Here is a 55,072-nt window from a genome sequence, read left to right as displayed (position 1 = left end):
CTCCTAGCAAAGTGAAGGTGAAGGCCAGCAGGGAGAGCGGAATGTTGACTGCGAACAGGGCCCGCCAGCCGAACGAGCCGGCCAGCACTCCACCAAGGGGCAAGCCGACGACGGCGGTCACTTGGGCCGCGATCGAAAAGTTGCCGAGGACGCGGCCCGGCACGCCGATACCGGATTCATCGGCCCGCCGGCGGACCAGCGCCATCGCCGTCGGGTAGCACGCTGAAGTCCCGACACCGATGAGTGCCCGCGAAACGAGCAGAACGCCGAGGTTTGGAGCCAGCACTCCTACAACCCCTGCCAGCAAAAGGACGGCGACGCCGCAGAGGAATACGCGCCTGGGCCCGAAGAGCACGGAGAGTTTCCCCATGGTCGGTTGGGCGACTGCGCTGCATAGATAAAGGACGGATATGAGCCCTGCGGTGGCGCCCGGACTCGAGCGAAAGTCAGCCCCGATGCCCACCAGCGCGGTGGCGATCATCGAGCTGTTGATCGGGTTCAGCGTGGAGCCAAGGAGGAGCGGTGCCGTGAACCTCCAGCCCAGCGGGTTCGAGGACCGATTCCCTTGGCCTGAAGTCTCGGCCCCAGTCGCGGACCGTGGGGGAGTCTGTGGCCGGTCGCCTGTGTCAGCCGACGGGCTCGATGGTAGGGCAGCGTCCCGCGCGGTCACGACCGGGTGGCTTTGAGCACGTCCAGTATTTCTTGCGTCGTCCCGGTCTCGCCCAGTCGGGGAAAAATCGTGGTGACGGAGTTCTCGTGGGCGTTCATCGTCAGGTCGGTCATCGCATCGAGGGCCAAAGTGACATTGAGGCCGGCTTCGTGGGCGCTCCGTGCAGTGGATTCAACGCCAATGCTGGTAGCGACACCGGTCAGAACCACCTGGGTTACACCGAGGTCCTCCAGGAGTGCCCCAAGGCCGGTGTTGGTGAATGCTCCCCAGGTCTTCTTGGTGACAAGGTGGTCGCTTGGTTGCTGGTTCAGTTCAGGCAGGAGCTCGGCGAAATCGGCGGGGAACTCCCTTCGCGCGCTGCTGCCTTGATCTGTCCGGCCGGGAGCGCCGCCGGCGACGTTGACCAACACCACGGGCAGTCCGTGGCTACGGAAGGCATCCGCAAGCGCAGCGGAATTCTGCACGATTGGCTCGAGGGGATGAGCTTTCGGGGAAGCAACTATTCCCCGCTGAAGGTCAACAATTATGAGGGCGGTCTGTGGGTCCAAGGTGGTGATGGTCATGGGTATCACGGCTCCAGAAAGCGTTTGAGTAGGTGGATGGCGCCGGGCAGCCGTTCCCGCTCGTCCGGAGTGAGTTTGGACTGGATGGTGCGGTACAGCCAATCAGCCTTGGCCGCACGGCTGGCGCTGATACTCTCCCGGGCTTCGGTTGTGAGGGACAGGATCCGCTGGCGGCCATCGGCTGGATCAGGGCCGCTCTCAACGAGTCCTGCGCTGGAAAGGGCGGAAATGATGGCGCCCATGGACTGGGGACGCATTCCCTCTGCGCGGGCCAGCGCGGACAAGGTGGCCTGGCCGTCACGATCCAAATGGATCAGCACGGCCTTTTGCGCATTTGTCAGGTTGTCCACTTGGGTCAGGTTGTCCACTTGGGACTGCTCACGCAGCCGCCGGGTCAACTGGCCAATAAGGACACGAAGCTCCGCGGCAGCTTCGAGCATGCCCGCCGCATCTGCGTCCGGGGGAGGGTTCATAACAACGACGCTAGCAGATAGTAAGGCAAACTGAAAAGGTTGCCTTACTATCTTTATTCTGTGGGGCCCGGATTGGTTATGAGGGCTCGGCAATCTCTACGGCTTCGCCACTCACGACAATCCCACCCTGCGGCGGGATGTCGACCGTGAGGACACTCGGGCGGCCGATGTGGCTGCCTTGGTGCACAATCACCCGGGTGGGCGTCTCCACGAGGGAAAGCAGCCGAAGGTACGCGCCGAAAGCCGCGGCGGCTGAACCTGTCGCTGGATCTTCAGCGATGGTTCCTACGGGGAATAGATTGCGTGAATCAAACTCGCCGCCACCGATCTCGCAGAGCGTCGTGACGGTGCCGGCCCAGCCCTGGACATCCATCAGCGCGCGCATGGCATCCGGGTCGAAAACGAAGGAGTCAAAGGTGCTCCGTTCGGCGAAGACCAGAATGGGGTGCCAGTTTCCAGCAAAAGCAACCATCGGCGGGTAGCCCGGGTGCAGTTCGCTTTGGCCCACGCCGAGCAATCCGAGCAGGGAACCCAGAACACCGTCGGAGAACTCGGCAATTTGGGGCTCCACGCTCGTGAAGCTTGCCGTGACCGTGTCGCCGCGGCCCGCCGTCTCAATCACCACTGGCCCTACCTCAGTGTCGAATACGAAGGTTCCCGCACCGTCGCGCCCTGACAGCGCGACAGCCAAAGCGATAGTCGCATGGCCGCAAAACGGTACTTCGGCGATGGGGGAGAAGTACCGCACACGGTTTCGACGGGCGTCCCCGTCAACGGCCATCTCGGTAACAAAGACCGTTTCCGCGTAACCGATGTCAGCCGCGATTCCCTGCATGCCGGCGTCGTCAACGCCGCTTGCGTCCAGGACGACTCCCGCCGGATTTCCTCCGTCGGGAGTGGCGGTAAAGGCGGCATAACGCAGTACATCCGGGGTCTGTTCCATCCGGATATCGTCGCATGGAAGGCGCGGCCATGGTCGAACCGCTCGTGGCACTCTTTAGCGTTCGACGGCGATACTACGCCGCGGGCGTGAGGCTTGGGAGAATGTGGGCAAGTAGCGTGGATCCAGAAGGGGTCCGCGGCCGTTGTTCGACGGGGTGAAACGACATGAGGTTGAAGACCACGACCAACGTCTCAGTGGACGGCGTGATGCAGGGCTTGGGCGGAGCCGACGAAGATCGCAGAGGCGGCTTTGACCGCGGGGGATGGGCCATACCGCTTCTCGACACCGAAGCGGGGGACTATCTCAGCGAGGTCTACGGCGGTGCGTCCGCGTTCCTCTTCGGCCGGCGGACGTACGAGATTTTCGCCCCTTACTGGGGAGCGATGATCGATCCGAGCACCAACCCGATCGCGGCCGCGTTGAACAGCCGCCCCAAATACGTCGCATCAACGAGCCTCACCGACCCGCAATGGGCGGGCACGACTGTCCTGGCCGGCGACCTCGCCATGGCAATCGCTGAGCTGAAGGCACATCACGACGGCGACCTGCTGGTCCCGGGCAGCGGCGTCCTGGTCCGATGGCTGCTCGCGAACAATTTGGTGGACCAGCTCGATTTGATCACCTATCCCGTGGTGGTCGGCCAGGGCACACGGTTGTTCCCCGAATCCGGCCCGGACCTGGCGCTCAAGCTGCTCAACTCACGGACGACGTCCCGGGGCATCACCATCCAGTCTTATCGGCCCGCCGGGCGTCCGGAGTACGCAACATCCACGGTGGATCCGGAGGAGGTGTTTTAGGGCAGCATTCTTTGTCGCGGTTCGCACGCGTTTCTGAAGGACAGTCACCGTCCATTCTGGTTGATGTTGGCTGGATTATGCCCTGTTCATCGTGCGAAAGGCCCATTCCATGTTCATACGACCGTTTGTTCCCACAGATGAGCAGCCAATTTTAGATCTGACTTTGTCGGTCTTCGAACCCTTCTACGAAGAATCGTTCCGCCCGCTGATGGGAGAATTGATTTTCTCCGTCCAGCACGGGAGCTGGCGCGAAGATTATGTGTCGATGATCCCCGAACTGCATAAACCTGCTGACCACCAATATGTCGATGTTGCTGAGGCTGAAGGTTGCCTTGCCGGTTATGTTGGCTGGAGCGTCGAACCGCTGCGAGACCATGGGATGATTCGCATCCTCGCGGTGACCCCCGCGTTTTGCGGCGGCCATGTTGGCCGCGATCTTTGCGAGCACGCCATGCGTGGAATGAAGGCTCTCGGGGCGAGGATCGTCGAAATCGGAACAGGTGGCGATTCATTTCATGCGCCTGCCAGAGCACTTTACGAGAGTCTTGGCTGCAGGCAGATTCCCGTGACGGTCTACTTCAGGGAACTCTAGGCCAGCCGGCGAAGGAAGCTTGCCGATGAACGGGGGAGAGAGGGGCATTCCGCTCTCAATTAAGTTGACCCAAATCGTCGAAATCCTGCGTTTGATGTCGTGTCAGCCATTGTTCAACCGAATTGTAAATAGTGGTTCCGCCAGCGCAAGGTCCCGTGAGGGGAACTTTGAGCGTCCGTCGAGCGGCCATCCTTCGTAAGGCAGAGGTGGTGTCGGGAGCCACTTACGCTCGGGTTTTGGGCCATTTACGCTGATGAGATGGTGGACTGGGAAGCAGCCGGTCAAAAGAGCAACCTAAAGTTGTTGCGCTCGATGTTCTGGATTCAAGTCACGCTGTGCGTGCTGAGTGTTGGGGCCGTGCTTCTCGTTTTCTATAGAGCCGACGCCAAGACAAGCGTGTGGGACTTTGCTCCGGGAGTCGGCACATTGGTCTTGTTCACATTCATGCTGCCGTACACGTACAAACGTTGGCAGCAGGCGCGTTTGCTTCCGGTAGATAAGTATCCTGTCCGCGCCAGCCTCGAAGTCCAGCGGAGATTCCGCCGGCTCACTTACTACATGATGTTCTTCACGCCAATCGCGCTGGCCTTGAACTTGCTGCCGTTCACCTCCGAGCCGTGGATCTGGATCAAAGTTGCCATCCTCGGGGCTGGAGCCATCGTTTTGGGCGTCTGGGCCACCCGGTTTTCACTGTGGCAAAGGGACGAATTCTGGCGAGAACAAGGCAAGGACCCCAAACTCCCTGAACGCCCTGCCAGGCCGGACGCCCCATAATCCAAAACACACTACTGTCGGTCATCGCCGTCGCGGCGATGACCTGCCTTCTTCGTCAACCCATCGAATCCCGTAGGCCTGAGAGAGCCATTTCCCTTGACGCGGGTGTCATTACGTGCGCTATCGCTTCGGATTGTCCCCAGAAGTATCGGGTGGCCATCGGCTTAGCCTGCGGTTGGGAGGTCGAGACTGCGGGTGATCCGCAAAGGCCTGGTTATGATTCGATCATGGCGGGTTTCCGAGAAGGAATTTTTCTGAACGGAACGGTAGGGTCTGGCAAGACCACCGTGGCCGATTGTATTGGTGAGGCTTTAGAAGTACTCGGAATCGCCCATGCCATCATCGATCTGGACGCGATACGCAGGGCTTGGCCAACGCCAAAGGAAGACCGGTTCAACCACGAACTTGAACTCGTCAATCTCGCAGCGCTGGTCAATAACTATACTGGCGCCGGCATCGAAGCTTTCGTCATCGCCGGTGTCATTGAGGACGCCTCCGAAGTCAAGCGTTATTCTCGCGCCCTCGGAGGCAGACCACTCCGGGTGTATCGAATCACCGCCAGCGAGGGCGTCATAAGAACCCGCCTGATGAAGCGGCATCAGGGGGATCCGAAGCGACTTGGCTGGCATTTGGCCAGATCGGTCGAGTTGGAGAACATTCTGATCAATGAATCCTTGGACGACGTGGTCTTGGACTCAACGGACAGGACACCAGAATCCGTAGCGCGGGAAATCTTGGAGTTGGCAGGCGTCCGGCCGATGCAGCGTGACCAAGGCGTCGCTGGCGTTCTCGGCGTGCAGGAACGCCCGCGGGAGTCCCGGGAGGCATAAAACCGTGCAATTCCGGGATCGACGCATCTCGACGAAGCCCAGGGGATCGGGGCGAATTGATTCATGTGATGAGATACGCAGAATATTACTTTACATAATGTAGATTATCGGCTAAAAGTCAGGCTAGTTGATGGCCTGATATCAGGCTATAATTCCAGCATGAGAACGGTACCGCTCAGCGAAGCCAAGGACAAGCTGTCCGCCCTCGTGGAGGAAGCCGACAGGACGCACGAGATCATCCAGATCACCCGTCACGGGCACCCGTCAGCGGTGCTGATGTCCGCCGATGACCTGGAATCCCTGCAGGAGACCATCCACTGGTTGTCACAGCCGGGCATCCGCGAAGACCTGGATCAGGCCCGGCGCGACATCGTCGAGGGCAACACGACCAGCGGCGCAGACCTCCGCCGCGAGTTCGGGCTGCCGCCGCGGTGACCGACGCAGAATCCACTGGTTCCGCCCCATGGAACGTCGAAGTCACCAGCCCGGCACTGAAGGGTTTCCGGCGGCTACCGGAGAAAGCAGCAACCGCGATCGTCGAATTCGTCACCGGCGCACTTGCCGACAATCCCCACCGACTGAGCAAACCCCTTACGAACGAACTGCTCGGACTCCGCACCGCACGGCGCGGCGACTACAGGGTGCTGTTCACACTCGACATCGAAGAACGCATCCTGTATGTTCTCCGCATCGAACACCGGTCCGACGTCTACAAGCCGCGTTAGCCGAACTCCTTGAGGAAAGATGCGCCATTGGTGAGCAACGGCGAACTTCCTTAACGAAAGCCCGGACGCTCCCTGGGCGTGACCGAACCCGCGTTGGCCCTGTCCGCCCGTTTCAACTGTCAAGTTCTTGACAGTTGAAGGCGCTGAAAGCGTCTCTTACAAGCCCTGACAGTTTGAAAGCCAAGCCCTTCTCTCGGACTGCGATTTGTCCGGCTCTCTACAAACAGGACCACCCAAAGCGTGGTCATCGCGTCTATGGGCGCGTTTGAAGAGAAGGGAACATAAGTGAGTCAAGGAAGATTCGAACCAGACGCCGGAAACCCGCCGGGACAGACAAGGGGCCGGCGGGCGTTCGCCAAGTCCGGTGCCCTGGCAGCTGCCGGCGCCCTTGTCCTCTCCGCTATCGGGACCGGAGGCATCTTGGCCGCGCCTGCGGCGCAGGCCGCAACTGACCTGCCGGGCATGCACCAATCGGGCATCATCGTCCAGGCTCCGCCGCCCCGGGCGTTTGGAGATTGGTCGATGTGGCTGGGTTCCCTGAACCTGAACGGCGCCGCCGGGGGTCCCACGGCCTTCTGCTTCGACGTCGGGATCCCGGCCGGGCCAGCCGGGTCCGGGGCGGTGGGTTCCCTCGGAAACCCGCAGCTTAACTACGCGATCCAGAAGTACCAGGGCGACCCTGCAAACCACCCCGCCTTGGCGTACCTGGCGCACGAACTCGCGGATCCGAGGTTCAACGTGCCGTGGAACGGCATCGGGGCTCCCTACCCCAACCTCCGGGACTCGGCTGATCCGCAACTGCCCGGTGTCCGTGCCCAGGCCGCGGCGATACTCGCCGACGCCCGGGCCAATTCCGGTCCGTACTCCACGCAACCTAAACTCTCGATGGACGCGAACGGTCGCGGCGGTATAGTCACCTCGACGGAACTGATTTCCGCAGCCGGGAACAAGTTGAACGGTTTCTCGGCCCGCGCCATCCTGAACGGCCCCGCCGTGTGGGCAGGAACGAACTCACAGGCAGTCAACGCCCGTACCGGAGATCGGCTCGGCTTCACGGCTACTGGAAACGGAACAGTGTCGGTGACGCTGACGATCGACGCACCCGGGTCGTCGGCTACCACATACTCTGTGCCGGGCTTCCAGAACCTTCTCGTCGCCGGCGGGGCTCAACCTGTCGCGGGAACATCGGCCGATGCCAAAGTGATCTTCGATTTTCAGCCCGTAGCAACCTCCACAGCTGGCCGGTTTGTCGAGGGCGGCCAGGCGCTGGTGGACGTTCTGCACGTGAACACGTCCACGGGAAACGCCAATGACTGGGCGTTCGTGAACGGCGGCCGCGTCCCGGCCCGCTTCGACATCGACTGGTACTACAGCCCCGTCAAACTCGCCCCTGCCGCCCAAGTCCCTGCAACCGCTGTGAAGGTCGCCTCTGGGACGGGCACCGCAACGGGACCGGGTGACGTGAAGGTGACCGCTGACAAAAACGCGGACAAGGCCGGCTATTACTACCCGGTGGCCCGCTTCTCCAAGGCAGCCCAGCCCGCGGAACTGCAGCAGTACTTTCGTGCTGATTGGACGGCTGGTTTCAACGACCCGAACGAGGAAACGATCCAGAAATACCAGCCCGAGGTCGTGACCAAGGCATCGGCCATTGAAAACGGCAAGGTCCACGACATCATCACCGTGACCGGCAACGAGCCCGGTAAGACACTCTCGGCGATAACGGATCTGATCCTGACCTCCGCCTCCCCGATTGCCGGCGGCTCCGACACTGCACCGGCCGATGCCGAGGTCATCGGTACCGTCACCACGAAGGTCACGGGCAACGGCGAATTCAGGACCGCGGCCGTCGAGGTTCCATGGGAGAAGATCGTCGCCGAGAAGTGGGCCAGGGGCCTGAAAGCCAACCTGTACTTCTCCGAGAAGATCGACGGTACCGAGTCCACCAAGGCATGGGACGGCAAGGAACTGCTGCCCAACGAAACCGTCCCAGTCGAGAAACCTTCGATTGTCACCAAAGCCTCCGAGAATGGCACCGTACCGCTTGTGGCTCACGACATCGGAATCATCTCGGGCACCATCCCTTCCGGCACCGGCATCAAAGTCACCACCAAAGTGAACCAGTACAAGTTTGACGACTCGACCGACGGATCCGCCCAGGCCGTCTGCGCCAATCCGTCCTGGTCCTCCCCCGACCAGGACGTCACCGGTGCCGGTGAAATCACCTACCCGAGCCACACCATCGCCCACAAAGGCACCTACGGATACGTAGAGGAACTTAAGCTGACGATCGACAAGGGCGAGGGCAAGAAACCATTCACCGCGCAGTTGCATAAGGGCAACTGCGGCGAGAAGAACGAAACTGTCATTGCCTTCCCCGAAGCCGTCACCGTTAGCCCGGCCAAGCCGGCCCTGATGGTCAACACCGGATTCGCGCCCACCACCGGCACGGCGCAGGAAACAGGGCCGAACATGCCGCTGCTAATCACAGGCGTCACCGCCTTCGCACTGGCACTCCTCGGAGGAGCAGGGCTGTTGTACCGCAAACGCTTCGACAACCGCGGAGTTGAAACGGACAACGTCCCAGCGGACGAACATGCTGACTAGAAGCACCCAGCTCTCAGATTGACGCGGGGCACCCGGATCCAGCCACCCATGCTGATCACCGGGTGCCCCGCCCCACACCCAAGGACAATCCAATGATCAAAACCTGCAGCTATCCCCGCGCCCGATGGAACAACGTTGCACTGACCACTGTCGTCAGCTGTAGCGTGGCCGGAGCCACCGCAGGCATCTTGGCCTTCACAGCGCCATCCGCTCCCCCGCCGACTCCGCGGGCACCTGTGCTGGCGCCGCCTACTTCCGCCGGACCGGACACCTACACCGGCCAGGCCGCGATCCCCAGCCTTCGGCCTAACACGCTCTCGATCCCGGGCGTGGACCTCAAAGTGGGGCTCGTGGACCAAGGCCGTGACGGTTCCGGCTACCTGGTAGTCCCGGATGCCTCCGAAGCTGCCCGCTACACAGGCTCGGCGGCTGTGTGTGCCGCGAAGGGATCGACCCTGCTGGCCGGGCACGTGAACTTCCCGGATGGGTCCCTCGCGCCAATGGCTTCCCTCGTCCGGGTGACCCCGGGCATGCCCGTCTACGTATCCGACAACGCCGGCGTTTCCTGCAGATACAAAATCATCGGTTTGGAATCATTGGCCAAAACGTCCCTGCCCGCAAATACCTTTGCCACCGACGGCCCACACCTACTGCGGATCGTCACCTGTGACCTTGCCAGCCCCATCGTGCCAATTGCGGGGCAAGCCCAGTTCGCCAACAACACCGTGGCCACCGCAATCCCCTGGCCATGACGAACCACTTCCAGTCCAGACCGGGTTGGCTCCGTCATGCAGGGATGTCCTCCCGCGAATGCATTCCACGTGACGCGTAGCTCCCGGTTCTGGCGTTCTTAGGTCTCGCCTTGTTCCAGACCAGCGAAGCCAACGCCTCCTGGACCCCGGGCAGGGCAAGGGCATTGGCAGGGGAAATTCCCTGGAGACGGCCCCAGAGATATCCGCGTTCGCTGCAGACGAAGTCCACGAGCGCCCTCTTATGGCCTCTGGGTACGCAGCTCAAGGCCCTGTTCGTTTCTAAGCGGGAGAGCGCGGCCCCCGGCTCTGATCCGAAGGAGATCTCCTCCATGTGCCGGGATGCCCTTTGCTCGATCACCTGCAGACCCTGCTCTGCGACGTCGCGATCCCAGCCAGCCCTGATCAACAACGCCTTTAGTTCCTCCCAGAGAGGCGATGAACCGGCGGGCATTGGCGAAATGGCCAACGGAATCTGGGGCCATTCGCACTCATGTCCGTACACCGACACCAGCGGCGCCCCCTCCCCCAGGGCGTGGTTCTTCTTCACGTCTGCCCACACACCGTTCCGCACATCTCGCTCTGAGAGCCAGTGGCGTTGGGTGACTGTCCAGGTCCGGAGTCCGTTGCGGACAACCGTCAGCAGCCACGCGCAAGCCGGGACGTCCACAGGTATCCCCCGGTCGCAAAGAACTTCCGTGGCGTAGAACAGTGCATCGTCCGGGGCAATCGAGGGGAACTCGTGCTGGAAACGGGACAATAGCGCCGGAAGAAACGAACCGAACAGCAGCCCGGCCGAAGGGCCGTCCCGGCCTTCCCGCTGCCATCTGGCTACGAGGTCCCGCAGGAGGGCATCGCGTTCGGCCGGCGTCGAAAACCGGCCATGGGTTCCGGGACTCATGCGGCGACACCCCACTGCTTCGCAACATCGCTCATCAGTTCCGCGGCCGCGTTGAACTGGGCAGCCAGCCGGCGTCGTCGTGCGGGATGCGCCTCGGGCAGTCGCTGGACGACTAGCTCAGACGATCCCATATTCCGGATAGAGTCCATCAACTCCCGCAGCTGGAGTTCGGCCAGCACAGCCGCGTCGGAAGGACCGTGATCTACGTCCAAGGCGCCGACATCGGCCAAAAACCCCTCCACATCGAAGATTCCCTCGTTGGAGTCCGAGTTCGAATCCGAATGAACCAGTTCGCCTGCTATTGGTACTGCGGGTGCAGTGCGGCGCATTCTGCCGTCCAGCGACAATCTCAGGGACGGCAGCGTTCCACCCGCTGCAACGCCCTTTGCGAGGAGGGTCTTCACGGTCTCGTGGGATACGCCCAGGACCGGTGCGATCGCACGAAGCGACAAATTTCCAGCCGCCAACTCCATGGCGATACTCACCCGGGCGCTGCCTCCCAGGCTCGGAAGGACCAGCCGCTCAGCCTCCACCAACTCAGCCCACGTACTCAGGCCAAAGGCCGTCCATGCCCTCGCCTGATACAGCTCCAAAGCAAGCTTCACGACCTGGCCGAGCAATCGGTCAACCACGCCCACTTGTCGATCAAGCTCAGCCAAACGCAGGCGCAACCGCTTCACCTTGACACGCGCACCCCCGACATCCAGATCCCCCTGCATACCTGCGCACCTCCCCAAATGCACTAAGGACCGCCCTGTTGCCGTCCAGCCGCTCGGCGAACTCGGCAAACGGACAAATGGGCTGCTATTAGAACTAGTGGCCCGTCGCTTCACTTTGTGTCGCAGAAGCTTTGGAGGCCCTGAATGCGGTTGAGTCCGCCGGTTCCCGAAAAACAGGCGGGACCCCTAAAACGTCCACATTTCCACGCCCTGCCATTGTCAACGGCATCTTCGTCGCCAACAATGAAGCATGCCGGTCTACGTGAGGTCTCTGGAAACTGCCGTACCGCCCACAGTGCTTGTGCAACCACAGGCGCGCGACGTTTTTGCATCCCAACCCGGCCTGACACGGCTCGGGTCCAGACTGGTGCGAACCTGTTTTGATTCAGCAGCCATCGACACCCGATTCACCGCAGTGGCCGAATTGTCCTTGGACAACCACTCCGAGAATCCGTCATTCTTTGACCCCGCGACAGGCCGTGTACTTAGCCCCAGCACCAAAGTCCGAAACGAGATATTTGCCGTCGAAGCCACCAAATTGTTCATTGAGGCCGCCAAGGCCGCCGTCGGGAAATGTCCCGATATTGATTTACTTGACATAACCCATGTCATCACCGTTTCCTGTACGGGTTTTTTCAATCCCGGCCCCGATTACAAAGTGGTCAGGGCCCTCGGACTGAGTCCGGCCGTGCAGCGCTATCACCTTGGCTTCATGGGTTGCTACGCAGCGTTCCCCGCGCTCCGCGCAGCCCGGCAGTTCTGCCAGGCCGATCCCTCTGCCGTCGTCCTCGTTATCTGTGCGGAACTTTGCTCGCTCCACGTCCGGACCTCAAATGATCCGGACACCATCATGGGGTCGGCCATCTTTGCGGACGGCGCGGCGGCCGCCGTCGTGACTTCCCGTGAGCCTGAGCGGCCGGACCCGGTGATCAGGCTGGATCACTTCGAGACTGTCCTGACGCCGGTCGGCGAAGAAGCCATGGCCTGGAACATTGGCGACGAAGGCTTCGAAATGGTTCTCGGCACGTACGTGCCGCACATCATCGAGGAGCACATCACCGGCGCGCTCGAACCGCTGCTTGCCCGGGACCCCTCCCTGGCCGGACTCCCCTACAGGGACATTACGCATTGGGCCATCCATCCCGGCGGCCGCAGCATCCTCGACAAAGTCGAGTCGAAGCTTGAACTCACCGAAGAACAGATGATTCCCGCCCGTGACGTCCTCCGCGACTATGGCAACATGAGCAGCGCCACCGTGCTCTTCGTCTTGAAACACATCCTGGGACAAACCCCGGCTGAGCGGGAGGAACGCATCTGTTCCATGGCATTCGGGCCCGGCCTCACGGTGGAGACGGGGCTCTTCACCCGGGTTTCACCGGCTCTGTGATGCCGGCTCTGTGATGCCGGCCCTCCCCCGCCTGGGCGGCTTTCTCGGCGCACGGGATGTGACCGCCGTTGAAGACATGGACCGCCCCGATTGCGAGCTTGACCGGCTCAACCGAAGTTACGCGCGGTTTCCGATCGTCAACGCTGTGGTGTCCGGCTGGCGGGATACCTACAGCTCAAGGATCAAGCCTTTGCTCACGACGGCGGCGCCCACCACGGTCCTTGACATCGGCTGTGGCGGTGGAGACGTTGCCCGTAGCCTGGCGCGCCGGGCCGCAGCAGACGGTTACCGTCTGGAAGTCACCGGAATCGACCCGGACGAGCGCGCCTTCCAGTTCGCGAACTCCGCACCGTCAGTGGAGGGCGTAAGCTACCGGAAGGCCTTGAGTTCCGAGCTCGTGTCGGAAGGGCGCACGTTCGACGTCGTTATTTCCAACCACGTCCTGCACCACCTGACCACCCCGGAACTCGCCTCGTTCCTTCACGACTCCGAACGCTTGTGCCGCCGGATTGCCTTGCACAACGACCTCACGCGCAGCCGTGTGGCATACGCACTTTTCTGGGCAGGATCCTGGCCCCTCGGCATCGGTTCCTACATCCACGGTGACGGCCTCACGTCCATCAGGCGCAGCTACACGGCAGTGGAACTCCGGGCCGCCACTCCGTCGACCTGGACGGTAGAACCGAGCGGCTTGTGGCACAACCTCTTGGTATACCGGCCCGGGGAGGTCCACGATGTTTGACGTCGTGGTGGTCGGAGCCGGACCTGTCGGGCTATATATGGCAGCCCTGCTGCTACAAAACGGACACCGCGTTGCAGTTCTCGAAAGACGCGCGACGTCGAGCCGCCAGACCCGTGCCATAGGAATCCATCCGCCCGCCCTGGCAGCTCTGGACGCAATAGGTGCCGCCCATCCCTTGGTCTCTTCAGGGGTCCGGATCACCCATGGTGCCGCGTACAGCGGCGGCCGGAAAGTTGCCGACATGGACTTCGCCCGTCCCTCGGCCGAGTACCCCTTCATCCTTTCCGTTCCGCAATACCTCACCACCCACGCCCTGGAGTCCAGGGTGACCGACCTCGATCCGGGAGCCCTCCACCGCGGGGTGCAGGTCGAGGAAGTCGTCGACGACGGCGGGCGCCTGCGTTTGCGCGGGCAGCAAGACGGAGCTCCGGCCGAGTTTCTGGGCCGATTCGTAGTGGCCGCCGACGGCGTCCATTCCGCCGTCCGTGAGGGACTGGGTTTGGAGCCACGCTTGCGCACCTATCCCGACTACTACGTCATGGGCGATTTCCGGGATGAATCGACCTACGGCAACAACGCCGTCCTTTTCCTTGAGCCCGGAGGAATCGTGGAGTCCTTTCCCCTGCCCGGCGGCATCCGCCGGTGGGTGGTCCGGCTTGGCACCCCGTGTCAGGAACCCACTCCCCACGCGCTCGCCGACCTCATCAAAAAACGGACCGGCAGCGTGGTGGACTCCGCGAGCAATACGATGATCAGCGCGTTCGGCGTCACCTCTCGCATGGTCTCCCGCATGGTCCACGGACGGGTCGCCCTGCTTGGCGATGCCGCACACGAGATCAGCCCGATCGGCGGCCAAGGGATGAACCTGGGCTGGTTGGACGCCGTTGCCCTGGCGCCGATCATCAGCGAAGCATTGCGCACATCCGCGAAAGTCCCTGCCGGCAAGGAACTCGCAGGCTTCGAGCGGGACCGGCAGCGCGCGGCGAAGAAAGCCATCTGGCAAGCCAGCCTGAACATGGCGCTGGGGCGTCCCTTGCCCCCGAAAGTCCTCAGCGCACGGAACGCCTTGATCGGCCGCGCCATCACCTTGCCGATGTTCTCGGAGCTTGTTGCCCGCAGATTCACGATGCATTGACACTAAGCTCAATCCATGGACTTTGAGACCCGCCCCCTGGCTGCCGGCCCGGACACGACGTTTACTGCCTCGGAAATCCGCAGCGCAGTCCAGGCCCTGCTCGGTCTCGAGGGGCTCCCTCCCATCGTGCAGGTCGGCCATCCCGTGCTGCGCCAGCGGGCCGCGCCCTATGATGGCCAGCTCGACGACACCGAACTGGCGCAGCTGATCGAGCGCATGCGGGATGCCATGCATGCCGCTCCCGGAGTGGGCCTCGCCGCGCCGCAGCTCGGCATCCCCTTGCAGCTGGCTGTGCTTGAAGACCATTTCGATGTTGATCCTGTTGCCTCGGAGATCCGGCAAAGGACGCCGCTGGGCTTCTTCGCGATACTGAATCCCGGCTACGAGCCCGAGGGGACTTCCACGGCGTCGTTCTATGAAGGCTGTTTGTCGATGCGCGGATTCCAGGCCGTGGTCACACGCCACCGCGATGTTCGTTTGCACTACCAGCGTCCGGACGGAAGTGCAGCCTCGGCCGGATTCTCCGGATGGCAGGCCCGGATAGTCCAGCACGAAACCGATCACCTGCACGGCGGACTATATTTGGACCGCGCCGAACTGCGGTCGCTCGCAAACGATGGGGAGTACTCCGCCCATTGGGCGTACCCCGGAATCGACGAGGCACGCCGCGGACTGGGATTCCTCAATCCGTAGCTGAACCGGATTCGCGCGGCGGGTTTGCTGCCGAAGGCAGGTGCCTTGCCCACCACGCGAGGATCTGCTCGAATCGCTGCCGCCTGTGGTGGGGCGTGCCCGATCGCGATAGTTCGTGGTCTTCACCCGGGAAGAGGAGCAACGCCGTCCCCACGCCCTGCGCCTTGAGGGCGGCGAAGTAGCGCTGGCCTTGTTCAACCGGGCATCGAAGATCGTTTTCGCTGTGGATTACCAGCGTGGGTGTCCGGACTGCGGTCACCACGGCCATCGGGCTTTGGGCCGCCATCTGCTCCGGCGAGCCACCCGTGTATTGGCCACCGAAGAACCATCCGATATCCGAGGAACCGGCAAAGCTGACCGGGTCGAGGAATCCGCGCTCCACAATGGCTGCCTTGAAGCGGTGTTCGTGGCCGATGACCCAGGCCGTCAGATATCCGCCGTAGGACCCGCCCATGATTCCGATCGATTCCCTGTCCATCGCAGGAAAGGCTTCGAGTGCACCATCCAGGAAGGCGAGCACATCCGCCATGTCCGCGGTGCCCATCTTTTCCTTGATAGCCCCTCCGTGTGCTTGGCCGTACCCGGCAGAACCGCGCGGGTTGCACATCAGCACGGCGTATCCCGCTTCGGCGTACACCTGGGCTTCGTCAAAGAACGCCCCCGTGTACTGGGCGAAAGGGCCGCCGTGGATGGTGAGCAGCACTGGATGGGGGCCTGGCCCCTCTGGCAGGACCACCCAGCCATGGACCGGGTAGCCGTCAGTTCCGGTGGTGGTGAACTCATGCGGTTCAAGGATTGTCGCTTGGTCCCGAAGCGCCTTGGCGAAGTCCGTGAGCACTCGCAGTTCACCCTTCTCCAGAACGCCGAGCTCGCCATTGCTGAAAGCGTCGCTGTATGCGACAGCCACGATGTCTCCCACTGCGGAAGCGCCGATCGCTACGCGGGGACCCTTGACGAGGACCTCGGCCTCGCCGGCGGGTGTCCATTGGATCAGCTGGACGCTGCCACGGCTGGTGTTGAGCGCGAGCACCCCATCCGCTCCAAAGGCTTCGAGGTGGCCGCCAATGTCCTGGTTTTCGACGTCGCTGAGCATCGTTGCTTTGCCACCCCGGACCGGCATTGCGTACAGCGCCGTGTTTCTCGCGACGAAGTCCAGGCCGTCGTCGCCGAGGTCCTGCGCCGCAAAGAACAGCCATTCACCGTCCGCGGACTCGCAGATTTCCTGGACGGATTGTCGTGCGGCGTCCGGACGAAGTGCTTTGGGCTCGCCGCCCGCGACGGAGACACGATAGATACCGGAGGCGAGGTCGGCGTCGTGCCCTTCGTGGAGCGAGGCGACGAAGTAGACGCTCTCGCCGTCGCGGCTGAAGGACGGCGAGGTGTGGTCGGCTTCGCCGAACGTCAACTGCACCGCCGGCGGCACCAGGCCTGCCGCATCGGCTCCGTTGGCTTTGGCCGCCCTCCCCACAGGAACCACGGGAGGTTCCGCTCCGGGCTCGGGGACCTCGACGACGAACAGTTGCGCGGGCTTGTCCGCGGTGTAACCCAGCCCATTGAGCCTGTATTGGTTGTCGGTGATCAACCGTGGGTCTTCGCTGCCCGCCCCGACGCCGTCAACCGTCCCGTAACGGCCTTCCTCAGGAACGCGCGAGGAGAACACAATCATCCGCGAATCAGGCGCCCAGGAAAACTCGGAGACTCCCAATTTCTGTTCCGTGATCGCTTGCGGTTCCCCGCCGTCGGACTCAACCACGTGCAGTTGCGGCTTGCCGTCCGGCGTCGCCCGAAGGAACGCCAACACCCTGCCGTCGGGTGAGAATGCGGGTGCGGTGTCCCGGAAGCCACGGGTGATCCGCCGGGGCCGGATCTCATGGTCAAAAGGAACACTCCAGAGCTGGCCGACGTAGGCGTCGGCGTCGAAATCGGGCCGCGTGACGGACACGACGGCGCGGGTCCCATCGGGATGGGTCGCGGGAGCAGAGACGGAATTCAGCAGCGGGAGTTGTTCGGCTTTCACGCTGGTGAGCCTAACGGCCGTCAAGGCATGAGGATATGTGCCACTCCGGCAGCCGTAGGATTGTCCATATGCTTTCCGACGCCGTCCCTTCCCTGCGCTGCCCGGTCTGCGGGGGTCCTTTCGGACTGAGCGCGGCTGCGCCGTTTTCGCTCGGTTGCGTCGCCGGCCACAGTTTCGATGCCGCCAAACAGGGCTACTTCAACCTGCTCACGGGCAAGGGCACGGTCTTCGAGGCCGACACGGCAGAGATGGTCGCGGCCCGCAACGATTTCCTGGGCGCGGGCCATTACGCTCCCCTCGCCGAGGCCATCGCGGAGCTGGCGGCACCGGTCCTATCGGCGCCGGGATCCCTGGTCCTGGATTCGGGGACCGGCACCGGCCACTACCTACGGACAGTGCTGGACCGCACGCCGGTTGCAGCGATTGGCATCGACATTTCCAAGTTCGCCCTCCGCCGGGCCGCACGGTTGAATCCCGGCGCCGTCAATCTCGTATGGGATGTCTGGCGTCCACTGCCGATCGCAGACCATGCCGTGGATGCGGTCATCGTGGTCTTTGCGCCGCGGAATCCACCGGAATTTGCCCGCGTGCTCCGTCCAGGCGGCCGCGTGATCGTCGTGACTCCGCGCAACGGGCACCTTGGGGAGATTGCGGAACGGACTGGGATGTTGGGTATTGAACCGGGCAAAGACGAGCGCCTTGCCGAGTCCATGCAGGAGTTCTTCACTCCCGCGGACACCATTCACCTCGACGTGGATCTCAAGCTCGACGGGCGCGACATTGCCGATGTCGCCTTCATGGGACCCGCAGGCCACCACCTCGAACGCTCCGCCCTCCTGGCGTCGACGGCCGTGGAAACGTCCGTCAAGGCCACCGCGAAGTTCACCCTCAGCGTTTTCACAGCACGGGAGCAAGGCTCCTAACGGGAACCTTCGCACCGGGCTAGGATGGAAAAACAGCGACTGTGATCTTGCCGACGCTGCAGTCCGGATCAGGCCGGCTGCCGCGGCAAGTCCGGAAACAGGGGGAACGATGTTTGAGTGGCTTGGCAGCAACTGGTGGGCTCTCTGGCTCACGGTGTTTCTCGCATTTGCCGTGGTGGAGATGCTGACGCTCAGTTTCTTCTTCATCATGCTCGGGGCCGGCGCGCTGGCTGCCCTCGTCGCTGACTTCGCCGGAGCTGATCTCTGGTTGCAGATCGTTGTCTTTTGCATCGTGTCCCTGCTGATGATTGCGTTCGTCCGTCCTATCGCACTGAAGCATTTGCACAAGGGTCCTGCCGAGCAACGCACCAACGTGGACCGCTTGATCGGCCAATCGGCGCTCGTCATGGAGCCCGTCAGCGCGACGGCGGGACTGGTCAAGATCGGTGGCGACGTATGGAGCGCCCGCAGCGCGGCGGAGACCATCGGCGCCGGCCAGACCGTGCAGGTCACCAGGATTGACGGCGCGACGGCGGTAGTCGCCTCGACAGCGGAAAACAGCCCGCACTGAGCGGCGTCCCGTCATGGCTCAAGCCGCTGCGTTCGACGATGAGCGTTCGACGACGAGCGATCGGCATATTGCCGCACATAACCGCATCAAATACGTAACTGGGGAATGAAGGAGATGTATGGACAGCTTGGGAGGAACTGCAGCCGCGATCGTGCTGCTAGTTCTCGTCATATTCGTGATTATCGTTTTGGTCCGCTCGATCAGGATCATTCCGCAAGCGCGCGCCGGCGTCGTAGAACGCCTCGGTAAGTACCAGCGCACGCTCAACCCCGGGCTCACCATCCTGATCCCGTTTGTCGACCGTCTGCTGCCGCTGTTGGATCTTCGCGAACAAGTGGTTTCCTTCCCGCCGCAGCCGGTGATTACCGAGGACAACCTGGTTGTCTCGATCGACACCGTGGTCTACTTCCAGGTCACGGATCCCCGGGCCGCGACCTACGAGATCGCCAACTACATCCAGGCTGTTGAACAGCTGACCACTACCACGCTCCGCAACGTCGTGGGCGGCTTGAATCTTGAAGAAGCGCTCACCTCACGCGACCAGATCAACGGCCAGCTCCGCGGGGTCTTGGACGAAGCCACCGGGCGCTGGGGAATCCGCGTTTCGCGCGTGGAACTCAAGGCAATCGACCCGCCGCACTCTATCCAGGACTCAATGGAGAAGCAGATGCGGGCCGAGCGCGACCGGCGTGCTGCGATTCTGACCGCCGAAGGCACCAAGCAATCGCAGATCCTGACGGCCGAAGGCCAGCGGCAAGCAGCAATCCTCGCCGCAGAGGGTGACGCCAAGGCAGCCATCCTCCGCGCCGATGGCGAAGCGCAGGCCATTCAGAAGGTCTTCGACGCCATCCACAAAGGCAACCCGGACCAAAAACTGCTGGCCTACCAGTACCTTCAGACCCTGCCGAAGATCGCGGAGGGCTCATCCAACAAGCTGTGGATCATCCCCAGCGAGGTCGGAGAGGCCCTCAAGGGCATCGGCGGCGCACTGGGTGGCACCAATGGTGGATCAGGCGTTGCGGACCTGTTCAGCGATTCCGCGAAGCCGACAGCCGAAGTTCCTGCACCGGCGGGCACAGCGGCTGTGAGTTCCGGACACGCGCAATCAACGCCAGCTACGCAAGAACCGTCTGCGTAACGAACAGTTTCCAAGGGGGATCGGCCAAATTCTCTGGCCGGTCCCCCTTCGCTTTGTCCTGTCCGCTTCGATCCGCGTATAATGGTGTATTTGTCCGGCCGGTTCAGTCCGAACGGAACATTAACGCTTGGTCAGGCGTTTCATCTAGTGATGCAACGTGTGCAGACAGTAGTCCGGGCGGCGCCGTTGCGGCGTCCGGCTAGCGCGGAGCATGGTTCCGCGAACAGACAGAGGGAGTAATCATGAGCGATCGCAGCCTGCGGGGCATGCGTCTTGGCGCCCAGAGCATGGAAACCGAATCCGGTGTGGAGCCGGCGCCGCGTCAGCGGGTTGAATACCGCTGCGCGGACGGAGAGCAGGTCTTCGTAACCTTCTCCTCCGAAGCCGAGATCCCTCCTGTCTGGGTTTCCAAGACGGGCAAGGAAGCGCTCCTGGTTGATGGCGAACGCCCCATTGACACCAACGAGAAGGCCGTCCGCACGCACTGGGACATGCTGCTGGAACGCCGCAGCCTTCCCGAGCTCGAGCAGATCCTCGAAGACCGCCTGAACATCCTGCGCGAACGTCGCGGGGAACGTCGCTCGGCATAAGGGCCAGTGTTTTCAAGGGCCATAGTTCTTAAGGGCCACAGTTCCTAAGGAACGGCCCGACGGCAAAGGCCGGGACTCAAAGTCCCGGCCTTTGCCGTCGCGTTTAATACCACTCACCGTGGCTGACGACTGAGGTCGAATGTCCCGGCCTCCGGCGGTTGGGTGGTCCATTCAGTCTCGGTGGCCCGCATCCAGGGATACGGCAGGAGTTCGGCTAGGCCGACAGTTCCAACCTCTCCCCCGGCATCAACCAGGACGGTTGCCTCGGCCCCGTAGTCACGAATCAGTTCCCGGCAAACGCCGCAAGGATTGGTGACCTGGGGCTCGCCGTGTTCGTCCATGCTGACCGCAACGGACGACTGGATCGATGCTTCCTGGGCAATCCGGGCGTTGGCGAGGGCGCTGGATTCGGCACACACGTTGATTCGTTTGGAACCGATGTGAAGGCCGAGGTAGATCGCCCCCGACGCGCCCCGCATGGCAGCGGCAACACGATGGTTCTCCGTGTGGTGGGCCGTGAGGAGCAGTTCACGCGCCGCGGTGTAGAGCTCCACATCCGACTGACTGAGGTCAAACGAGATCACGTTCCTAGCTTCCAATGAAGATGCCACTCTTTCGCCGTGCCAGCAGGTAGAACACAATGCTCAACACGGACAGCACGGCGACGTAAACCGGGAAGATCCACGATGCATTCATCGACTGGAGCCAGACCAGGAGGTAGGACGCCGTGCCACCGAAGACCGCCACACCAATTCCGTAGCCAAGGGAAGTTCCGGCGCCGCGGCAGGATTTTGGCATCAGGGAACTGGTGACGACGTTGTACAGGGTCATGTTGAGGACCAGGACAACCGAGCCGCCCAGGAGGACCGCGGCGAATCCGCCGATGCCTGGACGGACATACATGAGCATCAGGAAGACCGAAGGAATGGACAGCGCACGGGTGATCAGGAACCACTTGGAAATCGACTTGCCATCGGCGAGCTTGCCGACCACGAGGCTGCCGACAACCAGCACAGCTCCAAGAATGGTGGTGAGGGCGAAGACTGCAGTCGCGTCTTCTTTGAAGCCGCTGCGGGCCGCGGTGGGAAGTCCCGTATTCCAGGCGTAGTTGTAGGCCTGCGCAGCGCCAACGACGAAGGTAATGGCCAGCACGCTCAGCCAATGCTTGCGTACCCCGCCCCAAACAGCTTTCGAGGAATTCTCCGCAAGTTCCTCGGGCCGCATGGTTTCCGGAAGAGTGCGCCGAAGGTAGACCACGATGAAACCGAAGATTGCCCCCACGATGAAGGGAACACGCCAACCCCAGTCGGCCATGACAGCCCCGCTCAGCATCAGGCTGCACAGGTAGCTGACCAACGAGGCGAGGAGAATGCCCGAGTTGACGAAGAAGGAGATGATGCCGGCGACGAAGCCTTCGCGTCCCACGGGAACCAGTTCGACGGCGTGTGCGGTGGAAAGCGGAGCTTCAACGCCGGTGGAGATGCCTTGCACGATGCGGCAGATCAGGAGGATGACGCCGGCCGCGCCGCCGATCTGCTGGTACGTCGGACACAGGGCGATGATCAGCGTGGTGACTGCCATCATCATGATGGACCAGAGCATCACTTTTCGACGACCGATTCTGTCGGCGAAAGTACCGAGCAGGACACCGCCGAGCGGACGGAACGCGAAGCCGACGGCGAAGACCGCCAGGGCGTTAAGGGTTGCGGCGGTGGGATCCTGCGAGGGGAAGAACTTTGGCCCGATGAAGGCCGACAGGAGTCCGAAGACCATCCAGTCATACCACTCAAGGGTGTTCCCGAGTCCGAGGCCCAGCAGCCCACGGCGGATTTCCGGGGAGAGCCGCGATTTCCGGGCGCTCTCCGGGCCATTCTTGACGACAGTGTCAGTCATGATTCTTTCCTTCCTCCGCACCTTCGCGGTGCGTGAGGGTACGGATCACCGTTGACATCCAGGGGGTATGGACGGTGATCGAAACTATCATTTTGGCTTGGTCCGGCAGGGCTGCCGAACCAGCTCACCTCATGGGAAGCGAGTTAGCCCAGATAGCTACGCGTGCCTCTTCGTAGCGCTTTGAAGCAAACGGGGACATCCAGTCCGGTAATAGGGGGCGTGGATGGCTTGCTTGGGTGTCGCGGGATCAATAGGGGAACACGAGGGTGGACGTGGGGCTGGGCTGGGCCTTCCGCCAGAAGGCTTAAGCGCCCACATCTCTGATCGTGCTGCAAAACGCCCCACGTGATGCGACTCACTTAACTATATTGAAGATATTCACCAGGTCAATGCTTTTTGATAAATAGCCCCCACTGCCCCGCCGGCGCTGAAGAGTCTGCCGACGCAAGGGCGCCGCTGACCCGGCGAGCGAGAAAATTTCACCAAACCATTGATTCGCTAAAATTTTTCACTATAGTTATGTGAGTCAGCTCACCGAGAGAAAGCTGGATCATGACCAACGAGATCATCACGGCATCCTCACCGGCCGGCACGAGCGCACTTCTTGCAACTGTCGGCAACAAGGTCCGCACGATGCGCAAGGACAAGGGGATGACCCTGTCCAAACTCTCGGAAATCACCGGTCTCAGCCCGGCGATCGTCAGCCAGATCGAACGTGGTCTGGCCAACCCATCATTCACCACCTTGGCGCAGTTGGCTCATGGCCTGGACATTCCCGTGGGGAAGTTCTTCCTCGGCCAGGAAGAAACCAGGTCGCCGGTTGTCCGTAAGTCCGAGCGGCGAAACCTCAAAGGCGTCACCAAAAAGTCCGTGGGAGAGGCAGTCTATGAGCTCCTGACCCCGGACCTCAATGGCGCGTTGGAGGCCCAATGGATCGTGAGTCCGCCAGGCCACGACACCAGCGCCACCCCTTTCCGCCATAGCGGCGAGGAATTCGGCATCATCTTGTCGGGAAAGAAGGACATCTTCCTCGACGGTGAGTGCTTCACGCTAGAGGCGGGCGATTCGATCACCTTCTCCTCGGATACGCCTCACTGGTACAAAAACAGCTACGAAGAGGTATGCGTAGCGATCTGGGTCAACGCCCCGCACGTATGGTGACCAGCCGGCGCTAGCCGCCGCTCGCTCCCATACACGTACGGACCCTTGGACGTCCGTTCGCAAACATCTCAACTTTCCGTGTCCAGGTCCCCCGGGACCTCTACTCGTCATGCCCTCCGCCAGGCCTGGTCCGCTCCGTGCATCGCAGCGGGCTCCTCCTGAGCACTCCGTCTATACCCCGGCAACCGTTCCAACGGCATGCCCGCCGGGAAGTAAGGATCCTCCACCATGAACTCCTTTGCCACCACATCGTCACTGGAACTCAGTACGACGACGGCGGACCTCACCGCACCCGTCATCTCCCGCTCCGACGTCCTCGTGGTCGGCGGTGGGCCCGCCGGCGTGGCCGCCGCGGTCACCGCAGCACGGTCCGGCGCATCCGTCACGCTCCTGGAGCGCTACTCCGCGCTCGGTGGACTTGCCTCCGGAGGGATGGTCCTGGTGCTCGACGACATGATCAACGGCCAGGAAATCACGGTCACAGGCATCGTTTCGGAGTACGTGGAACGGCTGCAGAAGCTCGGCCTGGCGATTGTCCCACCTGCCGATGACCGCAAGACCTCCGAGGAACTCTGGAACAAGTGGGGCCGCTACGGCACCTTCGACTTCCACTCCCACACCAACCCCAAGCCGATCTGTTATGCAGCGGCCTTCGATCCCGACGGCTGGAAGCGGGTGTCCAACGACCTGGTCCGCGAAGCCGGAGTCAACCTCCGCCTCCACTCGTGGTTCTCCCGCCCGATCGTGGACAAGGGCGTCATCAAGGGCGTCATTTGCGAGACCAAGTCCGGCCCGCAGGCGTTCATGGCGGACATCGTCATCGACACGACGGGAGACATCGACGTCGCCTCCCGTGCCGGCGCCAGCCACATCAAGGACAGCTACCTCACTACCCTCGTCTTCCGCCTCGGCAACGTAGACACAGCCGCCGCGGAGGCTTTCGAGCAGGCCAACCCTAAGGAAGCCCGCGCCATCAACCGCACCATCAAGCGCCTCCTTGGGGGCGCCTGGGAACTGTGGTGGCTCAAGACGCCCATCGACGGCGTCGTCTGGTGCAACGCTCCCCACATGACCGGGTACGACGGCGTGGACCCCGCGGACATGACCGCCGCAGAGTTTGCCGCACGGGACCGGATCAGCGAGGCCGTGGAGTATGTCCGCGCCCACCTGCCGGGCTTTGAGAACTGCTTCATGCTCGACGTCGCCTCCCAGATGGGCGTGCGGCAGACCCGCCTGCTCGAGGGCGAATACGTCATGACGAAGGACGACGTCACCTCCCGCCGCCACTTCGCGGACACCGTGGCCCGCGGACGCGATTACTACTACCCGTACCGCTCGCTGCTTCCGAAGGAAGTGGACCAGCTGCTCGTCGCCGGGCGCCACTACTCGGCCACCCCGGAAGCGCAGAAGATGTCCCGCGAGATCCCGCCCTGCATGGCCATGGGCCAGGCAGTCGGCGTCGCCGCGGCGCTGGCGGTCGAAAACGGCACCCTCGTCCGCGACGTTTCCGCCCTGGACATCCAGCAGGGCATGCGCCGGCACGGTGCGGACCCGGGCGACGTCCCGTCGTCGAACGCTACCGTCGACAGCGAAGCGGTGGTGGGGGCATGAGTACCGACACCCTTCTCGATGAGTTTGAGGAAACCACGACGGCGGCGCCCGCCGCCGCTGCCAAGCCCAACAGCATCCCGCTCCCGCTCGACGGCATCAAGATCGTGGACTTCACCCAGGTGTTCATGGGACCGTCCTGCACCCAGCTCCTGGGCGACTACGGCGCGGACATCATCAAGGTGGAACGTCCGGGTGCCGGCGATATCTCGCGCAACTCGTTCCCGGACAAGGACGGCCAGGACAATCCCATCTTCCTGTCCATCAACCGGAACAAGCGCAGCGTTTCCGTGGATACCCGCACGGACGAGGGCAAGGCCGTCCTCCGCCGGGTCATGGCCGACGCCGACGTCGTCGTCAGCAATTTCCGTTCCGGCGTGATGGAACGGATGGGCTTCGGCTATGAGGAACTCAAGGCCGGGAACCCGGGCATCATCTGGGCCTCCGGCACTGGCTTCGGCCCGGTTGGGCCGTACTCCCACAAGGGCGGCCAGGATGCGATCGCCCAGGCCTACTCAGGCGTGATGTGGCGGCGCGAGTCGGACGACGTGAAGCCGGCCATCTACCCCACCACGCTGTGCGACTACATCACGGGCATGCACCTCATGCAAGGCATCCTGCTGGCATTGCGCACCCGGGAGTCGTCCGGCGTCGGGCAAAAGGTCGAGGTCACGATGTACGACTCCATGCTCCACCTGCAGATGCAGGAGGCGTGCATGCAGCTCAACCGCGGCTACGAAGTCAATTGGGGCGCCATGCCGCTGAGCGGCGTCTTTGAAACCACCGACGGCGCCGTCTGCATGGTGGGCGGCTTCACGCCCGATCCACTGGCTCGGATTTCCGAAGCGCTGGGCCTGGACGAAGACCTCACGCAGCGGCCCGAATTTGCCAACCTTGAGCAGCAGTTCAAGCACAAGCCGGCCCTGCAAGCGATCTTCCGGGAACGCATCGCCACGAACACCACCGAGTACTGGACCAACCAGCTGGAAAGCCAAGGCCTGCTCAACGCACCCGTCCACACCCTGGAACAGGCCCTCGCCGATGCCCAGACCGAGGCCAACGGCATGATCGTGGAAGCCGAGCACCCGGGCGTCGGCACCGTGAAGATGCTCAATGCCCCGATTCGCTTGTCTGCGACGCCGCCTTCAGTCCGCCGCGTGGCGCCGCGGCTCGGCGAGCACAACGTCGAGGTCCTGATGGAAAACGGATTCGACGCCGAAGCCATCGAGCGCCTGCAGAAGTTGGGAGTCCTCCGGTGACTGTTTCGATGGATGAGAAGAAGATCGTTGACCAGGTCACCCTGACCATCGAGAACCACGTGGCCACGGTGGTGATCGACCGTCAGCACGTGCTCAACGCCGTCGACGGGAGCGCCCAGGACCGGCTGAATGACATCTGGAACCGGATCGAAGCCGATCCTGACGTTCGCGCCGTCGTCATCACGGGCGCCGGAACGCGGGCCTTCTGCGTCGGGGCGGACATGTCCGCCTCTGCCGTCGACAAGACCGGCCTGCAGTACTGGGCGGAGCTTGACCCCAACGGTTTCGGCGGACTGAGCCTGCGCACGAGCCTGGACATTCCGGTCATTGCCCGCGTGAACGGTTACGCGCTGGGCGGCGGCATGGAGATCGTCCTCGGCGCCGACATCGTCGTCGCCGCGGACACGGCCCGCTTCGGCCTCACCGAACCGCGGGTCGGGCGCTTGGCGCTCGACGGCGGCATCCACCAGCTGGTGCGCCGCGTCCCCTACACCCAAGCGATGGGCATGCTCCTCACAGGCCGCAAGGCCGAGGCTGCGGAAATGCAATCGATGGGCCTGGTCAACGAAGTGGTTCCCGCGAAGGAGCTCGACGCCGCGGTGCAGCGCTGGGTGGACCAGATCCTCGCCTGTGCGCCCAGCTCCGTCCGGGCCGTCAAGCAAATGGTCAGCAGGACCAGCCACCTGGGCGCGGCGGAAGCCCGCGGCCTCAGGCTGCCGGCGCTCATGGCCGCACTGGACAGCGAAGACTCCGCCGAAGGCGTGCGCGCCTTCCAGGAAAAGCGCCCGCCTGTGTGGCCGGGCCGCTGAATGCAGCATGAACAGATTCAAGACACCGAACTTCAGCACGAACGGAAGGACAATCCAATGCGGGAATCACTGACACCCGGCGTGTGGGGTGTCGTCGCCACGCCCTTCCAGGGCAGCACCCTCGATCTGGACACCGACAGCCTGGCCCAGTTGGTGGAGCACTACGAATCCATTGGCGCCACAGGGCTGACTGTCCTGGGTGTCTTCGGCGAGGCCGCCGCCCTGACAGCATCGGAGCGCAGCCTGGCGCTGGAAGTGGTGGTCGAAGAAACCCGATTGCCTCTCGTGGTGGGTGTGACCTCGCTCTTCACGGGCACGGCAGTCGAAGAAATCCGGGCTGCCCAGGCAGTGGCCGGAGACCGGCTCGCCGCCGTCATGGTGCAGGCAAATTCGGCCCGGCCGGAGGTTGTCATCGCGCACCTCAACGCCATCCACCAGTCCACCGGGGCCAAGGTCGTCCTGCAGGACTACCCGGTGGCCAGCGGAGTCAGCATCAGCACGGAAGCACTCATTTGCGTGGTCCAGGCCTGCAAGTTCGTTATCGCGGTCAAGGCCGAGGCCCCGCCCACCAGTGTGGCCATCGCCCACCTGGCGGCCGCCGTCGACGTTTCAGTGTTCGGCGGGTTGGGAGGTCAAGGGCTGCTGGACGAATTGGTGGCCGGCGCAGCCGGCGCCATGACGGGGTTCTCCTACCCGGAAGCCCTCGTGGCTTGCGTCCGTGCCTGGCAATCGGGCGGTTACGACGCCGCCCGGGACGCACTGCTTCCGTACCTGCCGCTCATCAACTTCGAGCAGCAGGCCCGGATTGCCTTGGCGGTCCGGAAGGAATGCTTCCGTGAGCGGGGCTTCATCAAGGACTCCGGTGTCCGCCCGCCCGCGGCTCCTTTCCCGGAGGTCCTCAGGAACGGAATGCTGACGCACCTGGCTGAAGCGGCCCGGGCCTTGGATCTCTCCCTTACCCCAACCGCCCACACCGCAGGAAGGCTCTGATGGACCTCGGAATCAGCGGCAAGACCGCATTCGTCGCCGCCTCCACAGGAGGACTGGGACTGGCCGTCGCCCGCGGACTCGCGGCCGAAGGCGTCCGGGTGGCCATCACGGGCCGGCGTGGCGAACTGGCCGAGAAGATCGCGGCGGAGCTGCAGGCTGACGGCCACAGCGCCGTGGCTGTCGAGGCCGACCTGAGCACCGCGGAAGGAGTGACCGCCGCCGTCGAACGCGCCGTGGATCTGCTCGGCCCCATCGACATCCTCGTGCTCAACGGCCCCGGCCCCAAGCCCGGGGCGGCCGCCAGCCTTGGCGCCGACGACATCGCGGCGGCGTTCGAGCTGCTGGTGAAGCCGCACCATGCGCTTGTCTCCAAGATCCTGCCGGGGATGCGGGAACGGCGCTGGGGACGGATCCTGGCCATCGGATCCAGCGGCGTTGTGGCACCCTTGCCCAACCTCGCCGTCTCCAACACAGGCCGTGCAGCGTTGGCCGGTTACCTCAAGACGCTTGCAGCGGAAGTGGCCCTCGACGCCGTCACAGTCAACATGCTCTTGCCAGGACGCATCGCAACCGACCGCGTCGCCGAACTGGACCGGGCGGCGGCTAAACGCCGCGGCACCACACCGGAGGAAATCCAACTCGAGTCGCGCAAGACCATCCCTGCCCGACGCTACGGCGAACCGGAGGAGTTCGGCGCTGCCGGCGCCTTCCTCTGCAGCGCCCCCGCTTCGTACATCACCGGCGTCGCGCTTCGCTGCGACGGTGGCCTGATCCGGAGCCTCTAGGCCCTGATCGCCTCCCGAACAGCCCCAATACCCAATCCGAACCGCTAAGCCAAAGGATTACCATGACTTCTACCGCCACCGAAGCCGCAACTTCCACCCGCCAGGATGTTGCCGCAGCGCAGCACTTGATCAACGGCGAATGGACCGGAGAGCCGGAAATCCAGCGAATCAACCCGGCCCGACCGGAGGAACTCGCTGCACTCTCCCCGCGAGGCACCGCCGACGACGTCGACGCGGCCATCACCGCCGCTGCCGCCGCCCAGCCGGCCTGGGCAGCCCTGCCCGCCCCGGCCCGCGGCGCCATCCTCATGAACGCAGGCAAGCTGCTGGAAGATCGCCAAAGCGCGATCGCCGAGGACCTCGTCCGTGAGGAAGGCAAAACCCTCGCCGAAGCCAAGGGAGAGGTCAAGCGCGCCTCGGACGTGCTGCGCTTCTTCGGCTCCCTCGGCTGGGCAGCCACCGGCGAAGTACTTCCCAGCGGCCTCCCGGACACCACCATCACCACCCGGCGCGAGCCGCTCGGCGTCGTCGGGCTCATCACCCCCTGGAACTTCCCCATCGCCATTCCGGCATGGAAGGCCGCCCCCGCACTCATCAGCGGCAACGCCGTGGTCATCAAGCCGGCCGAACTGACCCCGCTCTCGGCGACGCACCTCGCCCGCGCACTCCAGGACGCCGGACTTCCCGCCGGAGTATTCAACGTGGTCCACGGAAAGGGCCGCGTGGTCGGAGACGCTTTGGCACGCGATCCCCGCATCGCCGGGCTGTCCTTCACCGGATCCACCAAAGTGGGGCTCGGACTCCAGGAAATCCTGAACGCCCGCCGCGCCCGCGTCCAGCTCGAAATGGGCGGCAAGAACGGCGTCCTGGTCCTCGACGACGCCGATCCGCTCAAGGCCGCCGCGGTAGTCGCAGCCGGCGCGTTCGGCCTCACGGGCCAGGCGTGCACCGCAACGTCCCGGGTCTATGTCACGCCGGGCATCCGCGATGCCTTCCTCGAAGCCCTCATAGCCGAGGCGGCCAGCTACACTGCCGGTGACGGGCTCGACGGCGCCAAGATGGGCGCCGTGGTGAGCAGCCAGCAGTTCGAGCAGGACCAGGCCGCGGTGCGCACCGCCGTCGAACGCGGCGCCACCCTCCTTCACGGAGAGTACGACGGCGACCCCTCCGGAGCGCTGCTCTTCCCGGCCGCCGTGCTCACCGATATTCCGTTTGACGACGCCGCTGTGATGGAGGAAATCTTCGGTCCGGTTGTCGCGGTCCTGCAGGTCCCGGATTACGAGGCCGGACTCGCAGCGATCAACGGCTCCCGCTACGGACTTACCGCAGGCATCTGCACCGATTCCTTGGCCCTGGCCACGGACTTCGCCGCGCGGGCGCAGGCCGGCGTCATCAAGGTCAACCGTCCCACGGCCGGCCTGGACTTGAACGTGCCGTTCGGCGGCGTGAAGGACTCCTCCACCAACACCTTCCGCGAGCAGGGCAAGTCCGCGCTGGACTTCTTCACGTGGGGCAAGACCGTTTACACCGGTGTGTAGCGCGCCATGACCTACGTGATTGCTCAGCCCTGCGTGGACGTCAAGGACAAAGCCTGCATCGACGAGTGCCCGGTGGACTGCATCTACGAAGGCGAACGCTCGCTCTACATCCACCCGTCAGAATGCGTGGACTGCGGCGCCTGCGACCCCGTGTGCCCGGTCGAGGCGATCTACTACTCGGACGACGTTCCGGATGAGTGGGCAGACTATGTCCGGGCGAACGTCGAGTTCTTCGAGGAACTCGGATCCCCGCAAGGGGCGTCGGCGCTGGGCAACCTTGGGCGGGACCACCCGGTGGTTGCAGGGGTCCACGTTCCGGCCTGATGTTAAGCGGCCAACCTGGCCTGGATCGCGATTCGAAGCGACTCCAGGCTGGGCAGGCCGGAGAGGCTCGCGGCCGTGCGGTAGACGCGGCACGTCATGGCTGGCTCTGCAGTGGACGGGAAGAGGTCGATTCCGTCCACCATGAAGGCCGGTGACCCGTGGAATCCGGAGGCTTCGGCCTCCGCGTCGGTCATGATCTCCCTGACCGCGATCAAGGCCGGATCGTTCCCTTCCAGTTCCACGGCCCGGGAGAACAGTTCCCGGGCCGCCGAGCTGTGGGGACAGTCCTGGATGGTGAGCAATTCGAAATCCATGGCCCCATTATCCGGCCGCGCGCTGTCAGGTTCACAGCAGGTCGGCGTGATGCTCCGCGACGACGTTCGGGTGGGCCCGAAGCCGGTAGCGGAGGGCGTTGTCGCCGTAGGTTTCCAGAATCGGACTGTTCGTCGGGTCAACCGACAAGCCGCGGGCTTTTGCCTGGAACTCCGGGCTCACGGCAAGCTGCGGCATGGTCGCGTCAAGTGCAGGATTGTAGAAGAAGGGAAGGGAAATCCGGTCTGTGCCTCGAAGCGGTGAGATGACCCGGTGCAGGGTCGCCTTGAGGTAGCCGTTGGTGGCCAGTTCCAGCATTTCGCCGATATTGACCACGAAAGTCCCCGGCACTTGTGGCGCGTCGATCCACTTCCCTTGGTACTCAACCTGGAGACCGCCCTTCCCGGGCTCAACGAGGAGAAGCGTGAGCACTCCCCCGTCACGGTGGGATCCCACGCCCTGCTTGGGTTCCGGGTTCGACTCCCCCGGATATCTCACAATCTTGAGGACAGGGAACGCCCGTGCGGCGAATGCCGCATCAAAAGTGTCCTCGGGCGCCCCAAGCGAAACTGCCAGGGCCCGCAGCAACGCCAGCGAGATAGTGCTCAGCCGTTCGGTCCATTCTGAGACAATGTCCCGCATTTCCGGCAACGCGGCCGGCCACAGGTTGGGCCCCTCGAGGCGCCAATATTCCGCGACACCCGGGCCAGGCTCAACAGCATCGCGCTCGACGCCGATATCGATCTGCTCGCGCCAGTCGATCCCACCGTCGGTGAGCTCGCCGCCGACGCGGGTATAGCCGCGGAACTGGGGGCTGTGGACGTTCTCGATCGCGAGTTTCTCTTCTTCCGGTAGCTCGAAAAAGCGGCGCGACACGTCGAGAATGGCGTCCGTCAACTCCTGGGGAATGCCGTGGCCGGCGAGATAGAGAAAGCCAACCTCATGCATGGCATCGCGCAGTTCGTCGCGGAATCGGGCGGCCGCTTCCGGGCCTGCATTCAGACGGGAGAAATCGATCACGGGCAATGTCTCGAGTGTCAATTCACTTCGTCCTTTTCATCGAGTGTCGCAATCGTGCGCGTTGTCCATCGCTTCAGCTTTGCTGTTTGGGACGCCACACACCGAAACGGTTGCCGTGCGGGTCCAGAAGGTGCGCGAACTCGATCGCGCCGTTGTCGACAAACGGGATGGCTACACTCGCACCCAGGGATTCGGCCCTGGCGATTGCGGCTTTCACATCGTCGACTTGGACGTAGAAGATCGCCCACGATGTTCCCTCAAGAGAGGACGTGTCCCACAGCCCGCCCTTGTCGCCATTCACCATCTGGTAGCTGGCAGGCGAGGACTCACCGAAAGTCCAGTCGAAGAGCGAGCCGTAGAATGTCCGTGCGCTCTCGGGATCGGGCGAACCGATTTCGAAGTAGTTCACTATGGACGCCATGACTGTTTCCTTTCCCCTTCCGCCGCGGATAGACGGAGGCCGCCCTCGAGACCTGGGGGCGGCCTTCTGAATCGTTAGGGCATGACCTTGTAGAGATCGACGACGGTCTCTTCCGGGGGCGACTCGAATCCGCCCTCGATACCCGCCTGCATGCGGGGCATGAGAATGCCGTCCCGGAATTTCTCCCAACTTTCTTTCGACTCGTGGACGGCCATGATGGTCCAGCCACCGGCCGACGGGCCTGCGGCATGGAAAGTCTGCCCCTCGGGCAGGAGCCCCTCTCCTGGGTGGACAGCGGCAATTGACGCTTCGTATTGGTCCTTGGTGCCTCCTGGGAAGAAGTGCACGACTCCGTAGGGCGCGGCTTCCATCTCTGCTCCTTGCTGGTGTGGTCGGGTGTGGACATGCCAAGCAATAGACCCTGCTACCTGGGATGTCAATGAGTTTTCACAGGCAGGATCCAAATCCGATACTCAGGTCCAGAATTCGTCTGCCTTGGCCGTGTCCTCGAAGAATTCCCGGCCCTCTACAACCTTTCCGTCGCGAAGTACGAAGGAGATGGCGGTTGCAATGTCCAGGGTTTTTCCGTCGCTTTCGGCGCGGCTTTGCTGGAGTCCGATTGTGTGGTTTTCTCCGCCGACGATGTCCTGCACCGACGCTTGGAATGTACCTTGGGAACGCGCTCCCAGCTCGCCAAAATAGGCCAGGATGGCGTCGCGCCCTTGTTTCGTCCCGGACAGTACGCCGTTTCCTGCTGCGTACCAGACTGCGTCCTCCGCGAACAGCTCGCTGAGTGTCGCCAGATCACCTGAATTAAAGGCCTCGTATCCCCGCCGGACCAATTCGGCGTTTTCTGTAGCTCCCATGTCGGTACCTCTCCGTCATCCTTGTCGGTCAATGGGACGGCTTAAGGCTATTCCTGGCCAGGATGCCTGTCGATGGGAAAGCTTCAAAGTTCGGGGACTGCACCAAGGGCAGTTACCGGCAATTCGGTGGCAAGCTAGACCACAAGTGGCCGCAACCAGATGGAGGGCAAGCCGTGATTGACACCGCTGAAGCCGTTCTTCACGACGGCACGACGATCCCCGTCGCCATCCACGGAAACGGACGCGCCCTGGTGATCCCGGCCCGCTTCGCCGCCTATCCGCCGGAGGAAGCCGAAACGATGCGCCGCTGGGGAGCTGATCCGGATCTGGGGTCCAATCTGGTCAAAGGACTCGGGCGATCACACCGGGTGGTCATCGCCGATTACGAAGGTCACCGGATGGCCCACCCTGCACCGGACACCCTTACTCCCGGGAATGTCACGGCTGATCTTCTTGCCATCGCCGACGCCGCTGATGCCGGCACGTTCGCTTACTACGGCTACTCCTGGCTGGCACTCTGCGGCTTGCAACTCGCAATCCGCACTGACCGGCTCTGGGCACTGGTAATGGGCGGATACCCACCCCTCGACGGGCCTTACGAGAGCATGTTGGCGGTCACCCGGGCAGCGCACTCGATGTCCGGACAATCCGCCGACGTCGTTCCTTCACCTACCGCTGACGTTGAGCCTGGAGACTGGGACTCGGTGCCCGTTCAAACGAACGAGGCACAAACCCGCCAATTCGTCACCCTCTACGAGGCCCTGCAAGACTTCGACGATTCCGCCGCCGAAGTCCCGCCGGGTTTGCCCCGCCTTGCCTTCGCAGGGGCGGACGACCGGATCGACTACGGCCCGGCATGGGGCAACGTTCACGTAAGGATCGGCGAGCCCCTGATGGCACGCAAGCAAGACCTCATTGACACCGGGTGGGATGTCGAAGTGCTTCCAGGCCTCGACCACATCGGAGCGATGCATAGCTCCGTCGTCTTGCCTCTCCTGACGGACTGGCTCCGGAAGGTCGGCTAGGCCTGCCCGACGTGCCCTCTTGAGACAGGTCCGGGCCGGTGGGACGATGAAGCGGTGAATCCCTTCCTCGAATTTGTCAGCCACTACTGGTGGCTGGTTTTTCCGCTGAGCGGATTGGCTGGCGGTTGGGCGCGGTCCTGGTCCCGGGCCACCGAACGGCGGCACCGCCGCCGGGTGGAGCTTTATCAGCTCAAGAACCGCGCGGCGGAAGCGGAGCACGCCAGCCAGGCCGAGGTCGTCCGGCTGCAAGAGGCACACGACGCCGTGAACCGGCGTTGGCTCGAATACGAACTCGACGTCGCTAAGCTCATTGATTTTCCGGTCATGTCGGATGTCCGCGAGCCGCTCACCGTGGAATTTCTCCGGGCCAAACGGGAAGCTGACGGCTTGCGTCCGGCAACGCCGGGAGAAATCACGACGGCGGCCCGGCTTGCGGAGTATCGCGCGGCCGTCCGCGGCTTCGAACTGGCGTTCGATGTAGCAGAGCGGGAAGCCAAACGCATCAAGGACAGCAATTTCACTGAGCCCGAGCGCCAGCGGCTGGCGACCGCCAGGAAGCTGCTTCGGATCGCTTCGGATAGTGCAGCGACGCCGGCAGAGCGGCAGACAGCCTACAAACGCGCCCGGCGCGAATTGGACGGTCTGATCGTCCTGCCCGAGGCGACCGTCGCAGCCCTGGAAGAGAAGATCGCCGGAATGCTCGACGCCCCAAAGGCTCCGGACTTCCATCAGAGCTGACTGGAGCCCTTCTCAGTGTTTGAAGCGATGAATGATCACATACTTGTGATGCTTCCGGTGTCGAGTCTTGGAACGACGCGGAGTCAGACCTAGAGGGGGTAACCCAAGGGCTTTCCGCCTGGCTGACAAACGAATATTCGCGTAAATCAGGAAGAAGAAGAAGCCCAGCGATGGGATGAGCAGCACGAATATCCACGGTAAATTGCCCACGGCGCGCCTCCTATGCTCAGTCTCCGACCCGGCACAGCCGACGTCAAGATTGCGTTGTTCGGTGGTGGACGCCACGTCGGCTCAGACTGAGGGGCTATCCACGGGACCTTGCTAGGCGTAGCTTTCTTCTCATCCCGGCTCTGTCTTGACCCGCAGCCGGTACCTACCAGGAGGTCATCATGGACAACCTATTCGGACGCGGCGGACTCGAAGTCCCGGAGCCGCTCCGACGCTTCCTTCAAGGCCAATCCGACCCCTCGCTCCGCATCGAGCAATACCAAGAGGGTGACACGCTCGTCGTCAGGGTGGATCTGCCGGGAATCGATCCCGAGACCGACGTCGACATCAGCGTCGCCGAGGACACCCTGCATATCCAGGCGCGGCGCGAGGAGGATGCCGAACGCGTGGACAAGAAGGGGTACCGCACCGAGCTCCGCTACGGCGAACGGTCCCGCAGCATTCCGCTGCCCCGCGGAGTGAACCAAGACGGCATCGCAGCCACGTACGAGGATGGCGTCCTCGAGATCCGTATCCAGCTCCCCGAACAGTCAGAACCGCAGACCACGAAAATCCGCGTTGTCCGGACAGGTGGCCGCGAAGCGAATCAGCCTCCAGAGGAGCCGGGGAACTAGCCCGGCCGACGACGCAAGCTAAGGGCTCCCGTCCCGTCCGTTTGGCCGACGCACCTTTTGAAGCCGCGGGCCCGGCACCTTGCCCTGCGGAGCAGTAGCCTCCAGGGCCGTGGCGGGCATTGCGAGGACCGCGACGACGGTGAGCGCGGCGCTCACGAGGACCGCGAGAAACACTGCCGCGGACGCGAATACAATTGCCTGCGAATTCTTCCCGCCACCGGGGCTGGCGCCGTAGATTGCATTGGCCACGGCTCCGAAAACGGCCACGCCAAGCGAGCTGCCAATGGAACGCGCGAAGAGGTTGGTGCCCGTCACGACTCCGCGCTCGTGCCATTCGACACTGGACTGGGCTGCGATCAGGCTCGGGGTTGCAAGTAGCCCCAGGCCGAGTCCGGCCACGAAACAGCTCCCCGCGACGAGCACGATGTTAGGTGTGTAGGCCGTAATGGCGAGGGCCGCCGAACCGATCACGGTGACCGTGATCCCGATCAAGGCTGTTGCCCTGAAACCGATCCGAAGGTAGAAGCGGCCCGACTGCGAGGCGCTGATCGGCCAGCCGATTGTCAGGGCCGCCAGAGACAGGCCCGCCGTGACTGGCGACACCGAAAGCGCGCCTTGAAGGAACGTGGGAACGTAGGAAGTGAGGCCAAGCACGATTGCCCCGGCACCGAAGGAGATCAGCGCGGTCGTGGCGAGGAGGCGCCTCGAAACGACCCATGGCGGAAGGACAGGTTCAGCCGCTCGTCGCTCGACCAGGATGAAGGCAACGAGCAACACCGAACCAATGGCGAACACGGCGATGCTGACCGGAGAGTCCCAGGCCCACGCCTGGCCACCCTCCAGAGCCCCGAGGATGGTCAAAGTCAGGGTGACCGTGAGAAGAGCGGCTCCAAGATAGTCGACGCGGTGCTTAACTCGTTCGATGTTCTCCTGGAACCTTTGAACCAGCATCCAGGCGGCCACGAGGCACAGCGGAATGTTGACCAGGAAGATTCCGCGCCACACTCCAAGCGAAGAGAACACCCCGCCCAGTGTGGGACCGACAATTGAAGAAGTTGCCCACACGCTGGCGAGGTAGCCTTGTACCTTCGCGCGCTCGGCGAGGGTGTAAATATCGCCCGCGATGGTTATGGCCACGGGGAGGACCGCGCCGGCGCCCAAGCCTTGCACCACGCGGAAGGCGATGAGCGTGGGCATGCTCCACGCGAGCCCGCAAAGGATCGATCCCAGCAGGAAGAGTCCAATGCCAGTGAGAATGATCGGTTTGCGGCCTGCCATGTCGGAGAGCTTCGCGTAGACCGGAACCGAGACCGCCTGCGCGAGGAGGTACGCGGAGAAGAGCCATGGGAACGAGGCAAACCCGCCGATTTCACGCACAATCGAAGGCACCGCGGTCGCCACGATCGTGGCATCGATCGCGACGAGGCCGCTCGAGAGCATCAGGGCAATGAGTACCGGGCCCCGTTTGGAACGGAAGCCTACGCCGTCGCTTTGAATTGCCATGTCATGGCTCCGCCTGGAAACACTCTTCCCATCATTCTTGTCTGATCACGCTAGGCGCATCCGCGGTGGGACGCAATCACCAGCCTGCGGCATGGCCTGCCAGGCCGGTCAAGGAACCCTGAAAGCGGGGCGGTTGGACACGAAAGACGCCCCTGTCATTCCCCTATGCCCAGGCGTATCCTGAAGACGTTCCCGGCACCGGCCTCGGCCGGCATTTTTCTCTGCACCCACTCAGTTAGGCGTCATCCATGGAGATGAATATCAGGGACCACTGGGACATGCTCAGCCCCGAAACGCGCCATTGGCTAACCGACAACCCCGGATGTGTGGTCTTGCCGCGAACCATCACGGAAATAATCCACCAGGAAACCGGCATCACTCCGGATGCCGACCGGCACAGCCAGGTCAGCCTCTCCCCCGAAGATCTGAGTTTCATCCGGGCCAAGGCTGAAGGGGGCCCGGTCCGGCCCAAGTAATCGACCCCGAAGTAAATCGACTACGTCACTCCTCGCCGTCGTCATCCGCCGGCACCGGTGGTTTGGCCGCCTCGCGCAGCGGTCCTACCGCCCCGTCCGCGCCATAGTCCCCCTCCGCGTACTGGCCGATTTCCGACTCCGCCGTGCGTCCCGGAACCGCTCCTGCGTCACCGAGGTCGGCTTTTGCGTAGCGCCCGGATTCCTTGGCTTTCACACCCAAGGGTTCGGGAAGGCCGCCTTGGCTGCCGGCCGCTCCGTAGTCGCCTTCGCTGTATTGGCCTTCTTCGTCTTCGGAGTGCCGCCCGGGCTCCGTTCCCGTCTTGCCGTAGTCTCCCTCGACGTAACGGCCCCTGAGTTCCGGCTCCTCGGGAGCTCCGCTTGTCTCCTCGTCAGTGGGTTCTTCGACGCCGCTGCTGTCGGACATGATCTTGCCTTTCCCGCAACCAACCTTGCGTCTGTTCGGCGCCCCTTAAGTTTATCGAGGGGCTTTGCGGCACAACAGGGCGTCCGCGCTAGAGGCCCTACGGACTGTGAAATACCAGTTTCGGTTCGTAGCTTTCGAGCCCGACGCTTGCCCTCACGAGTGCCCGCAGTTCCGACAGGCCTCCCGACACGGCTCCTGCCGCCCGGGCCTGGACCAGCACGTTCCCGAGCGCTGTTGCTTCCACGGGGCCGGCAACAACCGTCTTGCCGGTGGCATCGGCGGTGAGCTGGCACAGCAGCCTGTTCTGCGAACCGCCGCCCACGATGTGGACCACCGACGTCTGCTTGCCGGACAACTCTTCGGCGCGTGCCAGGGTCCTCGCGTAGGCGGCCGCGAGGCTGTCCAGGATGCAGCGCACGACGGCGGCCGGCCGGTCCGGGAGGACGGCCCCGCCGGCGCGCACCGCGGCCCGGATGCGGTCCGGCATGTTGTCCGGGGCGATGAACGCCGGATCTTCAGCGTTGATTTGGGGACCGCCGGCGGGAAGGGCCGCCGCGGACTCCAGGAGCGCGGCGAGTTCCTGCCGGTGCCCTTCGGCGGCCCAGGTGCGTTGGCATTCGCTGAGCAACCACAGGCCGCCCACGTTGCGCAGGTACCGGACGGTTCCGTCGACGCCCCGCTCGTTGGTGAAGTTGGCCAAACGGCTTGACTCGTCCAGGACCGGGTTGTCCAACTCAACCCCCACGAGGGACCAAGTGCCGGAGGAAATGTAGGCGAAGTCTTCTTGCCGGGCCGGAACGGCCGCCACCGCCGAGGCGGTGTCGTGTGATCCCACGGCAACGACGGCAGTTTCCGCCGCGAGGCCCGTCCGGGCCGCGATCTCCGGCAGCAGCGTGCCTACGGTTTCGCCCGGCTGGATGATGGCCGGGAACAGGTTTTTGGGCAGGCCGAGTGCCTTGAAGGACTCGGTGGCCCACTCCCCCGCGACGGCGTCAAAAAGCCCGGTGGTGGAGGCGTTCGTGGCCTCGGTACGGCGTTGCCCGGTCAATGTGAAAGCGATCAAGTCCGGGATGAGCAACGCCTGGACGCCACGCAGTTCACGTTCGGTGGCTAGCTGGTAGAGCGTATTGAACTGCAGGAACTGCAGCCCTGTGGTGGCATAGAGCCGTGCCGGGTCCAGCACCCTGTGGACGTCCGCGACGGCGGTGCGGCCGCGCTCGTCGCGGTAGCTGAACGGTTGGGTCCGCAAGGCGCCGGAGGCATCCACGAGTCCGTAGTCGACGGCCCACGTGTCGATCCCGATACTGGCAATCCGCTCCCCGCTTGCGGCCGCCGTTTCGGCGGCCGCCGCAAGACCCGTGAGCACCTCATCGAACAGGGCCTCGAAGTCCCAGTGGAGTCCGCCGTCGAGCTCTACGACGCCGTTGGGGAAACGGTGCACCGTTTCGAGCGAGACCGTTTTTCCGGACGCAGGGCCGCCGGTCACTCGGCCGAGCATGACGCGGCCCGAGGACGCTCCGATGTCGACCGCGGCGAACAAGCCGCCGTCGATCGCCTTTCCGCTCATCGGAGGAAGGCTGTGGCGACGCCCGCGTCGACCGGGATGTGCAGGCCGGTGGTGTGCGAGAGTTCGTTGCTGGTGAGCACGGCGGCCGCGTTGGCCACGTGCTCGGGGAGGACTTCGCGTTTGAGCAGGGTGCGTTGGGCGTAGTACTTGCCCAGTTCCTGCTCGTCGACGCCGTAGACGGCGGCGCGCTTGGCGCCCCAGCCGCCGGCGAAGATCCCGGAGCCGCGGACCACGCCGTCGGGGTTGATGCCGTTGACGCGGATGCCGTACTCGCCCAGTTCCGCGGCCAGCAGTCGGACCTGGTGGGCCTGGTCTGCCTTGGTGGCGGAGTAGGCGATGTTGTTCGGGCCCGCGAATACCGAGTTCTTCGAGGAAATGTAGACGAGGTCCCCGCCGAGGCCCTGGTCGATCATGGCCTTCGCCGCGGCTTTGGAGACCAGGAACGAGCCCTTGGCCATGACGTTGTGCTGCAGGTCCCAGTCCTTCTCCGTGGTTTCCAGGAGGGGTTTGGAGATGGACAGGCCCGCGTTGTTCACCACCAGGTCCAGCCCGCCGAAGGCCAGGACGGCCGCGTCGATGGCTCCCTGCACCTGGGCTTCGTCGGTCACGTCTGCCTGCACGCCGATGGCGACGTCGTCGCCGCCGAGTTCGGCCGCGACGGCCTGGGCGTTGTCCAGGTTGAGGTCCGCGATGACCACGCAGGCGCCTTCCGCGGCGAGGCGGGTCGCGATCGCCTTGCCGATGCCCGACGCCGCGCCGGTCACCAAAGCGATGCGCGTGGCGTGGGACTTGGGTTTGGGCATCCGGGCGAGTTTGGCTTCCTCGAGGGCCCAGTATTCGATCCGGAACTTCTCGGCTTCCTCGATCGGGGCGTAGGAGGAGATGGCTTCGGCGCCGCGCATCACGTTGATCGCGTTGAGGTAGAACTCGCCGGCGACCCGTGCGGTCTGCTTGTCCTTGCCGTAGGAGAACATTCCGACGCCGGGGATCAGGACGATGGCCGGGTCCGCGCCGCGCAGGGCGGGGCTGGCTGGGCCCACAGCCGCAGGGTTCCCTGGCCGAGCTTGCGAGGCTAGGGGGCGGTTGGGGACGGCGTGGCGGTCGTAGTAGGCCTGGTAGTCCTCCCGGTATGCGGCGTGGAGTTCCTTCAGGCGCGCGGTGCTCTCCTGGATGCCGGCGCCGGCGGGCAGGTCCAGGACGAGGGGCTTGACCTTGGTGCGCAGGAAGTGGTCCGGGCAGGAGGTGCCCAGCGCCCCGAGCCGGGGATGCCCGGCTCCTTCGAGGAATTCCAGGACACGGGGATCGTCGCTGAAGTGGCCCACCTGCGGCTTGTCGGCCGAGGCGAGGCCCCGGATCACGGGAGCCAGGGCGGCTGCCTTGGCTTTCCTTTCGGCGTCCGGAAGCGCGGCGTAGCCGGGGAGTTTGGCGCCGAACGGTTCGGCCTTGCCGTTCCGGGCGATGTAGCGTTCGGCCTGTTCGATGATCCAGAGGGAGTTGGCTTCGGTTTCCTCGCTCGTGGCTCCCCAGGCGGTGATGCCGTGGCCGCCCAGGATGGTGCCGATGGCCTGTGGGTTGGCTTCCTTGATCGCTGCGATGTCCAGTCCGAGCTGGAAGCCGGGGCGGCGCCAGGGAACCCACACGACCTTCTCGCCGAAGACCTTGGAGGTCAGGGCTTCGCCGTCGACGGCGGTCGCGATCGCGATGCCGGAGTCCGGGTGCAGGTGGTCCACGTGCGCGGCGTCCACGAGTCCGTGCATGGCGGTATCGATCGAGGGCGCGGCGCCGCCCTTGCCGTGCAGGCAGTAATCGAAGGCGGCCACCATGTCGTCTTCGCGCTCGACGCCGGGGTAGACGGCCTTGAGTGCCTGCAGCCGGTCCAGCCGCAGCACCGCCAGGTTGTCCGCCTTCAGGGTTCCCAGGTCCCCGCCGGAACCCTTGACCCACAACAGCTCCACGTCTTCCCCGGTGACGGGGTCCTTTTCCGTGCCCTTCGCGGAGGTGTTCCCTCCGGCGAAGTTGGTGTTCCGCTTATCCGCGCCCAGGCGGTTGGAACGGGTGATCAGCTGTTCAACAGTCTTGTTAGTCATTTTCTATGCGCCCCATCCGGCTTGCTGGCCGCCCACGCGGTCCTCGTTGATCTTCTTCTGGTAGCCGCTGGCCTTGAACGCGGTCATCGGGTCCGCGGGCAGGCCGCGCGATTCGCGCCACCCGGCCAGGACCGGCCGGACATCGGTATAGAAGGCATCGTTGAAAATGCCGTTCGCGGCAAGGACGTCGCCTTCACGCTGCGCCTCGGTGAGCGCGTCCGTGTCGATGAGCAGTGCCCGGGCCGTCATTTCCTGGACGTTGAGCACGGAGCGGATCTGGCCCGGGATCTTCTCCTCCAGGTTGTGGCACTGGTCCAGCATCAAGGCGACGCCCGAATCCTTTCCGAATCCGCCGCCGCGGATGACCTCGTGCATGATGCGGAACAACTGGAAAGGATCCGCGGCCCCGACGATCAGGTCATCGTCGGCATAGAAGCGCGAGTTGAAATCGAAGGAACCCAGCTTGCCCAGGCGCAACAGCTGCATCACGATGAACTCGATGTTCGTGCCCGGGGCATGGTGGCCGGTGTCCAGGCAGACGAAGGCCTTCTCCCCCAGAGCCAGCGTCTGTGCATAGGACGTGCCCCAGTCCGGAACGTCGGTGTGATAGAAAGCCGGCTCGAAGAACTTGTACTCCAGCACCAGGCGCTGGCTATCCCCAAGGCCCGCGTAGATCTCCTGGAGGGATTCCGCGAGGCGGTCCTGGCGGCCGCGCATGTCATCCTGGCCCGGATAGTTGGTGCCGTCAGCCAGCCAGACCTTCAGGTCCCGGGAGCCCGTGGCATGCATGATCTCGATGCACTCCAGGTGGTGATCGATCGCCCGGCGACGCACCGCCGAATCGGAGGACGTCAGGGAGCCGTACTTGTATTCGTCGTCCTGGAACGTGTTCGAGTTGATGGTCCCCAGTCCGATGCCAAGGTCCGCCGCGTACTCGCGGAGGGCGGAGTAATCGTCCACCTTGTCCCACGGGATGTGCAGTGCAACAGTCGGTGCAAGGCCCGTCAGTTCGTGGACTTTCGCGGCGTCAGCCAGCTTCTCCTGGATGGTCCGCGGGGTGCCGGGCGTACCGAACACCTTGAACCGTGTGCCCGAATTGCCGTAGGCCCAGGACGGGACCTCGATGGCCAGTTCCCCGAGGCGGCCCAGGGCCGTTTCCGTGGTGTTCATGATTGTTCCTTCTGTTGCCTGTGCGTCGTCTTCGAACAGCAATGCTTTTCTTCCTTGAATCGAAACCGTCTTGAATCGATTCATTCAAGAACCTATTCACACGGTAGGGCCTGCTTCCATGGCGTGTCAACAGTCAATCCCGGAGATTGCCAGTCGAACCACGTAATATTGATGAAGCGATTTGATTCGATTCATCAATTGGGAGGTTGAGCGTGCCAAGCGGCCCGGGAGCAAAGCTGACAGACGTCGCTGCCCTTGCGAGAGTTTCGGTCGGTACGGTTTCGAATGTCCTCAACCGGCCGGACCAGGTGTCCTTCGACAAGCGAACCCGCGTTCTGGCTGCCATCGAGGAACTGGGGTTCGTGCGCAACGAATCAGCCCGCTCGCTGCGTTCAGGATCCACCAGGAGCCTCGGCATGCTTGTGCTGGACGTGCGCAACCCCTTCTTCACCGATGTCGCTTTGGGCGCTGAAAACGTCGCCGAAGACCACAAGCACTCCCTGATCCTGGCCAACAGTGCCGAAGACGCCGGCCGAGAGCAGGCATATCTGGACCTGTTCGAGCAGCAACGCGTCCAAGGCGTTTTGATCACTCCGTTCGGACAAGTTCTTCAGCGGCTCGAAAGAATGCGCGATCGGGGCATCCCCTCAGTACTCGTCGACAGGCTCGCAAGCACGGATCAGTTCTGCTCGGTATCAGTGGACGACGTTGCCGGCGGCGCCACGGCCCTGGATCATCTCGTCAGCGTCGGTTCGGTACGCCCTGCATTCGTCGGCGGCCCTTTCACGCTGCAGCAGGTCGAGGACCGCTATCGGGGAGCCGCCGATGCGGCAGCACGTGCTGGGGTCCCGCTTCAGCTCTTCGAAACGCCGGATCTGAAATTTGAACGCGGGCGCCGGATTGGAGACCTAATGTCCAATCTCCAGTCCGACAAGCGCCCGGACGCCGTGTTTGCCGCCAACGATCAATTGGCTCTTGGTCTCTTGCAATCCTTCGCCGCGAACGGGCTCCGCGTGCCCGAGGACGTCGCCATCGTTGGGTTTGACGACATCGATTTTGCCTCGCAGTCGAGCATCCCGCTCACCTCCATCAGTCAGCCGAGGCAGCTGATCGGCGAGCGTGCCGCACAGCTCCTCTTCGACGAAATCGACGACGAACCCGGTCACGTCCACAGCCAAGTGGTGTTCACGCCGGAACTCGTGGCGAGGCAGAGCACCCTGCGCCGCTAGGCGGATCCTTTCGATCCGGCCGTCGGCACGAGATCGCCTTTTTCGGATGAAATGAGCGATATATAAGTCTCCAGTTGGGACCGCAGCTGATCCGCTGAGTGGTGTTCCGGCGTCAGCGTGGCCGTGATTTGGGCACCGAGCGCGAACGTCATGATCCCGCCAACGATGTCGTCGTCGTTCAGCCCCTCCCTCAGTTCGCCAAGTTCCCTGGCTTCACCGAGCTTGTCGAATAGTGCCTCACGCCATTGCTCCATCGAGGAATCATGCAAGGCGGCCTTCGCCGGGTCCGTCAGTGCGCGCTGCCAGAAGGCGATCGCGATTCGCGCCTCGTTGAGCCTCTCGGCGTCGAGCGGCAAAATTTCGTGGCAATAGCTGCGCAATGCAGACAGGCCCCGCTGGCCGGCCGTGGAATCGCTCATTCGGGTGTTCGTCTGGTTGAAGACGTGGCCGAAAGCAAACGTCAAGAGATCGTCTTTCGTAGGGAAATACGGCTTGAGGGCACCGTTGGCAAAGCCTGCCTCCGTTGCTATCTCGCGCATCGTGGCACCCTCTATCCCCCTGCTGGCGATGATCCGCCACGTGGCTTCGACAAGCTCCACCCGGCGCTTGTCGTGGTCTACGATCTTCGGCACGCTTTCCCCAAATCTTTTTTCTACAACCGTTGTGACTCAGATTACACGATGCTATTCTCTACACACATAGAAAATAAATCGCCACACACAAAGGCCTTCCATGAGCACAACTTCCTCTCCCGAAATCGCCGAAATGGCTGCGTTTGCCGGACTGTCTCCGTTTGCATTGACCAGTGCCGAAGACATCACGGCCGTCAGGGGCATTTTGGCTGACGCCGGACTCTTCAACGGATCCATCCGGATCGCCTACCTTGGCCTCCTTGAGCCACCACGGAATGCGGAGGCTGTGGACCGCAGGTTCAGGGCGTTCCTGCACAATGTTTCAACCGGTGCGGCACAGGACGTCGTGGTCTCTGTCACACACCAGGAAGTCGTCTCGAAGGTTGAACTCGACACCTCGGTGACGGGCGAGCTTCCCGTCATCGAAGAAGAGTTCGAGGTGGTCGAAGAGATCCTCGCGCAGGACGAACGGTGGCTCAAGGCCTTGGCTGACCGGAACCTCGACGTCAGCAAAGTCAGGGTCGCTCCCCTGTCAGCCGGGGACTTCGAGTACCCGGAGGAGAAGGGTCGCCGGATTCTGCGCGGTTTGGCTTTCGTCCAGGAGTTCCCCGGGGACAGCGCCTGGGCCCACCCCGTGGATGGGCTGGTTGCCTACGTTGACGTCGTCAGCAAGACGGTGGACCAGGTCTTGGATTTCGGGGCCGTCCCGGTGCCGCAAGAACACGGCAACTTTACGGACCCGGAGCTGACCGGAGCGATGCGCACCACCCAGAAGCCGATCCACATCACCCAGCCGGAGGGTCCGAGCTTCACCGTCCGCAATGGAAACCACGTCGAGTGGGAGAAGTGGAGCCTGGACATCGGCTTCGATGTCCGGGAAGGCGTTGTTCTGCACAATGTGGCGTTCGACGACGTCGATCGCCGTCGCAGCATCCTCAAGCGTGCTTCCATCGCCGAAATGGTGGTGCCTTACGGCGACCCTTCCCCTGTGCGGTCCTGGCAGAACTACTTCGATACCGGCGAATACCTCGTGGGCCAATACGCCAACTCGCTCGAGCTCGGCTGCGATTGCCTCGGCGAAATCACCTACCTCAGCCCGGTAGTGAGCGACGCGTTCGGCCGGCCACGGGAAATCCGCAACAGCATCTGCATGCACGAGGAGGACTGGAGCATCCTCGCCAAGCACAGCGACCTCTGGAGCGGCGTGAACTACACTCGCCGGAACCGCCGGCTCGTCATCAGTTTCTTCACGACCATCGGCAACTACGACTACGGCTTCTACTGGTACCTCTACCTTGACGGCACCATCGAGTTCGAAGCCAAGGCCACCGGCGTCGTCTTCACGAGCGCCCACCCCGGAAAGGGCTACCCGTACGCCTCGGAGCTCGCCCCGGGCCTTGGGGCGCCCTTCCACCAGCACCTCTTCAGCGCCCGGCTGGACTTCGCCATCGACGGCTTGAGCAACAGGGTCGAGGAAGAGGACGCCGTCCGGGTACCGATGGGAGAAGGCAACGAACGGGGCAACGCCTTCGCCCGCCGTCGGACGGTGCTTAAGAGCGAGTCGGAGGCCGTGCGCGAGTCTGACATGGCGGCGGGACGGGCCTGGATCATCTCCAATCCCGACTCACTCAACCGCCTGGGCGACCCCGTGGGATACAAGCTCCACGGACAAGGGCATCCCATGCTCCTGGCGGACCCCCAATCATCCATCGCCCAGCGCGCAGCGTTCGCTACGAAGGATCTGTGGGTGACGCGCTACGACGAGAATGAGCGCTACCCCAGCGGCGACTTCGTCAACCAGCATTCCGGAGGAGCCGGATTGCCGTCCTACATTGCCCAAGACAGGGACATCGATGGACAAGACATTGTCGTGTGGCACACCTTCGGGCTGACCCACTTCCCCCGCCCCGAGGACTGGCCGATCATGCCTGTCGACACGGTGGGATTCAAACTCCGCCCCGAGGGCTTCTTCGACCGGAGCCCCGTCCTCGACGTCCCTGCGTCGAAGCCCGCCGAAGGCGGCCACTGCCACATGGAGGCCCAGAAATGAGTTTAACAACCGGGAAAGAGACCACTGAAGTGGGCCACCCGCATCACCATCGACGCCGTCTCGGCGTACCCGCGGTGACATTCATGATCATCGCTGCCTCGGCTCCGCTCACCGTCCTCGCCGGCGGCGTCACGACGACGTTTGCCGTCACCGGGGTAACCGGCGTTCCGCTGTCCTTCCTGCTGCTCGGCGGAACCCTCGCCGTGTTCGCCGTCGGGTACGCGGCAATGAGCCGGTACGTCGTCAACGCCGGCGCTTTCTATTCCTACGTGGCGCAAGGCATCTCGCGGCCGGTCGGCGTCGGGGTTTCCATGGTGGCCCTGATGGCTTACAACCTGATGCAAGTCGGAATCTACGGGCTCTTCGGCTTCACCGTCTCAAGCCTGATCAACGAACGCTTCGGCATCACTGTCCCTTGGTGGATTCCGGTGCTGGTCTGCATCGCCGTCGTCGCATTCCTCGGCGTGAACAGGGTGGACCTGTCAGCGAAGGTCCTCGGGGTGCTCGTCGGCCTGGAGTTCCTTGTGGTGATTGTCTACGACGTCGTCTCCTTTGCCGTGGCCCCCGAGGGAGTCAGCGGAGCGCCGCTCAGCACGCAGAGCCTTTTCGTGCCGGGCGTCGGGGCGGTCCTTTCCTTCGGCATCGCGGCGTTCATGGGATTCGAGTCGGCAGCGATCTACGGTGAGGAAAGCAAGGACCCCAAGCACACCGTAGCCCGGGCTACGTATACCGCGGTGGCCATCATCGCCTTGTTCTACGCCGTTTCCTCGTGGGCCATGGCGGTCGGAACCGGACCGTCCGCAGTGGTGGACGCTTCCGCGAAACAAGGACCCGACCTGATGTTCGGCTTCCTCAGTGACCATGCCGGGGTGCTTCTCGCCGACGTGGCCCGCCTGCTCTTCGTCACCAGCCTCTTCGCGGCCCTCGTCAGCTTCCACAACGCCGCAGCGCGCTACTTCTTCTCCCTTGGCCGGGAACAAGTCCTCCCCCGGAAGCTGGGTGCAGTACGGCGGCACAGTGGCGCCCCCTACGCCGGGTCGATCGTCCAGACGGTCATCGCCGTCGTGGTCACGGTGGCGTTCGCCATCGCGGGGACCGGATCATCGTTGGGTGATCTCTACCCTGTCCTGACCATGTTCACGTGGCTGACGAACGACGGCGCCATGGGACTTGTCCTCTTGATGACGATCGTCTCGCTGGCTGTCATTGGATTCTTCCGCAAGAACAGGCATGACGCTGGAATCTGGACCCGCGTGATCGCCCCTGCCCTGGGGTTCCTGCTCCTGGCGGCGATCTTCGTTCTGATCGTGGTCAACTTCAACGTACTGCTCGGCCAAAACGAGACCAATGCGCTGACGTTCATCCTGCCGGCCACGATCATAGTGCCCGGGCTGGTGGGGGTCGCGTGGGCGTTCCGCCTCCGCCGGAGCAGCCCCGCCGTGTATCGGCGGATCGGGCACGGCGAAGAGGGGCCGGCGGTCGTCCACCTCGGGGACGAAGAAGACTTGTAGCGCCGGGACTGACGACTTGTGAACAACATGCACACAACCCTTTCGATAGTCATGCTTGCCTGCTGCGCCCTCGGAATCTGGAGCCCGATGCGCGAAGGACTGGTCAGGAACCTCAGCCAGTGGGGACCGATGGCACTCATGCTCGTTGCGATGGCGGATACGACCGTCGGGCCAGGAATCGTTCCGGGCGTCGTGTGGGGCCTGTTGCTGCTCCTCACGTCCCCTCTTCCGTTGGTGCTCCTGCCCAAGGATCGCCGCGGCGGCATGGAAATACACCGTTCCCTGTCCATGGTGGCCATGTTCGCCATCTTGGTCACAACCCTTCCCACAGCCCCATCCAGTTCAGCACACCAAACACATGCGCATTCAGGACTTGGTGGAGCGAACCCGGTCCTGGCAGTTGCCCTCGCGGCAGCGGTCATCGCCTACTCAATCGCCCTGGCGGCCCGAACGCTTGGGCGAAACGGCCGAGGACACCGTCGTCACTGGTCTGCATCGCTTGAGGCCATCTCTTCGGCGGGCGCCTTGGGCGCCATGATCCTGATGGCCGTCTGACCCTACAACGTTGTCCATCGAAACCATTACCAACTCAGAGTGGAGTAAACCCTTGGAAAGCTACGACGCCCTCCTGGCTTCAATCACCCCGACCACCGGCGAAACCCGGACCATCCTCGACCCCGGCACGGACACCGCCGTCGGCGAGGCCCCGGTCCACACCGTCGGTGACCTCGAGGCCGCCATCACCGCAGCCCGGGCGGCCCAACCCGTGTGGGCCGCTCTGGGCCACGACGCCCGCTCCGCCGCGCTCCTGAAGGCCGCCGACGCCGTCGAACGCTCCGCCGAAGAACTCGCCCGCCTGCTCTCCCGCGAACAAGGCAAACCGCTCAACGGCCCCAACGCCCGCTTCGAAGTCGGCGCCTGCGCCGCGTGGCTGCGCGCCACCGCCGCGACCCCGCTCGACCCCGAAACCATCGTCGACGACGGCGAAATCCGCGCCGAACTGCACTACCGGCCCATCGGCGTCGTCGGCGCCATCGGCCCCTGGAACTGGCCCATGATGATCACCATCTGGCAGATCGCCCCCGCCCTGCGCATGGGCAACGCCGTCGTCGTCAAACCCTCCGAATACACCCCCCTGTCCGTCCTCGCCCTGGCGAAAGTGATCAACGAGGAACTCCCCGAAGGCCTCCTCACTGTGGTCTCCGGCGGACGCGACGTCGGCGAGGCGCTGGCCTCCCACCCCGCCATCGGCAAGGTCATGTTCACCGGCTCCACCGCTACCGGCAAAGCCATCATCCGCTCCAGCGCCGACACGGTGAAACGCCTCACCCTGGAGCTCGGCGGCAACGACGCCGGCATCGTCCTGCCCGACGCCGACCCCAAAGCGATCGCCGAAGGCCTCTTCTGGGGCGCCTTCATCAACACCGGCCAGACCTGTGCCGCCCTCAAACGCCTCTACGTCCACGACTCCCTCTACGAGGAAGTGTGCACCGAACTCACCAAGGTCGCCGCCAACATGCCAATGGGGGTTGGCCTTGATGAAGCGAACGTCCTCGGACCTTTGCAGAACCGGCAGCAGTTCGACATCGTCGCCCGCCTCGTCGAGGCCGCCCGCGATTCCGGCGCCCGCATCCTGCTCGGCGGCAATCCGGACCCGGGCCTGCCCGGCAACTTCTATCCCACCACCCTCGTGGCCGACATCGACAACGACAACCCGCTCGTCGCCGAAGAACAATTCGGCCCCGCCCTGCCCATCATCCGCTACAGCAGCGTGGATGAGGCCGTCGCCAAGGCGAACGCGCTCGACGTCGGACTCGGCGCCTCCGTCTGGTCCACGGACCCAGTCGCCGCCCGCGACGTCGCCGCCCGCCTCGATGCCGGAACCGTCTGGATCAACAAACACGGCAACGTCGACCCCCGCATCCCCTTCGGCGGGGCCAAACAATCCGGCTACGGCCTCGAATTCGGCGTCGAAGGCCTCAAAGCCCTCGGCGTACCCCAGATCATCAACGGCTGACCCAACTAGCCCGCAGTTGTTGTCGTTTTGAGGCTCCAGAACGACAACAACTGTCAGTCAGTTGGGGCGTGCCTCCGTCGCCTTTGAATCTCGACGTAGGCCGTGACAAGGAGCACGACAATCACAGCAAGGGCCAAGACGACGGCGGCGGGAACCACAGCGCTGACCGGTGCGAGCAAGACAGCGATCACCACAGTAGGAACTGCCCATGGCAGCACTGCGTGTAGAGGCTGACCGTAGCGAAGCGACACGATCGCATTACATCCATAGAAGAGGGCCAGGCCTCCGCCGAGCGAAATCCCGGAACCGAACGGCAAGTGCTCATAAGGTGCTGGAATGGCCGTCGCGATCGCCCCGGCGATCGCAGTCACTCCCAGCACCAGGAGAAACGGCATGAACAAGGTGGTCTGAAGGATCCCGGCGAAGTCGGACCGGGCCTGCAGCCGCTCGAGCCCCGCGGTGATGGTCCCGGTGCCGTATTGGAAGAACGCCCAGCCGAGGAAGGCAACAACGAGGAATCCGAGCGCGCCGACGAGTCCCGCGCCCGGGCCCCAATCGTCGGACACCTCAGTGACGATCGTGAATATGGATTCGCCGAGGACAATGATGACGAACAATCCAAGCCGCTCCGAAGCGTGCTCGATGTTGATGCCACCGATGCCCCGGTTGGGCCAAAGGCGGGCGCCAATCGCCACCATGCCAACCTCGACGACGATCGCGGCAGCCCACAGAATGACAGCGGTCTGGAGAGGCAAGAAGGCCGAGATGAGCCAGAGGAAGGCCGTGCCGCCGTTGTAGATCCAGATCCGCCACGGAGTCTCTGACGAATTTTCGCGGTGTTGGTACAGCCACAAGACCAGCAGGACAACGCGAATGGCGGCATTGGCCAACGAAAAGGCCCAAGCCCGTTCGCCAAAGGCGCCGGGCGCGGCCGCGGCCATGACGCTCGCCGCCGCCATGGCCGCGAGCATCGCGACACCCAGCGCCCTGGACGACAAACCAGGCAGGAGGTTGACCACGGAAACAATGTTCACCCAAGCCCACCACGCCGGAAAGAAAAGCAGGACGTAGGTGCCGAATTCGGCCCATCCAGGATCGCCATGGATCCCGCGGGCAAGCTGCCCAACGAAGGCCACAAAGACGAGGTCGAAGAACAACTCCATCCAGTGGACGCGGCCAGGGTCACGGGCCACCTCGTGTTTCAACCCGCCGGGAACCGACGACTTATCCATCATTGACCCATGCTATTGGCTGCCGGACTTCCCTTCCCCAGGGGAGCGATTTGGGTTGGCTACTTTCCCTTGAAAGTGAGCATGTCGGAGCCGCTCTTCCAGGTGAGCGAGCCCTGGCTAAATGACATTTCAATGGGTCGCTTCAGGAAATCCACAAACCACTGTTGCCGAGTGGCGGCGTCGGCGGCGCACCCCATGGCGCCGATCCCGAGCGTGCCGACCACCAATGTGTCCCCCGTAATTGTGGCCGCTCCGCTGATCGGCGAGCAGGGAGTTTTCGCAGCGATGTAGAGGGAACCATTCACGGAACTCAATTGCACCGTGAGTCGCCCTGATGCCGCCCAGGGCAGGTCAACGCCGTCTGATGTTCCGGCAGTACTGACGTACTCGGTACACGGAGCCGACGGCAGGAATGCTGCGCACATCTCCCGCGGCGGCGCAGGGGTTGTCACAAGGGACGTGGGGCCCGTCTGGGGAGGCATGGGTGCGGTGGTTCGCGGCTCCCCGGCTTGTTGTGACGCACACGAAGTCAGCGTCGTTCCGATAAGAAGCAGAAGAATCAGCTTTCCTTGCAAACCACCTCTGCACTGCATTGTGCCCCCTGGTAGACGAACGCTGCTCGGTGCCCGCTGTTGAAGGTGTCTATGCCCGTGCTGGGGCTAAGGTCGCGCCGTTGCTCCAGTTCCGAGGGAGCTTTCATTGGTCATACAGTACCGGCAGTGCGCCCCACGCAGCCCGGGATAGTAGCATGTGGAATGCAGGAATACGCTTTGCGAGGAGCGTCCCACGGACATGGAAAAGTTGGGGGCAAGCAAAAGCAATGGATTCGGAACCGGTACAGCCAGAGGTAAATCCGCGATTCAGCTACACCCGGAAACAAAATACTGATCTTGCCGTCCAGCAACTCCGGGCGGGCGGGTTCACGAACACTCAGGTGGACGAATTCCTCGAGACGCTGCACCGTATGGAGGCCGACGATTCAATACTTGCGCCGCTGACGAATGCCCTACTCGCCATGAACGTCTCAGTCCAGTGGCTAATGTAGGACCCGCCCCCACCTCAAGACTTAGGTAGATCAGTCGGACTCGGCCTGCTGCTCGATGCGTCGACGCTGCTCCTCGAGCTCCTTCTCGCCTTCGTCTTCAGCTTCATAGAGCTTGGAGTTGGTGATCTGGAGTTCACGCATCACAGCGTCAAGCTTCACGTGAAGGGCGGCACTGTCTCTGTTTTGGGTGTTCTGGATGATGAAGACCATCAGAAACGTCACGATAGTGGTGCCGGTATTGATGACCAATTGCCAGGTATCCGAAAATCCCAGCAGTGGTCCAGTGAAGGCCCAAACGATGAGAATGATTACCGCCGCGCTGAATACCCAGGCGTGGCCAAGAACTTTAGCCACCCTCGTGGTGAACCGGGTAAAAAAGTCCTGACGGGAGTCTCCAGTTTTGCCACTCATCCAGACATCATCTCCCATTACCGGGACTGCAACTACTAGTTCGCGCCTTTTGCCCCGCCCCCTTCGGCCAAGCTTGACCACGCCTCGGCCACGCGAGTGATGACATTTCGGCCCAAAATCTTTCCAACGTTGTAATCTGCAGGTTAAGACGGGTACCGGCTTGCGCGCGGAAGAAGGAAAAGTGGCAATTACCATGCGGGATGTGGCCCAAGCGGCCGATGTGTCAATCAAGACGGTATCCAACGTCATCAATGACCATCCAAACATCAAAGCCGAGACGCGCGAGCGGGTTTTGCTAGCCATCGAGAAACTTGGCTACCAACCCAATCTCTCGGCCCGTGGGTTGCGGTCGGGCCGTACGGACGTCATCAGCCTCATCATCCCGGATTTGAAGAACGCATACTTTGCTGAACTTGCCGACGCCGTCATGACGGCCGCCTCAAAGCGCGGGAAAGTCGTGATCATCGAGCAAAGCGGAGGCTCACGTGCACGCGAGTTGGAGATCCTGCATGGCCCACGGATGAGGATGGTCGATGGCGTCTTGTACAGCGTGCTCGGCCTGAGCCAGGAGGACGCGGGCCTCATCGACATCCCGACTCCCATGGTCCTCCTGGGTGAGCGGATCTTTCACGGCCCCACGGACCACGTCACCATGCAAAACATCGAGGCTTCTCAAGCAGCCACGGAACACCTCCTGCAACGCGGGCGAACGAAACTACTCGCCCTTGGTGCCCACCGAAATGAAGTCATCGGCTCAGCCGGGCTCCGCTTGGAAGGGTACCGCCGTGCCCTGCAGAAGGCCGGGCTGGATTACCGCGACGAACTGGCAATCGACGTCCAGTCGTGGCACCGGTCCGACGGCGCCCAGGCCATGCGGGAGGTCCTGGCGTCCGGGCTGGACTTCGACGGCGTCGTGGCATTCAACGACTCCCTCGCCCTGGGCGCCATGCGTGTCATGCAGGACGCCGGACTGAGAATCCCCGAGGATGTGGCAATCATCGGCTTTGACGACATCGACGAGACCCGGTATTCACTACCGACGTTGTCGACCATAGATCCCGGCCGGCAGGAGATCGCCGAGACCGCCGTCGCGATGCTCCTTGAGCGGATCGACGGCGCGGCCGAAGCAACGCCCGCCCGCGAGTTTGAAGCAGGTTTCAAGGTCGTCAGCCGGGAGTCCACAGCGATCCAGCCTGCCGAAGACTCCGCCTAATTTCTTCTTGACATGTAAGTCCGGTCACATCATCATGGATTTACAACGATTACTTACATCGATGTAAAAGCTTGGGAATCTCTTCTTGTCCCTACCGAGCCCGGCCAGATCCCGCCAGCATCCGTTGGCTGGAGGACGCCCTACCCTCGCCTGCTCTACCTCCGACGACGACGTCCATGCACGACCGAAGGGAAACTACGTGAACAAGAAAGCAATCGCGGCAGCAGTGTCAGCCGCTGCCCTGGCCGCCACACTGGCAGGGTGCAGTGGTGGCGCGGATGCCGCCAGTGCGGGCTCCAACACCACCAATTGCACCAACAAGATTGTCCATGCCGACGCTCCGAAGGTCTCCGTGTGGGCGTGGTATCCCAACAT

The 55,072-nt window shown here is 63.3% G+C and carries 59 protein-coding genes (2 of these 59 running past the window's edge); 36 read left to right on the top strand and 23 right to left on the bottom strand.

Annotation, left to right across the window (positions count from 1 at the left end; genetic code table 11):
• The 4 genes from ACFVTG_RS00850 to ACFVTG_RS00835 form a co-directional block, all read right to left on the bottom strand.
• Positions 1-670, bottom strand: partial view of an MFS transporter gene (locus tag ACFVTG_RS00850; protein WP_390277287.1) — the 5' portion only. The gene continues 809 nt to the left of window position 1, outside the view; 670 of the gene's 1,479 nt are visible here — the first part of the coding sequence; it begins with the start codon at positions 668-670; the stop codon falls past the left edge of the window.
• Positions 667-1,233 carry a cysteine hydrolase family protein gene (locus ACFVTG_RS00845; protein ID WP_390277285.1) on the bottom strand — a complete coding sequence of 189 codons (567 nt, stop codon included), beginning with the start codon at positions 1,231-1,233 and terminating at the stop codon, positions 667-669. Before ACFVTG_RS00845 ends, ACFVTG_RS00850 begins: the two co-directional genes overlap by 4 nt.
• A gap of 5 nt (positions 1,234-1,238) precedes the next feature.
• Complete coding sequence (locus ACFVTG_RS00840) at positions 1,239-1,706, bottom strand: MarR family winged helix-turn-helix transcriptional regulator (RefSeq protein WP_390277283.1); 468 nt, start codon at positions 1,704-1,706, stop codon at positions 1,239-1,241.
• A 76-nt stretch (positions 1,707-1,782) separates the two neighbouring features.
• Complete coding sequence (locus ACFVTG_RS00835) at positions 1,783-2,649, bottom strand: PhzF family phenazine biosynthesis protein (protein ID WP_390277281.1); 867 nt, start codon at positions 2,647-2,649, stop codon at positions 1,783-1,785.
• 164 nt (positions 2,650-2,813) lie between these two features.
• On the opposite strand from ACFVTG_RS00835, the gene ACFVTG_RS00830 reads away from it, so the two are divergent.
• The 8 genes from ACFVTG_RS00830 (at position 2,814) to ACFVTG_RS00795 (ending at position 9,726) form a co-directional block, all read left to right on the top strand.
• A complete protein-coding gene (locus ACFVTG_RS00830; protein ID WP_390277280.1) occupies positions 2,814-3,446 on the top strand; it encodes a dihydrofolate reductase family protein in 633 nt (210 codons plus the stop codon).
• A 109-nt stretch (positions 3,447-3,555) separates the two neighbouring features.
• Positions 3,556-4,038: a GNAT family N-acetyltransferase gene (locus ACFVTG_RS00825; protein WP_390277278.1), complete on the top strand. Its 483-nt coding sequence runs from the start codon at positions 3,556-3,558 to the stop codon at positions 4,036-4,038.
• Between the two features lie 258 nt (positions 4,039-4,296).
• On the top strand, positions 4,297-4,812 hold the full coding sequence (locus ACFVTG_RS00820; protein ID WP_390277276.1) for a hypothetical protein: 516 nt from the start codon (positions 4,297-4,299) through the stop codon (positions 4,810-4,812).
• Between the two features lie 152 nt (positions 4,813-4,964).
• Positions 4,965-5,642 carry an AAA family ATPase gene (locus ACFVTG_RS00815; protein WP_390277274.1) on the top strand — a complete coding sequence of 226 codons (678 nt, stop codon included), beginning with the start codon at positions 4,965-4,967 and terminating at the stop codon, positions 5,640-5,642.
• Between the two features lie 159 nt (positions 5,643-5,801).
• Entirely contained in the window at positions 5,802-6,077 is a 276-nt protein-coding gene (locus ACFVTG_RS00810) for a type II toxin-antitoxin system Phd/YefM family antitoxin (RefSeq protein WP_390277272.1), read from the top strand.
• Positions 6,074-6,367 carry a type II toxin-antitoxin system RelE/ParE family toxin gene (locus ACFVTG_RS00805; RefSeq protein WP_390277270.1) on the top strand — a complete coding sequence of 98 codons (294 nt, stop codon included), beginning with the start codon at positions 6,074-6,076 and terminating at the stop codon, positions 6,365-6,367. Before ACFVTG_RS00810 ends, ACFVTG_RS00805 begins: the two co-directional genes overlap by 4 nt.
• Before the next feature lie 285 nt (positions 6,368-6,652).
• Complete coding sequence (locus tag ACFVTG_RS00800; RefSeq protein WP_390277268.1) at positions 6,653-8,974, top strand: hypothetical protein; 2,322 nt, start codon at positions 6,653-6,655, stop codon at positions 8,972-8,974.
• A gap of 92 nt (positions 8,975-9,066) precedes the next feature.
• Positions 9,067-9,726, top strand: coding sequence for a class F sortase (locus ACFVTG_RS00795; RefSeq protein WP_390277266.1), 660 nt, complete (start codon positions 9,067-9,069; stop codon positions 9,724-9,726).
• A gap of 34 nt (positions 9,727-9,760) precedes the next feature.
• Here ACFVTG_RS00795 and ACFVTG_RS00790 read toward each other — a convergent pair whose 3' ends face one another.
• Both ACFVTG_RS00790 and ACFVTG_RS00785 read right to left on the bottom strand, forming a co-directional pair.
• Positions 9,761-10,624 (bottom strand): hypothetical protein, encoded by an 864-nt coding sequence (locus tag ACFVTG_RS00790; protein ID WP_390277264.1) that lies wholly within the window; start codon positions 10,622-10,624, stop codon positions 9,761-9,763.
• A complete protein-coding gene (locus tag ACFVTG_RS00785; RefSeq protein WP_390277262.1) occupies positions 10,621-11,343 on the bottom strand; it encodes a hypothetical protein in 723 nt (240 codons plus the stop codon). The genes ACFVTG_RS00790 and ACFVTG_RS00785 overlap by 4 nt, the downstream gene beginning before the upstream one ends.
• Positions 11,344-11,593: 250 nt before the next feature.
• Here ACFVTG_RS00785 and ACFVTG_RS00780 point away from each other — a divergent pair, with 250 nt between their 5' ends.
• From ACFVTG_RS00780 to ACFVTG_RS00765, 4 genes are read left to right on the top strand one after another with little or no spacing between them, the layout of a single operon-like run.
• Positions 11,594-12,730 carry a type III polyketide synthase gene (locus ACFVTG_RS00780; RefSeq protein ID WP_390277259.1) on the top strand — a complete coding sequence of 379 codons (1,137 nt, stop codon included), beginning with the start codon at positions 11,594-11,596 and terminating at the stop codon, positions 12,728-12,730.
• 13 nt (positions 12,731-12,743) lie between these two features.
• On the top strand, positions 12,744-13,472 hold the full coding sequence (locus ACFVTG_RS00775; protein WP_390277258.1) for a class I SAM-dependent methyltransferase: 729 nt from the start codon (positions 12,744-12,746) through the stop codon (positions 13,470-13,472).
• Positions 13,465-14,607, top strand: a complete 1,143-nt coding sequence (locus ACFVTG_RS00770) for an FAD-dependent oxidoreductase (RefSeq protein ID WP_390277255.1) — start codon at positions 13,465-13,467, stop codon at positions 14,605-14,607. The genes ACFVTG_RS00775 and ACFVTG_RS00770 overlap by 8 nt, the downstream gene beginning before the upstream one ends.
• Before the next feature lie 15 nt (positions 14,608-14,622).
• Positions 14,623-15,300 carry a peptide deformylase gene (locus ACFVTG_RS00765; RefSeq protein WP_390277253.1) on the top strand — a complete coding sequence of 226 codons (678 nt, stop codon included), beginning with the start codon at positions 14,623-14,625 and terminating at the stop codon, positions 15,298-15,300.
• Here the strand turns inward: ACFVTG_RS00765 and ACFVTG_RS00760 are convergent.
• Positions 15,290-17,317, bottom strand: coding sequence for a S9 family peptidase (locus ACFVTG_RS00760; RefSeq protein WP_390277251.1), 2,028 nt, complete (start codon positions 17,315-17,317; stop codon positions 15,290-15,292). The two genes, ACFVTG_RS00765 and ACFVTG_RS00760, sit on opposite strands and share 11 nt — an antisense overlap.
• Positions 17,318-17,385: 68 nt before the next feature.
• Here ACFVTG_RS00760 and ACFVTG_RS00755 point away from each other — a divergent pair, with 68 nt between their 5' ends.
• From ACFVTG_RS00755 to ACFVTG_RS00740, 4 genes are all read left to right on the top strand, one after another.
• Complete coding sequence (locus ACFVTG_RS00755; protein ID WP_284754278.1) at positions 17,386-18,240, top strand: methyltransferase domain-containing protein; 855 nt, start codon at positions 17,386-17,388, stop codon at positions 18,238-18,240.
• 109 nt (positions 18,241-18,349) lie between these two features.
• Positions 18,350-18,811: an NfeD family protein gene (locus tag ACFVTG_RS00750; protein ID WP_284754277.1), complete on the top strand. Its 462-nt coding sequence runs from the start codon at positions 18,350-18,352 to the stop codon at positions 18,809-18,811.
• Positions 18,812-18,929: 118 nt separating this feature from the next.
• On the top strand, positions 18,930-19,949 hold the full coding sequence (locus ACFVTG_RS00745; protein WP_284754275.1) for an SPFH domain-containing protein: 1,020 nt from the start codon (positions 18,930-18,932) through the stop codon (positions 19,947-19,949).
• A gap of 242 nt (positions 19,950-20,191) precedes the next feature.
• Positions 20,192-20,539, top strand: a complete 348-nt coding sequence (locus tag ACFVTG_RS00740) for an RNA polymerase-binding protein RbpA (RefSeq protein WP_028267272.1) — start codon at positions 20,192-20,194, stop codon at positions 20,537-20,539.
• A gap of 113 nt (positions 20,540-20,652) precedes the next feature.
• On the opposite strand, the gene ACFVTG_RS00735 is transcribed toward ACFVTG_RS00740, so the two are convergent.
• Both ACFVTG_RS00735 and ACFVTG_RS00730 read right to left on the bottom strand, forming a co-directional pair.
• Positions 20,653-21,123 (bottom strand): hypothetical protein, encoded by a 471-nt coding sequence (locus tag ACFVTG_RS00735; protein WP_390277247.1) that lies wholly within the window; start codon positions 21,121-21,123, stop codon positions 20,653-20,655.
• Between the two features lie 4 nt (positions 21,124-21,127).
• The gene (locus tag ACFVTG_RS00730; RefSeq protein ID WP_390277245.1) at positions 21,128-22,432 is read right to left on the bottom strand and encodes an MFS transporter; all 1,305 of its coding nucleotides are present in this window, start codon (positions 22,430-22,432) and stop codon (positions 21,128-21,130) included.
• A 552-nt stretch (positions 22,433-22,984) separates the two neighbouring features.
• Between ACFVTG_RS00730 and ACFVTG_RS00725 the strand changes: the two genes are divergently transcribed.
• The 8 genes from ACFVTG_RS00725 (at position 22,985) to fdxA (ending at position 30,906) form a co-directional block, all read left to right on the top strand.
• Complete coding sequence (locus tag ACFVTG_RS00725) at positions 22,985-23,593, top strand: helix-turn-helix domain-containing protein (protein ID WP_390277242.1); 609 nt, start codon at positions 22,985-22,987, stop codon at positions 23,591-23,593.
• Between the two features lie 228 nt (positions 23,594-23,821).
• Positions 23,822-25,204: an FAD-dependent oxidoreductase gene (locus ACFVTG_RS00720; protein WP_390277240.1), complete on the top strand. Its 1,383-nt coding sequence runs from the start codon at positions 23,822-23,824 to the stop codon at positions 25,202-25,204.
• Entirely contained in the window at positions 25,201-26,460 is a 1,260-nt protein-coding gene (locus tag ACFVTG_RS00715) for a CaiB/BaiF CoA transferase family protein (protein ID WP_390277237.1), read from the top strand. Before ACFVTG_RS00720 ends, ACFVTG_RS00715 begins: the two co-directional genes overlap by 4 nt.
• A gap of 8 nt (positions 26,461-26,468) precedes the next feature.
• Entirely contained in the window at positions 26,469-27,269 is an 801-nt protein-coding gene (locus ACFVTG_RS00710; RefSeq protein WP_390277913.1) for an enoyl-CoA hydratase-related protein, read from the top strand.
• A gap of 57 nt (positions 27,270-27,326) precedes the next feature.
• A complete protein-coding gene (locus ACFVTG_RS00705; RefSeq protein WP_390277235.1) occupies positions 27,327-28,259 on the top strand; it encodes a dihydrodipicolinate synthase family protein in 933 nt (310 codons plus the stop codon).
• Entirely contained in the window at positions 28,259-29,044 is a 786-nt protein-coding gene (locus ACFVTG_RS00700; protein ID WP_390277233.1) for an SDR family oxidoreductase, read from the top strand. The genes ACFVTG_RS00705 and ACFVTG_RS00700 overlap by 1 nt, the downstream gene beginning before the upstream one ends.
• A 62-nt stretch (positions 29,045-29,106) precedes the next feature.
• Positions 29,107-30,582, top strand: a complete 1,476-nt coding sequence (locus ACFVTG_RS00695; protein ID WP_390277231.1) for an aldehyde dehydrogenase family protein — start codon at positions 29,107-29,109, stop codon at positions 30,580-30,582.
• 6 nt (positions 30,583-30,588) lie between these two features.
• Positions 30,589-30,906 (top strand): ferredoxin, encoded by a 318-nt coding sequence (gene fdxA, locus ACFVTG_RS00690; RefSeq protein ID WP_390277229.1) that lies wholly within the window; start codon positions 30,589-30,591, stop codon positions 30,904-30,906.
• A 2-nt stretch (positions 30,907-30,908) separates the two neighbouring features.
• On the opposite strand, the gene ACFVTG_RS00685 is transcribed toward fdxA, so the two are convergent.
• The 5 genes from ACFVTG_RS00685 to ACFVTG_RS00665 all read right to left on the bottom strand — a co-directional run bounded on the left by ACFVTG_RS00685 (position 30,909) and on the right by ACFVTG_RS00665 (position 33,525).
• On the bottom strand, positions 30,909-31,220 hold the full coding sequence (locus ACFVTG_RS00685; protein WP_390277227.1) for a hypothetical protein: 312 nt from the start codon (positions 31,218-31,220) through the stop codon (positions 30,909-30,911).
• A 31-nt stretch (positions 31,221-31,251) separates the two neighbouring features.
• Complete coding sequence (locus tag ACFVTG_RS00680; protein ID WP_284754258.1) at positions 31,252-32,259, bottom strand: isopenicillin N synthase family oxygenase; 1,008 nt, start codon at positions 32,257-32,259, stop codon at positions 31,252-31,254.
• 52 nt (positions 32,260-32,311) lie between these two features.
• A complete protein-coding gene (locus ACFVTG_RS00675) occupies positions 32,312-32,659 on the bottom strand; it encodes a VOC family protein (protein WP_390277225.1) in 348 nt (115 codons plus the stop codon).
• 74 nt (positions 32,660-32,733) lie between these two features.
• Positions 32,734-33,030, bottom strand: a complete 297-nt coding sequence (locus tag ACFVTG_RS00670; RefSeq protein WP_390277223.1) for a hypothetical protein — start codon at positions 33,028-33,030, stop codon at positions 32,734-32,736.
• Between the two features lie 102 nt (positions 33,031-33,132).
• Positions 33,133-33,525, bottom strand: coding sequence for a nuclear transport factor 2 family protein (locus ACFVTG_RS00665; protein WP_284754253.1), 393 nt, complete (start codon positions 33,523-33,525; stop codon positions 33,133-33,135).
• Between the two features lie 173 nt (positions 33,526-33,698).
• Between ACFVTG_RS00665 and ACFVTG_RS00660 the strand changes: the two genes are divergently transcribed.
• From ACFVTG_RS00660 to ACFVTG_RS00650, 3 genes are all read left to right on the top strand, one after another.
• Positions 33,699-34,550, top strand: a complete 852-nt coding sequence (locus tag ACFVTG_RS00660; RefSeq protein WP_390277221.1) for an alpha/beta hydrolase — start codon at positions 33,699-33,701, stop codon at positions 34,548-34,550.
• A 54-nt stretch (positions 34,551-34,604) separates the two neighbouring features.
• Positions 34,605-35,288 (top strand): hypothetical protein, encoded by a 684-nt coding sequence (locus ACFVTG_RS00655; protein ID WP_390277219.1) that lies wholly within the window; start codon positions 34,605-34,607, stop codon positions 35,286-35,288.
• Between the two features lie 389 nt (positions 35,289-35,677).
• On the top strand, positions 35,678-36,130 hold the full coding sequence (locus ACFVTG_RS00650) for an Hsp20/alpha crystallin family protein (protein ID WP_390277217.1): 453 nt from the start codon (positions 35,678-35,680) through the stop codon (positions 36,128-36,130).
• An 18-nt stretch (positions 36,131-36,148) separates the two neighbouring features.
• Here ACFVTG_RS00650 and ACFVTG_RS00645 read toward each other — a convergent pair whose 3' ends face one another.
• On the bottom strand, positions 36,149-37,633 hold the full coding sequence (locus ACFVTG_RS00645; protein ID WP_390277215.1) for an MFS transporter: 1,485 nt from the start codon (positions 37,631-37,633) through the stop codon (positions 36,149-36,151).
• A 248-nt stretch (positions 37,634-37,881) separates the two neighbouring features.
• Here ACFVTG_RS00645 and ACFVTG_RS00640 point away from each other — a divergent pair, with 248 nt between their 5' ends.
• Positions 37,882-38,109 carry a hypothetical protein gene (locus tag ACFVTG_RS00640; RefSeq protein ID WP_284754244.1) on the top strand — a complete coding sequence of 76 codons (228 nt, stop codon included), beginning with the start codon at positions 37,882-37,884 and terminating at the stop codon, positions 38,107-38,109.
• Positions 38,110-38,134: 25 nt separating this feature from the next.
• On the opposite strand, the gene ACFVTG_RS00635 is transcribed toward ACFVTG_RS00640, so the two are convergent.
• The 4 genes from ACFVTG_RS00635 to rhaI all read right to left on the bottom strand — a co-directional run bounded on the left by ACFVTG_RS00635 (position 38,135) and on the right by rhaI (position 43,357).
• Positions 38,135-38,533 (bottom strand): hypothetical protein, encoded by a 399-nt coding sequence (locus ACFVTG_RS00635; RefSeq protein ID WP_390277213.1) that lies wholly within the window; start codon positions 38,531-38,533, stop codon positions 38,135-38,137.
• A gap of 97 nt (positions 38,534-38,630) precedes the next feature.
• Complete coding sequence (locus ACFVTG_RS00630; RefSeq protein WP_390277210.1) at positions 38,631-40,100, bottom strand: rhamnulokinase family protein; 1,470 nt, start codon at positions 40,098-40,100, stop codon at positions 38,631-38,633.
• Complete coding sequence (locus ACFVTG_RS00625; protein WP_390277208.1) at positions 40,097-42,187, bottom strand: bifunctional aldolase/short-chain dehydrogenase; 2,091 nt, start codon at positions 42,185-42,187, stop codon at positions 40,097-40,099. Before ACFVTG_RS00625 ends, ACFVTG_RS00630 begins: the two co-directional genes overlap by 4 nt.
• Before the next feature lie 3 nt (positions 42,188-42,190).
• Positions 42,191-43,357, bottom strand: a complete 1,167-nt coding sequence (gene rhaI / locus ACFVTG_RS00620; RefSeq protein WP_390277206.1) for an L-rhamnose isomerase — start codon at positions 43,355-43,357, stop codon at positions 42,191-42,193.
• Positions 43,358-43,569: 212 nt separating this feature from the next.
• On the opposite strand from rhaI, the gene ACFVTG_RS00615 reads away from it, so the two are divergent.
• The gene (locus tag ACFVTG_RS00615; protein WP_284752258.1) at positions 43,570-44,586 is read left to right on the top strand and encodes a LacI family DNA-binding transcriptional regulator; all 1,017 of its coding nucleotides are present in this window, start codon (positions 43,570-43,572) and stop codon (positions 44,584-44,586) included.
• Here the strand turns inward: ACFVTG_RS00615 and ACFVTG_RS00610 are convergent.
• Positions 44,583-45,218, bottom strand: coding sequence for a TetR/AcrR family transcriptional regulator (locus ACFVTG_RS00610; protein WP_390277204.1), 636 nt, complete (start codon positions 45,216-45,218; stop codon positions 44,583-44,585). The two genes, ACFVTG_RS00615 and ACFVTG_RS00610, sit on opposite strands and share 4 nt — an antisense overlap.
• A gap of 133 nt (positions 45,219-45,351) precedes the next feature.
• Here ACFVTG_RS00610 and ACFVTG_RS00605 point away from each other — a divergent pair, with 133 nt between their 5' ends.
• The 4 genes from ACFVTG_RS00605 to ACFVTG_RS00590 are packed head-to-tail and all read left to right on the top strand — an operon-like array spanning position 45,352 to position 50,796.
• Positions 45,352-47,268 (top strand): primary-amine oxidase, encoded by a 1,917-nt coding sequence (locus ACFVTG_RS00605; protein WP_390277911.1) that lies wholly within the window; start codon positions 45,352-45,354, stop codon positions 47,266-47,268.
• The gene (locus ACFVTG_RS00600; RefSeq protein ID WP_390277202.1) at positions 47,265-48,779 is read left to right on the top strand and encodes an APC family permease; all 1,515 of its coding nucleotides are present in this window, start codon (positions 47,265-47,267) and stop codon (positions 48,777-48,779) included. The genes ACFVTG_RS00605 and ACFVTG_RS00600 overlap by 4 nt, the downstream gene beginning before the upstream one ends.
• 27 nt (positions 48,780-48,806) lie before the next feature.
• Entirely contained in the window at positions 48,807-49,334 is a 528-nt protein-coding gene (locus tag ACFVTG_RS00595; RefSeq protein ID WP_390277199.1) for a hypothetical protein, read from the top strand.
• A 52-nt stretch (positions 49,335-49,386) separates the two neighbouring features.
• Positions 49,387-50,796, top strand: a complete 1,410-nt coding sequence (locus tag ACFVTG_RS00590) for an aldehyde dehydrogenase family protein (RefSeq protein ID WP_390277909.1) — start codon at positions 49,387-49,389, stop codon at positions 50,794-50,796.
• Positions 50,797-50,849: 53 nt separating this feature from the next.
• On the opposite strand, the gene ACFVTG_RS00585 is transcribed toward ACFVTG_RS00590, so the two are convergent.
• Both ACFVTG_RS00585 and ACFVTG_RS00580 read right to left on the bottom strand, forming a co-directional pair.
• A complete protein-coding gene (locus ACFVTG_RS00585; protein WP_390277197.1) occupies positions 50,850-52,031 on the bottom strand; it encodes a low temperature requirement protein A in 1,182 nt (393 codons plus the stop codon).
• A 56-nt stretch (positions 52,032-52,087) separates the two neighbouring features.
• Positions 52,088-52,510, bottom strand: coding sequence for an META domain-containing protein (locus tag ACFVTG_RS00580; RefSeq protein WP_390277195.1), 423 nt, complete (start codon positions 52,508-52,510; stop codon positions 52,088-52,090).
• Between the two features lie 338 nt (positions 52,511-52,848).
• Between ACFVTG_RS00580 and ACFVTG_RS00575 the strand changes: the two genes are divergently transcribed.
• Positions 52,849-53,073 (top strand): hypothetical protein, encoded by a 225-nt coding sequence (locus tag ACFVTG_RS00575; protein WP_390277193.1) that lies wholly within the window; start codon positions 52,849-52,851, stop codon positions 53,071-53,073.
• Between the two features lie 30 nt (positions 53,074-53,103).
• Here ACFVTG_RS00575 and ACFVTG_RS00570 read toward each other — a convergent pair whose 3' ends face one another.
• A complete protein-coding gene (locus ACFVTG_RS00570; protein WP_284752265.1) occupies positions 53,104-53,484 on the bottom strand; it encodes a low affinity iron permease family protein in 381 nt (126 codons plus the stop codon).
• Between the two features lie 181 nt (positions 53,485-53,665).
• On the opposite strand from ACFVTG_RS00570, the gene ACFVTG_RS00565 reads away from it, so the two are divergent.
• Both ACFVTG_RS00565 and ACFVTG_RS00560 read left to right on the top strand, forming a co-directional pair.
• Positions 53,666-54,697 carry a LacI family DNA-binding transcriptional regulator gene (locus tag ACFVTG_RS00565; protein ID WP_390277191.1) on the top strand — a complete coding sequence of 344 codons (1,032 nt, stop codon included), beginning with the start codon at positions 53,666-53,668 and terminating at the stop codon, positions 54,695-54,697.
• 199 nt (positions 54,698-54,896) lie between these two features.
• Positions 54,897-55,072 carry the 5' portion of an ABC transporter substrate-binding protein gene (locus tag ACFVTG_RS00560; protein ID WP_390277189.1) on the top strand. Its footprint extends 1,177 nt past the window's final position, so the window shows 176 of its 1,353 coding nt (coding positions 1-176); its start codon is at positions 54,897-54,899; its stop codon lies off the right edge, out of view.

The organism is Arthrobacter sp. NPDC058127 (genome assembly GCF_042884555.1).
Classification (GTDB): domain Bacteria; phylum Actinomycetota; class Actinomycetes; order Actinomycetales; family Micrococcaceae; genus Arthrobacter.
This window is presented reverse-complemented; position numbering and strand designations above follow the sequence as displayed.

What these genes read in the sequence shown, in the direction of transcription:
- ACFVTG_RS00845 (WP_390277285.1), bottom strand. Translation starts at nt 1,233, where the DNA reads ATGACCATCACCACCTTGGACCCACAGACCGCCCTCATAATTGTTGAC.
- ACFVTG_RS00840 (WP_390277283.1), bottom strand. Translation starts at nt 1,706, where the DNA reads ATGAACCCTCCCCCGGACGCAGATGCGGCGGGCATGCTCGAAGCTGCC.
- ACFVTG_RS00835 (WP_390277281.1), bottom strand. Translation starts at nt 2,649, where the DNA reads ATGGAACAGACCCCGGATGTACTGCGTTATGCCGCCTTTACCGCCACT.
- ACFVTG_RS00830 (WP_390277280.1), top strand. Translation starts at nt 2,814, where the DNA reads ATGAGGTTGAAGACCACGACCAACGTCTCAGTGGACGGCGTGATGCAG.
- ACFVTG_RS00825 (WP_390277278.1), top strand. Translation starts at nt 3,556, where the DNA reads ATGTTCATACGACCGTTTGTTCCCACAGATGAGCAGCCAATTTTAGAT.
- ACFVTG_RS00820 (WP_390277276.1), top strand. Translation starts at nt 4,297, where the DNA reads ATGGTGGACTGGGAAGCAGCCGGTCAAAAGAGCAACCTAAAGTTGTTG.
- ACFVTG_RS00810 (WP_390277272.1), top strand. Translation starts at nt 5,802, where the DNA reads ATGAGAACGGTACCGCTCAGCGAAGCCAAGGACAAGCTGTCCGCCCTC.
- ACFVTG_RS00795 (WP_390277266.1), top strand. Translation starts at nt 9,067, where the DNA reads ATGATCAAAACCTGCAGCTATCCCCGCGCCCGATGGAACAACGTTGCA.
- ACFVTG_RS00790 (WP_390277264.1), bottom strand. Translation starts at nt 10,624, where the DNA reads ATGAGTCCCGGAACCCATGGCCGGTTTTCGACGCCGGCCGAACGCGAT.
- ACFVTG_RS00785 (WP_390277262.1), bottom strand. Translation starts at nt 11,343, where the DNA reads ATGCAGGGGGATCTGGATGTCGGGGGTGCGCGTGTCAAGGTGAAGCGG.
- ACFVTG_RS00780 (WP_390277259.1), top strand. Translation starts at nt 11,594, where the DNA reads ATGCCGGTCTACGTGAGGTCTCTGGAAACTGCCGTACCGCCCACAGTG.
- ACFVTG_RS00775 (WP_390277258.1), top strand. Translation starts at nt 12,744, where the DNA reads ATGCCGGCCCTCCCCCGCCTGGGCGGCTTTCTCGGCGCACGGGATGTG.
- ACFVTG_RS00770 (WP_390277255.1), top strand. Translation starts at nt 13,465, where the DNA reads ATGTTTGACGTCGTGGTGGTCGGAGCCGGACCTGTCGGGCTATATATG.
- ACFVTG_RS00765 (WP_390277253.1), top strand. Translation starts at nt 14,623, where the DNA reads ATGGACTTTGAGACCCGCCCCCTGGCTGCCGGCCCGGACACGACGTTT.
- ACFVTG_RS00755 (WP_284754278.1), top strand. Translation starts at nt 17,386, where the DNA reads ATGCTTTCCGACGCCGTCCCTTCCCTGCGCTGCCCGGTCTGCGGGGGT.
- ACFVTG_RS00750 (WP_284754277.1), top strand. Translation starts at nt 18,350, where the DNA reads ATGTTTGAGTGGCTTGGCAGCAACTGGTGGGCTCTCTGGCTCACGGTG.
- ACFVTG_RS00745 (WP_284754275.1), top strand. Translation starts at nt 18,930, where the DNA reads ATGGACAGCTTGGGAGGAACTGCAGCCGCGATCGTGCTGCTAGTTCTC.
- ACFVTG_RS00740 (WP_028267272.1), top strand. Translation starts at nt 20,192, where the DNA reads ATGAGCGATCGCAGCCTGCGGGGCATGCGTCTTGGCGCCCAGAGCATG.
- ACFVTG_RS00730 (WP_390277245.1), bottom strand. Translation starts at nt 22,432, where the DNA reads ATGACTGACACTGTCGTCAAGAATGGCCCGGAGAGCGCCCGGAAATCG.
- ACFVTG_RS00725 (WP_390277242.1), top strand. Translation starts at nt 22,985, where the DNA reads ATGACCAACGAGATCATCACGGCATCCTCACCGGCCGGCACGAGCGCA.
- ACFVTG_RS00720 (WP_390277240.1), top strand. Translation starts at nt 23,822, where the DNA reads ATGAACTCCTTTGCCACCACATCGTCACTGGAACTCAGTACGACGACG.
- ACFVTG_RS00715 (WP_390277237.1), top strand. Translation starts at nt 25,201, where the DNA reads ATGAGTACCGACACCCTTCTCGATGAGTTTGAGGAAACCACGACGGCG.
- ACFVTG_RS00710 (WP_390277913.1), top strand. Translation starts at nt 26,469, where the DNA reads ATGGATGAGAAGAAGATCGTTGACCAGGTCACCCTGACCATCGAGAAC.
- ACFVTG_RS00705 (WP_390277235.1), top strand. Translation starts at nt 27,327, where the DNA reads ATGCGGGAATCACTGACACCCGGCGTGTGGGGTGTCGTCGCCACGCCC.
- ACFVTG_RS00700 (WP_390277233.1), top strand. Translation starts at nt 28,259, where the DNA reads ATGGACCTCGGAATCAGCGGCAAGACCGCATTCGTCGCCGCCTCCACA.
- ACFVTG_RS00695 (WP_390277231.1), top strand. Translation starts at nt 29,107, where the DNA reads ATGACTTCTACCGCCACCGAAGCCGCAACTTCCACCCGCCAGGATGTT.
- fdxA (WP_390277229.1), top strand. Translation starts at nt 30,589, where the DNA reads ATGACCTACGTGATTGCTCAGCCCTGCGTGGACGTCAAGGACAAAGCC.
- ACFVTG_RS00685 (WP_390277227.1), bottom strand. Translation starts at nt 31,220, where the DNA reads ATGGATTTCGAATTGCTCACCATCCAGGACTGTCCCCACAGCTCGGCG.
- ACFVTG_RS00675 (WP_390277225.1), bottom strand. Translation starts at nt 32,659, where the DNA reads ATGGCGTCCATAGTGAACTACTTCGAAATCGGTTCGCCCGATCCCGAG.
- ACFVTG_RS00670 (WP_390277223.1), bottom strand. Translation starts at nt 33,030, where the DNA reads ATGGAAGCCGCGCCCTACGGAGTCGTGCACTTCTTCCCAGGAGGCACC.
- ACFVTG_RS00665 (WP_284754253.1), bottom strand. Translation starts at nt 33,525, where the DNA reads ATGGGAGCTACAGAAAACGCCGAATTGGTCCGGCGGGGATACGAGGCC.
- ACFVTG_RS00650 (WP_390277217.1), top strand. Translation starts at nt 35,678, where the DNA reads ATGGACAACCTATTCGGACGCGGCGGACTCGAAGTCCCGGAGCCGCTC.
- ACFVTG_RS00645 (WP_390277215.1), bottom strand. Translation starts at nt 37,633, where the DNA reads ATGGCAATTCAAAGCGACGGCGTAGGCTTCCGTTCCAAACGGGGCCCG.
- ACFVTG_RS00640 (WP_284754244.1), top strand. Translation starts at nt 37,882, where the DNA reads ATGGAGATGAATATCAGGGACCACTGGGACATGCTCAGCCCCGAAACG.
- ACFVTG_RS00635 (WP_390277213.1), bottom strand. Translation starts at nt 38,533, where the DNA reads ATGTCCGACAGCAGCGGCGTCGAAGAACCCACTGACGAGGAGACAAGC.
- ACFVTG_RS00630 (WP_390277210.1), bottom strand. Translation starts at nt 40,100, where the DNA reads ATGAGCGGAAAGGCGATCGACGGCGGCTTGTTCGCCGCGGTCGACATC.
- ACFVTG_RS00625 (WP_390277208.1), bottom strand. Translation starts at nt 42,187, where the DNA reads ATGACTAACAAGACTGTTGAACAGCTGATCACCCGTTCCAACCGCCTG.
- rhaI (WP_390277206.1), bottom strand. Translation starts at nt 43,357, where the DNA reads ATGAACACCACGGAAACGGCCCTGGGCCGCCTCGGGGAACTGGCCATC.
- ACFVTG_RS00605 (WP_390277911.1), top strand. Translation starts at nt 45,352, where the DNA reads ATGGCTGCGTTTGCCGGACTGTCTCCGTTTGCATTGACCAGTGCCGAA.
- ACFVTG_RS00600 (WP_390277202.1), top strand. Translation starts at nt 47,265, where the DNA reads ATGAGTTTAACAACCGGGAAAGAGACCACTGAAGTGGGCCACCCGCAT.
- ACFVTG_RS00595 (WP_390277199.1), top strand. Translation starts at nt 48,807, where the DNA reads ATGCACACAACCCTTTCGATAGTCATGCTTGCCTGCTGCGCCCTCGGA.
- ACFVTG_RS00585 (WP_390277197.1), bottom strand. Translation starts at nt 52,031, where the DNA reads ATGATGGATAAGTCGTCGGTTCCCGGCGGGTTGAAACACGAGGTGGCC.
- ACFVTG_RS00580 (WP_390277195.1), bottom strand. Translation starts at nt 52,510, where the DNA reads ATGCCTCCCCAGACGGGCCCCACGTCCCTTGTGACAACCCCTGCGCCG.
- ACFVTG_RS00575 (WP_390277193.1), top strand. Translation starts at nt 52,849, where the DNA reads ATGGATTCGGAACCGGTACAGCCAGAGGTAAATCCGCGATTCAGCTAC.
- ACFVTG_RS00570 (WP_284752265.1), bottom strand. Translation starts at nt 53,484, where the DNA reads ATGAGTGGCAAAACTGGAGACTCCCGTCAGGACTTTTTTACCCGGTTC.